The 52,941-nt window shown below is 71.5% G+C and carries 72 protein-coding genes, 1 tRNA gene and 1 pseudogene; 16 read left to right on the top strand and 58 right to left on the bottom strand.

Annotated features, from left to right (window positions below; genetic code table 11):
* The first annotated feature begins 103 nt into the window (after positions 1–103).
* From ABZ135_RS18280 to ABZ135_RS18295, 4 genes and pseudogenes are all read left to right on the top strand, one after another.
* Positions 104–1,861 (top strand): AMP-binding protein, encoded by a 1,758-nt coding sequence (locus ABZ135_RS18280; RefSeq protein ID WP_356696869.1) that lies wholly within the window; start codon positions 104–106, stop codon positions 1,859–1,861.
* 257 nt (positions 1,862–2,118) lie between these two features.
* The gene (locus ABZ135_RS18285) at positions 2,119–3,345 is read left to right on the top strand and encodes a cytochrome P450 (RefSeq protein WP_356696871.1); all 1,227 of its coding nucleotides are present in this window, start codon (positions 2,119–2,121) and stop codon (positions 3,343–3,345) included.
* A gap of 117 nt (positions 3,346–3,462) precedes the next feature.
* Positions 3,463–4,929: an MFS transporter gene (locus ABZ135_RS18290; RefSeq protein WP_356696873.1), complete on the top strand. Its 1,467-nt coding sequence runs from the start codon at positions 3,463–3,465 to the stop codon at positions 4,927–4,929.
* Between the two features lie 150 nt (positions 4,930–5,079).
* Positions 5,080–5,659 (top strand): annotated as a pseudogene (locus tag ABZ135_RS18295) (transposase); the annotation flags it as partial.
* On the opposite strand, the gene ABZ135_RS18300 reads toward ABZ135_RS18295, so the two are convergent.
* Both ABZ135_RS18300 and ABZ135_RS18305 read right to left on the bottom strand, forming a co-directional pair.
* The gene (locus ABZ135_RS18300) at positions 5,656–6,087 is read right to left on the bottom strand and encodes a hypothetical protein (RefSeq protein WP_356697158.1); all 432 of its coding nucleotides are present in this window, start codon (positions 6,085–6,087) and stop codon (positions 5,656–5,658) included. The pseudogene ABZ135_RS18295 and the gene ABZ135_RS18300 overlap by 4 nt on opposite strands.
* Before the next feature lie 141 nt (positions 6,088–6,228).
* Positions 6,229–6,939 carry a DsbA family oxidoreductase gene (locus ABZ135_RS18305; RefSeq protein WP_356696875.1) on the bottom strand — a complete coding sequence of 237 codons (711 nt, stop codon included), beginning with the start codon at positions 6,937–6,939 and terminating at the stop codon, positions 6,229–6,231.
* Between the two features lie 179 nt (positions 6,940–7,118).
* Between ABZ135_RS18305 and ABZ135_RS18310 the strand changes: the two genes are divergently transcribed.
* A tRNA-Arg gene (locus ABZ135_RS18310) sits at positions 7,119–7,191 on the top strand.
* 281 nt (positions 7,192–7,472) lie between these two features.
* Here ABZ135_RS18310 and ABZ135_RS18315 read toward each other — a convergent pair.
* Complete coding sequence (locus ABZ135_RS18315) at positions 7,473–7,685, bottom strand: hypothetical protein (protein WP_356696877.1); 213 nt, start codon at positions 7,683–7,685, stop codon at positions 7,473–7,475.
* 140 nt (positions 7,686–7,825) lie between these two features.
* Here ABZ135_RS18315 and ABZ135_RS18320 point away from each other — a divergent pair, with 140 nt between their 5' ends.
* Both ABZ135_RS18320 and ABZ135_RS18325 read left to right on the top strand, forming a co-directional pair.
* Complete coding sequence (locus tag ABZ135_RS18320) at positions 7,826–8,803, top strand: LuxR C-terminal-related transcriptional regulator (RefSeq protein ID WP_356696879.1); 978 nt, start codon at positions 7,826–7,828, stop codon at positions 8,801–8,803.
* 163 nt (positions 8,804–8,966) lie between these two features.
* Positions 8,967–9,197, top strand: coding sequence for a helix-turn-helix transcriptional regulator (locus ABZ135_RS18325; protein ID WP_356696881.1), 231 nt, complete (start codon positions 8,967–8,969; stop codon positions 9,195–9,197).
* 34 nt (positions 9,198–9,231) lie between these two features.
* Here the strand turns inward: ABZ135_RS18325 and ABZ135_RS18330 are convergent, their stop codons facing one another.
* From ABZ135_RS18330 to ABZ135_RS18340, 3 genes are all read right to left on the bottom strand, one after another.
* The gene (locus tag ABZ135_RS18330) at positions 9,232–9,402 is read right to left on the bottom strand and encodes a hypothetical protein (RefSeq protein ID WP_356696883.1); all 171 of its coding nucleotides are present in this window, start codon (positions 9,400–9,402) and stop codon (positions 9,232–9,234) included.
* 17 nt (positions 9,403–9,419) lie between these two features.
* Complete coding sequence (locus tag ABZ135_RS18335; protein WP_356696885.1) at positions 9,420–9,638, bottom strand: hypothetical protein; 219 nt, start codon at positions 9,636–9,638, stop codon at positions 9,420–9,422.
* Between the two features lie 126 nt (positions 9,639–9,764).
* A complete protein-coding gene (locus ABZ135_RS18340; RefSeq protein ID WP_356696887.1) occupies positions 9,765–10,100 on the bottom strand; it encodes a hypothetical protein in 336 nt (111 codons plus the stop codon).
* Between the two features lie 524 nt (positions 10,101–10,624).
* Here ABZ135_RS18340 and ABZ135_RS18345 point away from each other — a divergent pair.
* From ABZ135_RS18345 to ABZ135_RS18365, 5 genes are read left to right on the top strand one after another with little or no spacing between them, the layout of a single operon-like run.
* Complete coding sequence (locus ABZ135_RS18345; RefSeq protein ID WP_356696889.1) at positions 10,625–10,885, top strand: hypothetical protein; 261 nt, start codon at positions 10,625–10,627, stop codon at positions 10,883–10,885.
* Positions 10,857–11,390, top strand: coding sequence for a DUF6879 family protein (locus ABZ135_RS18350; RefSeq protein ID WP_356696891.1), 534 nt, complete (start codon positions 10,857–10,859; stop codon positions 11,388–11,390). Before ABZ135_RS18345 ends, ABZ135_RS18350 begins: the two co-directional genes overlap by 29 nt.
* Positions 11,391–11,402: 12 nt before the next feature.
* Positions 11,403–12,281, top strand: coding sequence for a helix-turn-helix transcriptional regulator (locus ABZ135_RS18355; RefSeq protein ID WP_356696893.1), 879 nt, complete (start codon positions 11,403–11,405; stop codon positions 12,279–12,281).
* Positions 12,282–12,308: 27 nt separating this feature from the next.
* The gene (locus ABZ135_RS18360) at positions 12,309–12,647 is read left to right on the top strand and encodes a DUF6233 domain-containing protein (RefSeq protein ID WP_356696895.1); all 339 of its coding nucleotides are present in this window, start codon (positions 12,309–12,311) and stop codon (positions 12,645–12,647) included.
* Between the two features lie 23 nt (positions 12,648–12,670).
* The gene (locus ABZ135_RS18365) at positions 12,671–12,898 is read left to right on the top strand and encodes a hypothetical protein (protein ID WP_356694760.1); all 228 of its coding nucleotides are present in this window, start codon (positions 12,671–12,673) and stop codon (positions 12,896–12,898) included.
* A 58-nt stretch (positions 12,899–12,956) separates the two neighbouring features.
* Here the strand turns inward: ABZ135_RS18365 and ABZ135_RS18370 are convergent, their stop codons facing one another.
* The 50 genes from ABZ135_RS18370 to ABZ135_RS18615 all read right to left on the bottom strand — a co-directional run bounded on the left by ABZ135_RS18370 (position 12,957) and on the right by ABZ135_RS18615 (position 44,366).
* Positions 12,957–13,211 (bottom strand): hypothetical protein, encoded by a 255-nt coding sequence (locus ABZ135_RS18370; protein ID WP_356696897.1) that lies wholly within the window; start codon positions 13,209–13,211, stop codon positions 12,957–12,959.
* The gene (locus ABZ135_RS18375; protein ID WP_356696899.1) at positions 13,208–13,567 is read right to left on the bottom strand and encodes a hypothetical protein; all 360 of its coding nucleotides are present in this window, start codon (positions 13,565–13,567) and stop codon (positions 13,208–13,210) included. The genes ABZ135_RS18370 and ABZ135_RS18375 overlap by 4 nt, the downstream gene beginning before the upstream one ends.
* Positions 13,568–13,579: 12 nt before the next feature.
* Positions 13,580–14,494, bottom strand: a complete 915-nt coding sequence (locus tag ABZ135_RS18380; protein ID WP_356696901.1) for a peptidoglycan-binding protein — start codon at positions 14,492–14,494, stop codon at positions 13,580–13,582.
* Entirely contained in the window at positions 14,494–14,793 is a 300-nt protein-coding gene (locus ABZ135_RS18385) for a hypothetical protein (protein ID WP_356696903.1), read from the bottom strand. Before ABZ135_RS18385 ends, ABZ135_RS18380 begins: the two co-directional genes overlap by 1 nt.
* Complete coding sequence (locus ABZ135_RS18390; RefSeq protein WP_356696905.1) at positions 14,790–15,293, bottom strand: hypothetical protein; 504 nt, start codon at positions 15,291–15,293, stop codon at positions 14,790–14,792. Before ABZ135_RS18390 ends, ABZ135_RS18385 begins: the two co-directional genes overlap by 4 nt.
* 10 nt (positions 15,294–15,303) lie before the next feature.
* On the bottom strand, positions 15,304–18,093 hold the full coding sequence (locus ABZ135_RS18395) for a hypothetical protein (protein ID WP_356696907.1): 2,790 nt from the start codon (positions 18,091–18,093) through the stop codon (positions 15,304–15,306).
* Positions 18,094–18,102: 9 nt separating this feature from the next.
* Positions 18,103–20,415, bottom strand: coding sequence for a hypothetical protein (locus ABZ135_RS18400; RefSeq protein WP_356696909.1), 2,313 nt, complete (start codon positions 20,413–20,415; stop codon positions 18,103–18,105).
* A gap of 12 nt (positions 20,416–20,427) precedes the next feature.
* Entirely contained in the window at positions 20,428–20,838 is a 411-nt protein-coding gene (locus ABZ135_RS18405) for a DUF5361 domain-containing protein (RefSeq protein ID WP_356696911.1), read from the bottom strand.
* Entirely contained in the window at positions 20,745–21,062 is a 318-nt protein-coding gene (locus ABZ135_RS18410) for a hypothetical protein (RefSeq protein WP_356696913.1), read from the bottom strand. The genes ABZ135_RS18405 and ABZ135_RS18410 overlap by 94 nt, the downstream gene beginning before the upstream one ends.
* Before the next feature lie 99 nt (positions 21,063–21,161).
* On the bottom strand, positions 21,162–21,722 hold the full coding sequence (locus tag ABZ135_RS18415; RefSeq protein ID WP_356696915.1) for a hypothetical protein: 561 nt from the start codon (positions 21,720–21,722) through the stop codon (positions 21,162–21,164).
* Between the two features lie 43 nt (positions 21,723–21,765).
* On the bottom strand, positions 21,766–22,170 hold the full coding sequence (locus ABZ135_RS18420; protein WP_356696917.1) for a hypothetical protein: 405 nt from the start codon (positions 22,168–22,170) through the stop codon (positions 21,766–21,768).
* Between the two features lies 1 nt (position 22,171).
* On the bottom strand, positions 22,172–22,372 hold the full coding sequence (locus tag ABZ135_RS18425; RefSeq protein WP_356696919.1) for a hypothetical protein: 201 nt from the start codon (positions 22,370–22,372) through the stop codon (positions 22,172–22,174).
* 14 nt (positions 22,373–22,386) lie between these two features.
* A complete protein-coding gene (locus ABZ135_RS18430; protein WP_356696921.1) occupies positions 22,387–22,686 on the bottom strand; it encodes a hypothetical protein in 300 nt (99 codons plus the stop codon).
* An 11-nt stretch (positions 22,687–22,697) separates the two neighbouring features.
* On the bottom strand, positions 22,698–23,084 hold the full coding sequence (locus ABZ135_RS18435) for a hypothetical protein (RefSeq protein ID WP_356696923.1): 387 nt from the start codon (positions 23,082–23,084) through the stop codon (positions 22,698–22,700).
* Positions 23,081–23,704, bottom strand: coding sequence for a hypothetical protein (locus ABZ135_RS18440; protein WP_356696925.1), 624 nt, complete (start codon positions 23,702–23,704; stop codon positions 23,081–23,083). The genes ABZ135_RS18435 and ABZ135_RS18440 overlap by 4 nt, the downstream gene beginning before the upstream one ends.
* A complete protein-coding gene (locus tag ABZ135_RS18445) occupies positions 23,643–24,659 on the bottom strand; it encodes a glycosyltransferase family 4 protein (RefSeq protein ID WP_356696927.1) in 1,017 nt (338 codons plus the stop codon). The genes ABZ135_RS18440 and ABZ135_RS18445 overlap by 62 nt, the downstream gene beginning before the upstream one ends.
* On the bottom strand, positions 24,656–25,159 hold the full coding sequence (locus tag ABZ135_RS18450; RefSeq protein WP_356696929.1) for a class I SAM-dependent methyltransferase: 504 nt from the start codon (positions 25,157–25,159) through the stop codon (positions 24,656–24,658). The genes ABZ135_RS18445 and ABZ135_RS18450 overlap by 4 nt, the downstream gene beginning before the upstream one ends.
* 1 nt (position 25,160) lies before the next feature.
* Positions 25,161–26,144 carry a DUF5309 family protein gene (locus ABZ135_RS18455; RefSeq protein ID WP_356696931.1) on the bottom strand — a complete coding sequence of 328 codons (984 nt, stop codon included), beginning with the start codon at positions 26,142–26,144 and terminating at the stop codon, positions 25,161–25,163.
* Positions 26,145–26,188: 44 nt separating this feature from the next.
* Positions 26,189–26,806 carry a hypothetical protein gene (locus ABZ135_RS18460; protein ID WP_356696933.1) on the bottom strand — a complete coding sequence of 206 codons (618 nt, stop codon included), beginning with the start codon at positions 26,804–26,806 and terminating at the stop codon, positions 26,189–26,191.
* A complete protein-coding gene (locus tag ABZ135_RS18465; RefSeq protein ID WP_356696935.1) occupies positions 26,799–26,966 on the bottom strand; it encodes a hypothetical protein in 168 nt (55 codons plus the stop codon). The genes ABZ135_RS18460 and ABZ135_RS18465 overlap by 8 nt, the downstream gene beginning before the upstream one ends.
* Positions 26,967–27,052: 86 nt before the next feature.
* A complete protein-coding gene (locus ABZ135_RS18470) occupies positions 27,053–27,790 on the bottom strand; it encodes a hypothetical protein (protein ID WP_356696937.1) in 738 nt (245 codons plus the stop codon).
* Positions 27,726–29,267, bottom strand: a complete 1,542-nt coding sequence (locus tag ABZ135_RS18475) for a phage portal protein (RefSeq protein WP_356696939.1) — start codon at positions 29,265–29,267, stop codon at positions 27,726–27,728. Before ABZ135_RS18475 ends, ABZ135_RS18470 begins: the two co-directional genes overlap by 65 nt.
* A 6-nt stretch (positions 29,268–29,273) precedes the next feature.
* Positions 29,274–30,989, bottom strand: coding sequence for a Terminase (locus ABZ135_RS18480; protein WP_356696941.1), 1,716 nt, complete (start codon positions 30,987–30,989; stop codon positions 29,274–29,276).
* Complete coding sequence (locus ABZ135_RS18485) at positions 30,979–31,413, bottom strand: hypothetical protein (RefSeq protein WP_356696943.1); 435 nt, start codon at positions 31,411–31,413, stop codon at positions 30,979–30,981. Before ABZ135_RS18485 ends, ABZ135_RS18480 begins: the two co-directional genes overlap by 11 nt.
* A gap of 28 nt (positions 31,414–31,441) precedes the next feature.
* Positions 31,442–31,675: a hypothetical protein gene (locus tag ABZ135_RS18490; protein WP_356696945.1), complete on the bottom strand. Its 234-nt coding sequence runs from the start codon at positions 31,673–31,675 to the stop codon at positions 31,442–31,444.
* A 14-nt stretch (positions 31,676–31,689) separates the two neighbouring features.
* Positions 31,690–32,274, bottom strand: coding sequence for a DNA primase (locus ABZ135_RS18495; RefSeq protein ID WP_356696947.1), 585 nt, complete (start codon positions 32,272–32,274; stop codon positions 31,690–31,692).
* A 200-nt stretch (positions 32,275–32,474) separates the two neighbouring features.
* Positions 32,475–32,867: an HNH endonuclease signature motif containing protein gene (locus ABZ135_RS18500; protein ID WP_356696949.1), complete on the bottom strand. Its 393-nt coding sequence runs from the start codon at positions 32,865–32,867 to the stop codon at positions 32,475–32,477.
* 42 nt (positions 32,868–32,909) lie between these two features.
* Positions 32,910–33,134, bottom strand: coding sequence for a hypothetical protein (locus ABZ135_RS18505; protein ID WP_356696951.1), 225 nt, complete (start codon positions 33,132–33,134; stop codon positions 32,910–32,912).
* Between the two features lie 132 nt (positions 33,135–33,266).
* Positions 33,267–33,446, bottom strand: a complete 180-nt coding sequence (locus ABZ135_RS18510; protein WP_356696953.1) for a hypothetical protein — start codon at positions 33,444–33,446, stop codon at positions 33,267–33,269.
* Between the two features lie 117 nt (positions 33,447–33,563).
* Positions 33,564–33,983, bottom strand: a complete 420-nt coding sequence (locus tag ABZ135_RS18515; protein WP_356696955.1) for a DeoR family transcriptional regulator — start codon at positions 33,981–33,983, stop codon at positions 33,564–33,566.
* Positions 33,984–34,060: 77 nt separating this feature from the next.
* On the bottom strand, positions 34,061–34,699 hold the full coding sequence (locus ABZ135_RS18520) for a hypothetical protein (protein WP_356696957.1): 639 nt from the start codon (positions 34,697–34,699) through the stop codon (positions 34,061–34,063).
* Positions 34,700–34,790: 91 nt separating this feature from the next.
* Positions 34,791–35,090: a hypothetical protein gene (locus ABZ135_RS18525; RefSeq protein WP_356696959.1), complete on the bottom strand. Its 300-nt coding sequence runs from the start codon at positions 35,088–35,090 to the stop codon at positions 34,791–34,793.
* Positions 35,087–35,728, bottom strand: a complete 642-nt coding sequence (locus tag ABZ135_RS18530) for a hypothetical protein (protein WP_356696961.1) — start codon at positions 35,726–35,728, stop codon at positions 35,087–35,089. Before ABZ135_RS18530 ends, ABZ135_RS18525 begins: the two co-directional genes overlap by 4 nt.
* A 74-nt stretch (positions 35,729–35,802) precedes the next feature.
* A complete protein-coding gene (locus tag ABZ135_RS18535) occupies positions 35,803–36,606 on the bottom strand; it encodes a hypothetical protein (RefSeq protein WP_356696963.1) in 804 nt (267 codons plus the stop codon).
* Between the two features lie 43 nt (positions 36,607–36,649).
* Positions 36,650–37,030 (bottom strand): hypothetical protein, encoded by a 381-nt coding sequence (locus ABZ135_RS18540; RefSeq protein ID WP_356696965.1) that lies wholly within the window; start codon positions 37,028–37,030, stop codon positions 36,650–36,652.
* 39 nt (positions 37,031–37,069) lie between these two features.
* Positions 37,070–37,303 carry a hypothetical protein gene (locus tag ABZ135_RS18545; protein WP_356696966.1) on the bottom strand — a complete coding sequence of 78 codons (234 nt, stop codon included), beginning with the start codon at positions 37,301–37,303 and terminating at the stop codon, positions 37,070–37,072.
* 11 nt (positions 37,304–37,314) lie between these two features.
* Positions 37,315–37,626 (bottom strand): DUF6011 domain-containing protein, encoded by a 312-nt coding sequence (locus tag ABZ135_RS18550; RefSeq protein WP_356696968.1) that lies wholly within the window; start codon positions 37,624–37,626, stop codon positions 37,315–37,317.
* Positions 37,623–38,225 (bottom strand): hypothetical protein, encoded by a 603-nt coding sequence (locus tag ABZ135_RS18555; RefSeq protein ID WP_356696970.1) that lies wholly within the window; start codon positions 38,223–38,225, stop codon positions 37,623–37,625. Before ABZ135_RS18555 ends, ABZ135_RS18550 begins: the two co-directional genes overlap by 4 nt.
* Positions 38,222–38,941, bottom strand: coding sequence for an ATP-binding protein (locus ABZ135_RS18560; RefSeq protein WP_356696972.1), 720 nt, complete (start codon positions 38,939–38,941; stop codon positions 38,222–38,224). The genes ABZ135_RS18555 and ABZ135_RS18560 overlap by 4 nt, the downstream gene beginning before the upstream one ends.
* A gap of 2 nt (positions 38,942–38,943) precedes the next feature.
* Positions 38,944–39,810, bottom strand: a complete 867-nt coding sequence (locus ABZ135_RS18565) for a hypothetical protein (RefSeq protein ID WP_356696974.1) — start codon at positions 39,808–39,810, stop codon at positions 38,944–38,946.
* Between the two features lie 32 nt (positions 39,811–39,842).
* Entirely contained in the window at positions 39,843–40,094 is a 252-nt protein-coding gene (locus tag ABZ135_RS18570; protein WP_356697160.1) for a WhiB family transcriptional regulator, read from the bottom strand.
* Positions 40,095–40,117: 23 nt separating this feature from the next.
* The gene (locus ABZ135_RS18575; RefSeq protein WP_356696976.1) at positions 40,118–40,936 is read right to left on the bottom strand and encodes a hypothetical protein; all 819 of its coding nucleotides are present in this window, start codon (positions 40,934–40,936) and stop codon (positions 40,118–40,120) included.
* Complete coding sequence (locus tag ABZ135_RS18580; protein WP_356696978.1) at positions 40,933–41,814, bottom strand: PD-(D/E)XK nuclease-like domain-containing protein; 882 nt, start codon at positions 41,812–41,814, stop codon at positions 40,933–40,935. The genes ABZ135_RS18575 and ABZ135_RS18580 overlap by 4 nt, the downstream gene beginning before the upstream one ends.
* Positions 41,811–42,239 (bottom strand): hypothetical protein, encoded by a 429-nt coding sequence (locus ABZ135_RS18585; protein ID WP_356696980.1) that lies wholly within the window; start codon positions 42,237–42,239, stop codon positions 41,811–41,813. The genes ABZ135_RS18580 and ABZ135_RS18585 overlap by 4 nt, the downstream gene beginning before the upstream one ends.
* Complete coding sequence (locus tag ABZ135_RS18590; RefSeq protein ID WP_356696982.1) at positions 42,236–42,454, bottom strand: hypothetical protein; 219 nt, start codon at positions 42,452–42,454, stop codon at positions 42,236–42,238. The genes ABZ135_RS18585 and ABZ135_RS18590 overlap by 4 nt, the downstream gene beginning before the upstream one ends.
* Complete coding sequence (locus ABZ135_RS18595; RefSeq protein ID WP_356696984.1) at positions 42,451–43,113, bottom strand: hypothetical protein; 663 nt, start codon at positions 43,111–43,113, stop codon at positions 42,451–42,453. Before ABZ135_RS18595 ends, ABZ135_RS18590 begins: the two co-directional genes overlap by 4 nt.
* On the bottom strand, positions 43,110–43,451 hold the full coding sequence (locus ABZ135_RS18600) for a hypothetical protein (RefSeq protein WP_356696986.1): 342 nt from the start codon (positions 43,449–43,451) through the stop codon (positions 43,110–43,112). Before ABZ135_RS18600 ends, ABZ135_RS18595 begins: the two co-directional genes overlap by 4 nt.
* Positions 43,448–43,780, bottom strand: a complete 333-nt coding sequence (locus ABZ135_RS18605) for a hypothetical protein (protein ID WP_356696988.1) — start codon at positions 43,778–43,780, stop codon at positions 43,448–43,450. The genes ABZ135_RS18600 and ABZ135_RS18605 overlap by 4 nt, the downstream gene beginning before the upstream one ends.
* 77 nt (positions 43,781–43,857) lie before the next feature.
* On the bottom strand, positions 43,858–44,157 hold the full coding sequence (locus ABZ135_RS18610; RefSeq protein ID WP_356697162.1) for a helix-turn-helix domain-containing protein: 300 nt from the start codon (positions 44,155–44,157) through the stop codon (positions 43,858–43,860).
* A gap of 5 nt (positions 44,158–44,162) precedes the next feature.
* Positions 44,163–44,366, bottom strand: a complete 204-nt coding sequence (locus tag ABZ135_RS18615) for a helix-turn-helix transcriptional regulator (RefSeq protein WP_356696990.1) — start codon at positions 44,364–44,366, stop codon at positions 44,163–44,165.
* Between the two features lie 204 nt (positions 44,367–44,570).
* Here ABZ135_RS18615 and ABZ135_RS18620 point away from each other — a divergent pair, with 204 nt between their 5' ends.
* The 3 genes from ABZ135_RS18620 (at position 44,571) to ABZ135_RS18630 (ending at position 47,582) form a co-directional block, all read left to right on the top strand.
* Positions 44,571–45,050, top strand: a complete 480-nt coding sequence (locus ABZ135_RS18620) for a helix-turn-helix domain-containing protein (protein ID WP_356696992.1) — start codon at positions 44,571–44,573, stop codon at positions 45,048–45,050.
* A gap of 385 nt (positions 45,051–45,435) precedes the next feature.
* Complete coding sequence (locus ABZ135_RS18625; RefSeq protein WP_356696994.1) at positions 45,436–46,725, top strand: hypothetical protein; 1,290 nt, start codon at positions 45,436–45,438, stop codon at positions 46,723–46,725.
* A gap of 275 nt (positions 46,726–47,000) precedes the next feature.
* Positions 47,001–47,582, top strand: coding sequence for an NUDIX hydrolase (locus ABZ135_RS18630; protein WP_356696996.1), 582 nt, complete (start codon positions 47,001–47,003; stop codon positions 47,580–47,582).
* A gap of 28 nt (positions 47,583–47,610) precedes the next feature.
* On the opposite strand, the gene ABZ135_RS18635 is transcribed toward ABZ135_RS18630, so the two are convergent.
* Together ABZ135_RS18635 and ABZ135_RS18640 are read right to left on the bottom strand one after the other, a co-directional pair.
* Positions 47,611–49,506: an MFS transporter gene (locus tag ABZ135_RS18635; protein WP_356696998.1), complete on the bottom strand. Its 1,896-nt coding sequence runs from the start codon at positions 49,504–49,506 to the stop codon at positions 47,611–47,613.
* Positions 49,507–49,603: 97 nt separating this feature from the next.
* Positions 49,604–51,967 (bottom strand): D-alanyl-D-alanine carboxypeptidase, encoded by a 2,364-nt coding sequence (locus ABZ135_RS18640; protein ID WP_356697000.1) that lies wholly within the window; start codon positions 51,965–51,967, stop codon positions 49,604–49,606.
* A 162-nt stretch (positions 51,968–52,129) separates the two neighbouring features.
* Here ABZ135_RS18640 and ABZ135_RS18645 point away from each other — a divergent pair, with 162 nt between their 5' ends.
* A complete protein-coding gene (locus tag ABZ135_RS18645; protein WP_356697002.1) occupies positions 52,130–52,834 on the top strand; it encodes a GPP34 family phosphoprotein in 705 nt (234 codons plus the stop codon).
* Positions 52,835–52,941: the final 107 nt, after the last annotated feature.

Consider the following 52,941-nt stretch of genomic DNA (forward strand, 5'->3'; position numbering starts at 1 on the left):
AGTACAACGCGTACAAGACCCAGGACGAGCAGCACCTCCTGGAGACCACCGGCAAGGAGCTCCGCAAGCTCATGAGCTGGGTCAACGACGAGGAGACGGCCGCGTGACCGCCTCCGCCACCGCGCTCGGGACCGCGCCCGGAGCACCCGCCACCCCCGCCGCGCCCCTCACCGCACCCGCGCCCGACGCCACCGCCGCCTTCCGGGCCGCCCGCGACTTCCTCCTCGCCCACCGCGGCGACTACGAAGCCGCGTACGAGGGCTTCGTCTGGCCCCGGCCCGAGCACTTCAACTGGGCGCTCGACTGGTTCGACGTGATCGCGGCCGGCAACGAGCGCACCGCCCTGCACATCGTGGAGGAGGACGGCCGCGAGTCCCGGCACTCCTTCGCCCGCCTCTCCGACCGTTCCTCGCGGCTCGCGGGCTGGCTGCGCGCCCGGGGCGTCCGGGCCGGCGACCGGATCCTCGTCATGCTCGGCAACCAGGTGGAGCTGTGGGAGACCGCCCTCGCCGCGATGAAGCTGGGCGCCGTCCTCACCCCGGCGCCCCCGCAGCTCGGAGCGGTGGACCTGCGCGACCGGATCGAGCGGGCCCGGGTGACGCACGTCGTCGTCCGGGCCGCGGACCGGGCGAAGTTCGACGCGGTGCCGGGCTCGTACACCCGGATCCTGGCCGGCGGCACCCCCGCCGACGCGACCGCGGGCTGGGTCCCGTACGAGCGCTTCGAGACGTACGAGGGCGGGTTCGAGCCCGAGGGGCCGACCCGCGCCGACGACCTGCTGATGCTCTACTTCACCTCCGGGACCACCTCGGCGCCGAAGCTGGTGGAGCACACCCATCTCTCGTACCCCGTCGGCCATCTGTCGACCATGTACTGGATCGGGCTGCGGCCCGGGGACGTGCACCTGAACATCTCCTCGCCGGGCTGGGCCAAGCACGCCTGGTCCAGCCTCTTCGCGCCGTGGAACGCGGAGGCGACCGTCTTCGCGTTCAACTACGAGCGGTTCGACGCGACGCGGCTGATGTTCGAGATGGACCGGGTGGGCGTCACCTCCTTCTGCGCCCCGCCCACCGTGTGGCGGATGCTCATCCAGTCCGACCTCGGCCGGCTCGGGACGCCGCCGCGCGAGGCGGTGGGGGCCGGGGAGCCGCTCAACCCCGAGGTGATCGAGCGGGTCCGGGACGCCTGGGGCGTGACCGTACGGGACGGCTTCGGGCAGACCGAGATGAGCCTGGCCATCGGCAACTTCCCCGGCCAGGACCTCGTCCCCGGCTCCATGGGCCACCCCGCGCCCGGCTTCACGGTCACGCTGCTCGACCCGTCGGGCCTGCCTGCCGACGAGGGCGAGATCTGCCTCGACCTGTCGGGCCCGGCCCGGCCGGTGGGCCTGACGACCGGCTACCACGGGGACTGGGAGCGTACGGGCGAGGCCATGGCGGGCGGCTTCTTCCACACCGGTGACATCGGCCGCCGCGAGGCGGACGGCCGGATCACCTACGTCGGCCGGTCGGACGACGTCTTCAAGGCGTCCGACTACAAGATCAGCCCGTTCGAGCTGGAGAGCGTGCTCCTGGAGCACGAGGCGGTCGCGGAGGCGGCCGTCGTCCCGGCCCCGGACCCGCTGCGGCTCGCCGTCCCCAAGGCGTACGTGGTCCTCGCCGACGGCTTCGCGCCGGGCCCGGACACGGCCGCGCGCCTCTTCGCGTACACGCGGGAGGCCCTGGCCCCGTACAAGCGGATCCGGCGCATCGAGTTCGCCCCGCTGCCGAAGACGGTGTCGGGCAAGATCCGCCGGGTCGAGCTGCGGGCGGCGACCCTGGACGGCTCCTCGGCGGAGTACCGCGACAGCGACTTCCGCTGAGCGCGCCCGGACCGAACCGGCCCGGCCGGACCCGGTGCGGCGGGCGGGCGGGGCGCCGCGCAAGCCAAGTCACCGAATCCGGTGAGGTCTTGGCAAGTTGCCAAACCAGTCCCCCGGTCCCCCGCTCGACAAAGAATACCGAACGGTAGCTATGTAATCTCGCGATAAGCGAGCCGTGAGTTCCCGTTCCTCCCTCCTTCCTTCCTCCCTCCTTCCTCCCCTCCTCCCTTCTGATCCCTCTCAAGGACGGTCAAGACATGTCAGCGGAAACCCTGTCCGTGCCGGAGTCCTCCGAGGTCCCGTTCATCAACGTCATCGACCCCGACTTCCGCTTCGACCTGCCCGAGGTCGTCCGGGCGCAGGCCGCGGGCTGGTACGCCGAGACCCCGCTCGGCATGCTCGTCCTGCGCCACGCGGAGGCGTCGGAACTGGTCCGGGACGGCCGGCTGACCCACAACGGCACCGGCTTCATGGAGCAGAACGGCATCAGCGGCGGCCCCGTCTACGACTGGTTCGTCAACGGCCTGGTGAACCAGGACGGCGACAGCCACCGCCGGCTGCGCGGGCTCGTCGGCCGCGCGTTCACCCCGCGCATGCTGGAGAACCTGCGCCCGGTCATCAAGCAGGCCGCCGAGCGCCTCGCCGACGAGATCGCCGCCCAGGACGAGGTCGACTTCTTCGAGGCGTTCGCCGACGCGCTGCCGCTGACCGTCATGTCCGAGCTGCTCGGCGTGCCGGCCGAGGACTACCCGCGCTTCAGCAACTGGAGCTCGGAGATCGGCCTCGTCTTCAGCCTCGCCCTGGGCGGCGACATACCGGGCCGCGTCGAGGCCGCCGTCGTCGGCCTGTACGCGTACGTGGACGCCCTCATGGCCAAGAAGGCCGAGGCGCCCACCCAGGACCTCATCTCCGCCCTCGTCACCGCCCAGAAGGAGGACGTCGACGGCAACAGGGTCACCCTGGAGGAGCTGCGCAACCTCGTCGTCACCATGGTGTTCGCCGCGCACGACACCACGCGCCTCCAGCTCGCCAACGCCATGGTCACCTTCTCCGAGCACCCCGACCAGTGGGCCCTGCTCCGCGAGCGCCCCGAACTCGCCCCGCGGGCGGTCGAGGAGGTCATGCGCTGGCGCCCCTCCTCCAACGCCGTCTACCGCTACGCGGCCGAGGACATCGAGTTCCGCGGGCAGCGGATCCCCGAGGGCACGATGTTCATGATCGGCGTGCAGGCGGTGCAGCGCGACCCGCTCGCGTACCCCGGCGGCGACGTCTTCGACATCACGGCGGAGCGCAGGACGGCCGTGATGCAGTTCGGCGGCGGCCCGCACTACTGCCTGGGCGCCCCGCTCGCCCGCATGGAGATCACGGAGGCGCTGCCCGCGCTCGCCCGCCGCCTCGGTGCCCCGAAGGTCGTCGGTGACATCACCTGGCGCCCGGCCATCGGCATCACCGGCCCCAACGAACTTCAGCTTCGCTTCGGCTGATCCCCCGTCACGGACGCGCCGGGTGCCTCCGCGCAGACCGCTCGACTGCACGGCGGCGCCCCGCGCGCCGTGGACGAACCCCCCGGAAAACACGTCCATGAAGACCATGGAGGTCTTGTGACCACGTCGACACCAGCCAAGAAGACAGGACTCGTCCTCTTCCTGCTGGCCTTCTCCCAGTTCATCATCAGCGTCGACCTCAACATCGTCTACGTCGCGCTGCCCGACATCGGCACCGCCCTCGGCTTCTCGGCCCAGTCGCTGCAATGGGTCGTCTCCGCCTACGCGGTGGCCTTCGGCGGTCTGCTGCTCTTCGGCGGCCGCGCCGTCGACCGCATCGGCGCCCGCCGGCTCTTCATGACCGGCCTCGCCTTCTACGCGGTCTCCTCGCTCGTCGGCGGCCTCGCCACCACCCAGGGCGTCCTCATCGGCGCCCGCCTCTTCCAGGGTGTCGGCGGCGCGCTGCTCTTCCCGGCGGTCCTCGCCCTGATCGCCACCTCCTTCGAGGGCTCCCAGCGCAACAAGGCGTTCGCCGCCTGGGGTGCCGCCGGTTCGCTCGGCCTCGCGGCCGGCGCGCTGCTCGGCGGTGTCCTGACCGACCTGGTCTCGTGGCGCTGGATCTTCTTCATCAACATCCCGCTGGCGCTGATCGCCCTGCTCCCGGCCCCCGGCGCGATCCGCCCGGACGGCCCGGCGAACCTCTCCAAGGGCTTCGACATCCCGGCCGCGCTGCTCTCCACGATCGGCGTCTCCGCGATCGTCACCGGCCTGGTGACCGGTCCCGAGGAGGGCTGGGCCTCCCCGCTCGCCCTCGGCTCGCTGATCGTCGGCGCCGTCCTGCTCATCGCCTTCTTCATCACCGAGGCGAAGACCGCGAACCCGCTCATGCCGCTCCGGCTCCTGAAGAACCGGCCGCTGGTCGTCGCCATGGCCGTCCTCTTCGTCTTCCAGACGGCGCTGGCCGGCGCGTACTACACCTTCACCACCTACGTGCAGCCGGTCCTGGAGTACACCGCGATCCAGGCCGGCCTGGCCTTCCTGCCGCTCACGCTGGTCTCGATCATCGGCTCGGGCAAGCTCGCGCCGAAGTTCATGGAGCGCTACGGCATGCGCGCCACGCTGTCGACCGGCATGGTCGTCAACGGCATCGGCATCGCGGCCACCATCCTCGGCATGTCCGTCGGCGGCTCGTTCTACGCCCTGCTGCCCGGCTCGATCATCTGGGGCATCGGCGGCGGTCTCGTCTTCGTCTCCGTCTTCGCCTCCGCCAGCTCGGGCGTCGGCCCGGAGGAGCAGGGCGTGGCGAGCGCCATGGCCTCGACCTCGCAGCAGGTCGGCGGCGCGGTGGGCCTCGCGTTCCTGGTGGCGATCGCCAACTCCACCTTCTCCGGCACCTACGCGGAGGCCGCGAAGGCGGACATCCTGTCCGGCCTGCACTTGGCCGGCTACGTCGGCGCCGGCCTCCTGGTCCTGGGCGGCATCCTCGCCCTGGCCCTGAAGAAGGACTCGCCGTCGGCCACCGTCAAGGTCGAAGGCAGCGACCTGTCCGAGTCCGAGAAGACGCCGCAGCCCGCGATCGGCTGAGCGGGGCCACCCCGTGCGCCGCAGACGGCGCCGTGCTCCCCCCCTTCCGGAGCACGGCGCCGTCCGGCGTCCCCCTCTCTCCCTCCGTTACCTTCTTCGTGGCTCCGAAGTGGGGCCTCCGGCCTTCGGGTCCGGCATGACTTCCCCTCCTTGGGACCGCGGTTGCAGCACCCGGCTGTCCTCACGCTGCTGGCACGGTTCGGGTCCCCGGCCCAGATACGCAAGGCCGGACGGCGACGGCTGGTCACCCTGCTGCGACCGAAGGCGCCCAGGATGGCCGAGCGGCTGGTCGAGGAGATCTTCTCCGCCCTGGACGAGCAGACCGTCACCGTTCCGGGCACCGAAGCGGCCGCGCTGATCGTCCCGAGCCTCGCCGGATCGCTGGCCGCCGTCCTTAACCAGCGCAAGCTGCTGGCCGGGCGGATCGAGGAACTGCTGGAGGCCCACCCTCTTCCAAAAGTCCTGACCTCGATGCCGGGAGTCGGCGTCAGGACCGGAGCCCGGATCCTGATCGAGGTCGGTGACGGCAGCACCTTCCCGACCGCCGGCCACCTCGCCGCCTACGCCGGTCTCGCGGACCTACTACGACAAGAAGATCAGCCAGGGAAAGCACCACACCCAGGCTCTGCTCGGCCTCGCCAGACGCCGGGCCGATGTCCTCTTCTCGATGCTCCGCGACGGAACCTTCTACGAACCGCAGCCCGTTCGGGCTGTCGCTCCGCAGACCTAGACCGTGGCCAGGAGGTGATCCGTCGGTTCGTAGTCGATCTTCCAGTCGGCATAGATCCCGCAGAACCCATCCTTGATGCACCGCAGGCCCACGGTCACCCAGCGGACCGAGCCGTCGGTGCCGAGTGAGAACGCGACCGCGGCCTCGAACTCCTCGCTCCCGCACGGGCAGCCGGCCGCACCGGGCTCGTCGTCCTCCCAGGATTCCTCGTTCCAGTACTCCTCGCTGTCCGCGATGAACGCACGGCTCTCGCAGCCCGAACACTCTCGTTCCGCACCGGATGCGTTGACCAGCACGAAGAACACACGACCGCCGCACCCCTCGCAGACGGAAGGAGCGATCTTCACCGGGCGGCCGTCAACCGCCTTCCGCAGGAACACCGCGAGCTCCGCGGGGACACCCTCGCCAACCTGATCATCAGCATGCACGGGACGCATCGTTCCAGACGCCCCGAACCCACACCCGACCAGCTTGACCAAAGACACAGGGGCACCCCCCCTCACACACAGGCAGACGCCAAGGGGCGGTCCTCCCGAGGGAGGACCGCCCCTGAAGCGTTGCTCGATGTCTCAGTGAGGTACAGGGCATCCGTCCGGCCCGCACGCGTGGGCGTCGTCGGCGCCGACGACGGCCAGGAGCGGGGGACGGTCGCCCCATGCCTGGGTGAGGGCCTGCGTGAACGCCTCGGTGGACTGGGCCCCGGAGACGCCGTACTGCCGGTCGAAGACGAAGAACGGCACCCCGGACACCCCCAGTTGCGCCCCCTCGCGCTCGTCGGCACGCACCTCGTCGGCGTAGGCGTCCGGAGCGGCGAGCACGGCCCGGGCGGCGTCGGCGTCGAGCCCGACCTCGACGGCGAGCGCGACCAGCCGCTCGTCGTCGGCGAAGATCGACTCCTCCTCGGCGAAGTTGGCCCGGTAGAGCGCCTTCACCAGCTCGTGCTGCTTGCCGCGGGCCTTGGCGAAGTGCAGCAGCCGGTGGATGTGGAAGGTGCTCCCGTGGTCACGCCCGGCGACGTACGGCAGCCCCTCGCCGGCCGACTGTGCGGTGAGGTTCCGCTCGTTGGCCAGCGCCTGCGCCTCCGACCACCCCTTCCCCTTCATGAGCACCTTGATGATGGGCTCCACATCCCCCTTGGCCCGCCCCGGCTCCAACTCGTACGACTTGTGCACCACTTCCACACCCCCACGGTGCGGGAAGGCGTCCAGCGCCTTCTCGAACCGGGCCTGGGCGACGTAGCACCAGGGGCACGTGATGTCCGACCAGATCTCTACCTTCACGGCGACTGCCTCTCTGCCTGAACGACGGCCGTCGACCACGGACGGCTCTGCCGAATCAAACGGGGAGAACCACCCCATCCTTCCGCCCACCCCACCCCAAAATCCCCTCCCCCCGAAGACACCTCCCCCGGCCCACCCCGCCCCCGAGACCCCCACCCGCTACACTGACCGCACGCCATGCCTTCGTAGCTCAGGGGATAGAGCACCGCTCTCCTAAAGCGGGTGTCGCAGGTTCGAATCCTGCCGGGGGCACACAGGTAGGGCCCTTCCGGCCCTGGTCAGCGCGGTAACGCCAGATCAGGGCCGGAGGTGTTCACGGGGGTTCGAGGGGTGTTGAAGTGGGTTCACGAGGTGGGCTGTCTCCCAAATTTCCCCTAAACGATCATGGCGTCCCTCCTGGCTACAGGGCACAATGACCGCGGGCTCCCCGACCGCAGCATGGTCGGGGAGCCCGCTTCGCGCCGGACCCGTCCGGGGGGTCACCAGGTGCAGAGACCGGCACGCTCAATGGGGGGTGGCGTGGGAGGTGGCTGTCAGCCCCAGCCGATGTCACCGGCCGGGAGCGTGGTCGGCGTCGGGTTCGGGGTCGGCGATTCCGCCGGCGGGGCACCCCAGCCGATGTCGCCCTCCGTGGAGATGACGCGCTGATCCTCATTTGCGGTCGCAGCGGACACAGGGATGGCCACGGCGACCGCGGCCAACGCGAGCGCGGCGCCAGCCCTCAGCGCCTTGTTGGTTCGAGTCACAGGGAAACCTTTCTTCGAACACGCATACGTTTTTCTGGATCCCTACGAGAGTGCCACGGACCTATGCCAGGATCTAGACCTGGGGCGCTGCAACATTACGCGTTGCGACGAAATGCAACGCGGAGTTGAGGGGTGGGATCGTGCAAACGTACAACCCGGCCACGGTCGGGCAACCGCTCACGGCCGAAGAGCAAGTGGCCTACAAGGCCATCGCGGCCGGCGGTGACGCTGACGAGAAGAGCACACAGCGGCTGGCCGAGGAGGGGCTCATCGTTCCGGACCCGTACGCGCCGGGCCGGTGGGTCGCCATGGATCCGCGGGCGGTCGCGCAACGGCTCCTCGCCGACGAGCAGGAGACGCTCGCGCGCAGCCTGGAACGCATGCGGCAGGTGCCGGTCATCGAGGGCCTGGCCGCACACTTCGACGCCCACCGTCTGTACGGCGGGCCGGGCAGCGAGTTCCTGCCCACCATGGCCCAGGTGAACGATCGGCTTGGCGCGGTCTCGACCCTGGCTACGAAGGAGATCTGCACCGTGCAGCCCGCGCCCCCGGCCGAGCGGAGCGCGGAGGTGAAGCGCCTCGGGTCCGACCGGAGCATCGCCCTGCTACAGAGCGGTCGCGTGGGCATGCGCCTTGTGTACGGCATCGGGGCGCTGGCCGACGAGGCGACGCGGCGGTACGCAGACGCGTTCATCGCGGCCGGCGGACAGATCAAGGTCTCGGCCGCCCGCGAGCAGCGCCTCATCATCGTGGACCAGGACAGCCTCTTCGTGGACGACTACGTCCTCGAGGGCACCGAGTCACACAGCGGCTGGCACATCCGCGACCGCGCCACAATCGCGTGGGCCAAGGCAGCGTTCGATCGCCTCTGGGAGCGGGCTCGGTGGTGGTCCGAGGCGCTCGCGGAGGCGGGCGACATAAGGCTCTCCCCGCGACAGCTCGACATTCTCGGCCTCTTCGACGCGGGGCTGGACAGTCGGGCCGCGGCGAAGGAGCTGGGTGTCAGCCCGCGCACGGTGGCGACCGAGCTAACGGAGGCCAAGTCCGCCTTGGGGGTCACGACGACCTACCAGCTCATGGCGTGGTACGGCCGATGGGCGGCCCGCGCGAAGGCGTGACGAACAAGCGAGCCCCGCCCGCGGCAGCATCGCAGGCGGGGCTCGCGCTCCTGCGCCCCCTAAGCGGAGGCACGTCTACCGGTGATCCCCCAGGCGCCTCAAGATCAAACTTTTTACCTGGTCAGGTAAAGACAAATGATCATGGGCCGCAGACGTTGGAGGGATGCCCACTGAACAGCCCGCCTGGGTGATCACGCGCCGCACGGAGATCGGCGCGCGCATCCGCAGCGCACGCGAGCACGCGAACCTGTCGCAGCTCCAGCTCGGCGAGGTCGTGGGCGTCGACCACAAGACGGTTCACCGCATCGAACACGGCACTTCCGATCCGAGCCTTGGGCTCCTCCTGCACATCGCCCGAGTTGTCGACGTCGATCTCGCGGAGTTGGTGCGCTAGCCCCCGCCGGGGACGGGACCCGGCCGGGGCGGTCTCAGATCCGCTGTGCCGCGGTGTACACGAGCATGGCCACGGCGGCCGCGACGACCAGGCCGAGCGAGAGCAGCCAGGCCGGGACGCCGAGCACCTCGTAGTCGAGCTGCTGGCACCTTGGGTCCCCGCAGGTGCAACGGGGCTGCCCCCAGCGCAGGTATCGGGATGCCACGGACATCGTCCTGCTGCTCATCCTCGCCTCGTCCTTCCTCGCGTCTGGCGCACCAGGGTACGCCCGAGCAGGAAGAGCAGGCCGATGGCGATCCCGGGGATCGGGGCGACGACCATGCAGTTGTCGGGGTCACCGCTCTTGGCGTGCTTCCCACCGCTGTCCGCGGCGTGCTTGCGCTGGCCTTCTCCGGCGGCCTTGCGGTCGTGGTACTCCCGGTACTCGTCGTACTCGCTCACGGACACACCTCCGGGGGTGAGGAAGGGACCCCGGCCGACGGCCTGTCATGGACGGGACCGGTGCGGCGGCCGGGGCGGCTGTGCCCTGCCCGTGGACGGCCGGCGCTCACGTCCACGGGCAGGAGATCAGGGGCGCAGGCGATGGCCCGCGCGCGCCAGGTGGAGCTGGAGCGGCGAGGGCTCGTCCGGGCCGGGGAGCGGTGCCTGCCTCGGGCCGCACTCGGCCGGGTCGGCGTGCCAGTAGGCCGTGGCGTGCGCGCCGCTCGCGGCATCGTCGCCGACCGGCTCGGCGGCGCCTTCGATCGGGTTGCCGCAGTACGCGCACTGCACGGTTGTCGCCTCCTCCTCGGTCGAGCAGCAGGGGCCCGCGTAGACGGGGACGCTGAAGACGTGGGCGCCGTGTCGGGTGCCAACTCGCCCGGCCTCAGTGCCGCCGACGGTGATGCGCCCGTTGCACCACACGCAGTGACGCCCAAGGTGTTGGTCCCAGGTCAAGTCCTCGTAGCGGGGCAGCTGCCGCCCCCCGGCAGGCACCGTCACAGCGCAGCCTGAGAGGTGAGACCACGCTGCTCGCGACACGGGGCACAGGCCCGGCGGTGCTCGTCGACGAGCGCGGCTGTGGACGACGGCCCGTCATGGAAGTCGCACCAGGCAGAACCACGGCATCGGGGGCACGTACAGGGAGGGAAGGCGCTCGTTGCGGGCAGGTCAGTCGGACGGTCGCACCGTTCGTACGAGACCGGCGCGGTGGTCCCGTCGGGGCGCACCCGGTAGACCTTGATCGTCATCATGCTGAGGCTCCCATCGGCCGGTCAGCGGGGACGAGACGACCGTAGAGAGGGTCCGTGCACGCACACCAGCGATGTGCACCGGTGTGCACAGATTCAGCCGACCTGCCGTTCTGGCAGGTTCGGACTCTTGACCGACTCGTGGCGTCAGGCCAGGTTGGTGCACATCAGCGCACACCCCTACGAGGGAGGCCGAGCATGTCTCTACAGTTCATCGGTGTGGACCCGGAATCCGGGCAGACCGGCAGCCCGACCGCTTGGGTCGACGAGCAGACCCGGGACATCGTGCTCCAGAGCTACATGGCCGACGAGGCCACCCGAGCCGAGTGCATCGAGAAGAACGCACCCGGCCACGACAAGACCATCCCGGAGGGCGAGACGGTGATCCGGATCCCCGCACACATGGTCTCGATCCTGAGGGAGGCGTGCGATGCCGCAGAGCGAGCCGCGGTTCGATGAGCTGTTGGCCGGCGCACGCCGCTCGGCCATCCACCTGGAGCTCCGGGACGTCTACGCCGTAGCCGACGAGGCGGACGACTACCAGCGCTGGCGCGAGACGGGCGAGCGCGACGTCGACCCGGCATCCGCGTACTGGGCACCGTGGGTCGAGATGGTGCGCGCGGCCACCGCTCGCGGCGTCACGATGCGGCGCGTCCGTATCGTCTCCGAGCCGGTCAGCGACTACATCCGGTACGAGCACGCAGGCACGGTCGTCAACGTCACTGCGGGTGAAGAGGTGCGGTGGCTTCCCCGTCAACAGGCCGTCGGCCTCCTCACCCCGGTCGTCGACGGCTGGCTCTTCGACGGCGAGCAGCTCCTGCTCAACCACTTCACCGGAGCTGGTGAATGGGCCGCCCCTGCCATGGAGCTGCGCACCGACCCTGACCTCGTGACGGCGTACGCCGACGCGGTTGAGGCCGTGTGGGAGCGGGCCGTTCCGCACGACCAGTACAAGATCCGCTAGCAGGAGTTGCACATGCCCGTCTCCCCATCGTCCTCGGCGCAGGCCGCCCGCGAGGGTGTCGCCCGCCAGCTGCTGGAGCTGCGCCAGGACGCGGGGCTGACGATCACCCAGCTGGCCAAGCTGTGCGGCTGGAGCCATTCCAAGGTGAGCCGGATCCAGACGGCGACGACGCCGCCCTCCACGGCCGACATTGTCGCGTGGTGCCGGGCCTGCGCGGCCACCGAGCGGGCGGCGGACCTCGTCGCCCTCTCCCGCGACGCCGAAACCATGTACCAGGAGTGGCGCAGGCGGGCGCGCACCGGCCTGCGCCAGCTCCAGTCCAGCTACCTCAGCCTCTTCCAGGCGACCAGCCTGTTCCGGGTGTACTCGCCCACTCTCGTCCCCGGCCTCCTCCAAACGGAGGGCTACACCCGCGCCCTGCTCGCCAGCAACGCCCGGCTACTCGGTGTCCCGGACGACTCCGCCGAGGCTGCTGCCGCCCGCGTCGAACGGTCCCAGATCATCCACCACGCCGGACACCGGCGCTTCGTCTTTGTCATCGAGGAGAGCGCACTGCGCTACCAGCTCGGCAGCAGCGACGACATGGCCGCCCAGCTCGGCCACCTCCTCACCGCCGGCGCCCTGCCCGCCGTCTCCCTCGGCATCATCCCCATGAACACACCCCGCCGCCGTCTCTGGCCGCAGGAGGTGTTCCACCTGTACGACGACACGCTCGCGTCGGTCGAGCTGCTGTCCGCCGAGGTGAACATCACCCAGCCATCCGAGGTCGCGCTGTACGAGACCGCATTCGACGAACTGCGCAGCATGGCGGTGTACGGCGGAGCCGCACGCGCCCTGATCGTCGACGCGATTGAGGCCCTGCCCGGCTCGCAGGCATCCGGTGTCGCGTGACCAGAGCGGAAGACTAGAATCGAACATGTGTCCGCACTGCCTCCTGATCTTCCGCGCCTTCGGACCCTGAGGGTCTGGCTGAGCTATGTCCTCGCCGAGATCGACATGAAGATCGCACGCTTGGAGAAGGAGCAGAGGGCCGCAGCACCGATCCGGGCCCGGCGCGAGCCACCCGAGTGGGTGCTCTCCTACCTCCGGCAGGGCGGCCGGCCCGTGCCCGACTCCGTGCACCGAGGCGACTGCCACATGGTCAGCGGCCACACCCAGCCCCTCACCCGCAAGCAGGCCCTGGACGCGCTAACCGACGGTCGGGTCCATGCCTGCGCCATCTGCCGGGCAGGCCCAGACCTCGGCGTGCTCGACTGACTTAGGCGGCGCACCCTAGAAGGATGAGCGAGGCCCCAATCATCGTGCACCCGCCCGACCCGTCCGGCGGGCGGCGAGTCACCGTGCAGGGGCGCGGACAGGACGTCGGATACCTCGGCATCGCGCACTCCGACCACGACCTCGTCGTCTTCCTCGAGGGTGCCGGCCTCCTCGACCCCGAGCTGATCCTCGACGATCCGCACTGGGTGAAGTGGCGCGGCGGCCACCCGCACGAGTACGAGGCAGCGTAGGCCCTGAGGAACGACGAAGCGCGCCCCCTCCGCCGTGGGCGGAGGGGGCGCGGGTGGTTCAGCGGGCGGCGAGCTCGTACAGGGTGAGGCCGAGCGCGGCCAGGCCGCACACGGCGGCGAGTGAGGGGAGAGGCCAGCGGGCGCGCTCCAGGGTGTCGAGGCGGGCGTCGTGGTCGGCGAGCTGCTTGTCGGTCTGGTCGGAGCGTTGGACGAGGAGCGCGAGGGATCCGTCGACCTTCGCGAAACCGGCCTTCATCGTGCCGTGGAGTCGCTCCAGCTCCAGGGCCACGGTGCCGTGCTCTTCCGGGGTCATCGGTAGCCGTCCGCATCCCGGGCCGCCGCTCGCAGGACGTCGCCGATGTCGGCCCGCAGCGCGGCCTTGTCGAAGTGGACACGTACAACGGTCGTGCCGCGCGGCGGCGTGTAGGCCGGCGGGCGGGCCCAGCCGAGCAGCAGGCCGGCTGCGAGGCGGAGCGGTTCCCAGCCGATGCGCTCGGCACCGAGCTCGGCCAGGCGCAGGACGACGTAGTAGGCGAGGGTCACGGCGGCCGTGACGCCGCCGACGACGGCGGCCTGGTCGGCCTCGATGCCGAGGGCGCCGGTGACGGTGAGGATCCATCCGGCGAGGAGCGGGACGGCGGTGCGCAGGACGGAGGCGAGCAGGTTCATGAGGGGTGCCTTTCAGCGGGAGGTCTTGGGGACGCGGAGCGCGCGCCAGGAGGTGGCGCCGGGCCAGCCGTCGGCATCGTCGCCGCGGTATCCGAGCTTGCGCTGCCAGGCGGCGTAGGACTGGCGGTCGGCCTCGGACCAGCGCGGGCCGGGGCCGACCTTGTACCGGCCGCAGCCCTCGGCGACGAGGCGCCGCCCCATGGCGGTCACGATCGGCGAGTTCGGGTGGGTCGTGAACCAGGCGGTGCCGGGGAACGGCTCGTACTGCGGAGCGGGCGGCTTGGCCGGCGGGGGCTTGGGCTTGCCCGGGGCGGTGGCGAGGCGCTGCTCGATCCGGCCGCGCATGCCCGGCATGCTGACGCCGCGCGGGTCGCTCTTCCAGTCGGACCACTCCGAGTGCCCGATGATGGAGCGGGCACCCCAGCCGTGGGCCCGGCACAGCGCCGCCGAGACCCGCTCGATGGCGTCGAGCTGCGCGGCCGGCCACGGGTCGGCGCCGTTGCCGAGGTTGATGCACTCGAAGCCGTAGAAGCGGGAGTTGCCGTCGACGGCGCCGCGGCTGCCCTGGTGCTCGCGCGGGGCTGGCGGGCGGTCGCGGTAGGTCTCGGTGATGACGGCCTGGAGGACGGACGGGTCGCCGCCACCGGCGTGGTTGGCGCGGCCGTTGCCGACGAGGTGGACGATGCCGTCCTTCGCGATCACGCCGTGGCACAGCGGGCCGGGCAGGCCCTCGTAGCCGCGGTAGCACAGCTCGACCGAGGACCTGGTGCCGGAGCTCACGGTGTGGTGGATCATCACGCCGACCACGGGCCCCCAGGCGCCGGCCTGGTTTCGGTTGTGAGTGCGCCAGCCGTCGTGCTCGACGACGGTCACGCCTTCGGCGCGGAGCGCGGCGAGCAGCCGGTCCGCGGTCAAGGGGGTGGCCATCAGGCGGTGTCCTTCCCGGTCGGGAGCGCGGCGCGGACGGCGGCGTCCTTGGCGTCCAGGAGCCTGCGCAGGGCGGTGGTGAGCTCGGGGCCGTCGAGGCCGGGCCGGTCGGCCAGGTCGTGGGCGAGCTCGCCGAACGGGCGGCTCACCTCGGCCAGGCGAGGCGGAAGGTGGCTGTGGTCGAAGAACCGCAGCACGTTGGCGACGGCGGGGTGGCGCTCGGGCACGGTGGCCTCCAGAGATGACGAGAGCCCCGGCCGGGTCGGCGCGGGGCGGGCGGTGAGGTGCGGCGCGGTCATCTGATGCGGCGCAGGGAGATCCACGAGTTGGCGTGGACAAAGGTCGGAATGGCGTTGGCGGCGACCTGGGCCCACCTGAGGGCGAAGGTTCCGCCGGTGGTTGTGATGAGCGTGCCGAACGGGATGATCGCCATCCGGGTCGCGCCGTTGGCGGGCTGCCCGCGGATGGCGGTGATGGGCCCGGCGGTGATGTCCTGGGTGGTGAGGTTCGCCGGGCCGGAGGTGCCGCCGGAGGTCCACTGCAGCGTCGCGCCGCTGGGCCCGGTCCAGCCGAAGTTGGCGCCGGTCGTCGCCGAGGCGCCTGTGTTCTGGCTGTAGATGATGTAGCCCTCCAGCTGATACGTCGCGTTCGCGGCGACGGGCAGCACGAGCTCGGAGTCGGCCGCCATGGTCGCGGTCGTGCGCGGCTCGTCGGCCTGCTTGGTCACCTCCAGCGGCAGCAGGCTGCCGATGAGTTCGGGCGTCAGGATCTGCCCGGCGAAGAGGGGCGGGTAGGACATGCAGCGCTCCTTACAGGGCGAGCGGGACAGGCTGTGCGAGCGAGACCATCGCCCCCTGGGCGTGACCCTTGACGACACCGTTGACGGACCGGATGACGGTCGCGGTCTGGGTGTTCGTGGTGCCGGTGATGGCGGTGACGGTGACCTCCTCGCCGCCGACTAGGACGTTGAAGGGGAAGCTGGACGCGAAGGCAGCGGAGTCGATCCAGCGGCGCAGGCCGGGGGCGGTGACGAAGGTCAGGGTGGTGGCCGAGGCGGACACGGCGCCGCCGAGGGTGCAGCCGCTGGTGTCCAGGCGACCGCGCTCGGGATCGTCGAGAACGGCGACGGTCCATGGCCCGGCCGGCGAACAGGTGGCGGTGACGGTCCAGCGGGTCGGGCTAATCGTCTCGGCGAACCCCTGCACCAGGGCGTCGGGGGTGCCCGGGTGCTGCGGCGGGAGGTTGATCACCTGCATGCGGTCGCCGATGCCGAGCCGGAGCCAGGTGTCGATGTGCTGCGGGGCGACGGCCAGTTCGCAGCTGATCTTCGGGTAGCGCATGCGGGGCCACTTCCCCAGGTGCACGCGCCACTGGGCGATCCCGGCGAGCTGGCTGTCGCTGAAGACGTTGACGGTCACCTGCTCGTCGTACAGGCCGGCCTGGGCGATCGATGCCTCGTCGGCGGCCACGCTGCTGGATCCGCCGGGCCGGGAGACCTGGGAGTCGTTGCGCGTGGCCTGGTCGTCGAGGACCGGTGCGAAGGGGTTGGTGATCTCGTTCGCACCCGCGTCGAGAGTCCAGGCCACGGGCCGGTTGTACAGGGCGGTGCGGGGCAGGTACTCCAGGCCGCTGCGTTCGCGCTGCTCGGCGAGGATGCCACCGTCGGTGGCGGCGCACTCGGCGAGCAGGTCGAGCAGGGTGGCCGGGCGCTGCGGCCCCATGGACGCGGTCGCAGCGGCCGGGCCCAGGAGCTGCAGCGGCAGGCCCTCCTCGGCGGCGAGGCGCTGCAGCCGGGCCCCGGCCCGCTCGCCGGTGAACCCGTCGTCGGCGCCGTCGTAGATGGTGACCCCGGCGGTGTTGCCGGTGCCGGGGACTGCGAAGGCGGCGAGGTGGCCGATGACCATGCCAGCGGTGCCCGCGCCCCAGTTGCCGTTGATCTGGGTGACGGTGCCCATGGTGCCGGCGAAGTCGCATGCGCTCGTCCAGCGGCCGGCGCCGTTGGTGATGTCCCGCCACCCGGCGACCAGCCGGGTGGTGCCGCCGCCGTCGTCGGAGACGAACAGCTGGAGGCGGTTCCACACTCCGGCGAAGTCGGTGAGCGCGGTGGCGTTGGTGTACTGGAAGAACCCGATGATGTCGTCGCCGGCGTCGCGGGCCTCGATGCGGATGTTGGCCGTGGAGGCGTAGACGATCGCCGTGCGCATCACGGAGCCGTTCACGGTGACGCGAAGGATCTCGGTCTGGGCGGCCGGGAGCGAGGGCAGGAAGTACAGGCACTCGACGTGCCAGCCGGGCGTGGAGGCCGCGGGCACGGTGGCGCGCAGCGAGGCGGGGTTGCCCAGCTTCGGCAGCGCGGAGGAGCCGGGCAGCGTGTCGACGGCCGCCCACTCCACCCCTGTGACGGCGGCCGGGGTGCCGCCGGGCAGGCCGGATGCGGCGCTCGTGGTGGTGGTGCCGTCCTCCAGCGGCCAGTACGCGAGCGGGCTGCCGGAGGGGATCCGGCGGCGCAGCGTGCTGGCAAGCTGCTTCTTGCCCTGCTGCATGCGGCGCAGGATGCCGTTCGCGGTGATCGCGACGCGGGATTCACCCGGCTTGGTCGGCCCGTCGGACAGGTCGCCGTAGGGCCAGGTCGGGGCCCACGAGCCGATGTTGCCCACCATCCGGCTGCGCCAGGCGGTGACCTTCGCGGTGCCGTTGACCGACCAGATCTTGCCGGTGGAGTCGGTGAAGCCGGTGGCGCCCTCGGTAAGGGCCCGGAAGTCGGGCGCTGCAACCACGGTCCCGTTGATGCCCGAGCGGACCTCGGCCCGGTAGCCGCGGCCGATGTACGGGGCGCGTAGCGGGTTGGTGCCGGGCTGGGTCGGGCCGATCTCCAGGGGGGCGGTGCCGTCGAAGATCGTGGTGGCGGTGGGGCCGTTGGTGCTTGTGCCGATGAGGGTCCACGGGCCGTCCAGGGTCGGGGCCCAGTAGATGCTGCCGGTGTACCCGGAGGCGCCGTTGTCGGTGTCGAGCGTGACGCGCAGCGCGGCGCGGCGCGGCAGCTGCGGCACCGGGGCCTGGGTGAAGTGGACGGTGGCGACCGTACCGTTGGTGGTCCAGTTCAGGACGATCATGCCCAGGGCGACCCGCAGGAGCCAGGAGCGGTTGCCATCGGCGCCCCACTGGCCGATGAGGGTCTGGTTCCCGTCCGCCTTGTACCAGTCGATCTCTGCCTCGAAGCGGACGTCCAGGTCGGTGACGGCGAACGAGGCGTGGTCAGGGGTGGTGGCGGTGCCGGCGCGGGACTCGTCGAGGACGAGGGCCGTTTCGGTGCCCTTCAGGGAGTACCGGAAGGGCGTGCCCTGGACGACGTGCGGCCAGTGCGGCGACATGGGGTTGTCGGGTGTGAGGGCGCCGTCGGGGTTGTCCAGGTCCAGGCTGATGGAGCTGGGGTTGAGGCCGCCGGACTCGTTCTGAGCGCCATGGGTGATGGTGACGGTCTGGTTCAGTACGCGGTCGGAGACGTCGGCCCACGTCCAGGTGGACGGGGCCGCGGTGACGTCGGCCCCGAACGCGAGCTCGGCGCGGAACGGCAGCCGGGCGTCGGGGAACTCGGGCACGGGGCCTCCTTAGTTCTGGCCGAGGGCGGCCTGCACGTTGCCGCCGCCCTCGATGCGGATGGAGTGCCGCAGCCACTCCAGGAGCGCGGGCGGCATCCCGGACCCGTCGATGACGACGGTGGTTCCGGCCGCTGCGGCGGGCCGGGCCGGGCCGGATGCCGCGGCCGTGGGGATGCCGGCGGTGACGGCGGCGCGCGTGGCGACGGTGACGTCCGACAGGTTGGACTCGATGCCCATGGCGATGCCCGGCGGGATCCAGCGGCCGACCTCGTCGGCCATGACCTTGCTCGGGCTTGCGATCCCGAGGGCCTTGGCGATCGGGCCGGGGACCATCGAGCGGGCGAAGCCCATGAGCGAGGAGCGCAGCCAGCCGCCCATGGACTTCACGCCGTTCAGCAGACCGCGGACGATGTCCTGTCCCTTGGTGTAGAGCAGGCTGCCGACGCTGCCGAGGGCGCCGGTGATCCGCCCGGGCAGGCCGCGGACCCACGCGAGCATCTCGGTGGCCTTGCGGACGGTGCCGTCCTTGATGGACTGCCAGTGCTTGATGATCAGTCCGGGCAGCGTCCAGTTCAGGAACAGGCTGTAGATCTTCCCCGGGATGCCGCGGATCCAGGCGACGAGCGCGTCCCACGCCTGCATGGCCTTGGCCTTGATCCCGTCCCAGTGCTTGATCAGCAGGCCCGGGAGCGTCCAGTTCAGGAAGAAGTTGACGATCATGTCGCCAACGGCCTTGATCTTGGCCCAGATCCAGTCCCACGCCGCGGCGGACCACTGCTTGATCTTGTCCCAGTTGGCGATGATCAGGGCGGCGAGGCCGATGACGGCGGCGATGATCCAGCCGATCGGGCCCATGGCGATGAGCCACTGCGCGGCCATGACCGCAGCCCAGACCACGGCGCGGGCCGCCATGAGCACGAACTGGGCGACAGCCACGGCGGCGGTACGCAGGACCTGTGCGGCGAACGTGGCCATCGAGCGCAGGGCGGCGCCCATCCACGCGGCGGCCGTGCTGGCGGCCGAGGAGACGGCGGCGGCCGCGACCTGGGCGTAGGCGCGCAGCGCCACCAGGTTCATCCGGACCCAGCCGGAGATCGCGACCCACGTGGACGAGGCCATGATCTTGTTCCAGAGGGTGACGACCTTGGCGCCGGCGGCGTATCCGAGCATCCCGGCCTTCACCCCCACCAGGACGGCGGCGAGCGCCGTGAGTACCGGGGTGGGGATCGCGTTCACCACGGTCGCCAGCAGGTTCGCGAGAGTGGCCGTGGCGCCGAGGAGCGGGCCGAGCGCGACGAGCAGGTTGCCCGCGGCGGCGGCCAGGTTCATCACGGCGCCGCCGCCCTCGCGGGCCAGGTCGAGGAACTGGGCGAACCCTTCGGAGCCCTTCAGCGACTGGGCCCAGGAGGAGAACGCGGCGGACATCGACAGCAGGCCGCCGGTCATCCGGCCCGACTCGCCGGAGAACGCGCCGACGAGCGAGGCGAAACCGACGGCGAAGTTCTTGATGGTGGTGAGCAGGTTGAGCAGCGCGGGCCCGGCGGCCTTCGCCGTGGAGTCCACCCACTGCTGGAACTTGGCCGACTTGGTCCCGGCCTCGACGGTGCCGAGGAACTGGCCGAAGGCGCCGGCCGCGGCCTTGACGAACGGCGTCAGCGACGGGAGCAGCCCGCGCAGCAGGTTGATGCCGCGGGTCATGACGGGCATGGTCGTGGCGGCCATGCTGTCGGACCACGCCTGATGGTCGTCCTTGAGTCCCTGCAGGGCGCGCGCGTAGTCCTGGGTGGGCTTGGGCAGCGCGGCGAGCTGCTGCTCGTAGGCGGCATCGGCCAGCGAGGCGGCCTTGGTCGCGGTGGCCGCCTCGCGCAGCGCGGCCTGGTACTCCTCGCCGCCCTTGGCCGCGAGCCGCTGTGCCTGGGCGGACTTCAGCGCGGCCTGGGCGTGGGCCTTCTCGGCCTTCTCGGCGGCCGTGGTCGCCTCGGCGATCGCTTCCATCTGCGGAGCGACCGCGACCTGGAACGCCTTCACCGCGGCCCCGGCCGACGCGGCGCCTGCGGCCAGACCGGCCAGGGCGGCGGTGCCGGCCGCAACCACGGGAAGACCTGCAGTCAGGCCCGCGAACGCGGTGGCCAGGCCGCGCAGCGACCCCTTGGCCTCCTCCGCCCCGTCGGCGATGCCCTCGGCGATCGCCTCGCCTGCTTCCTCGCCGGCCTCCTGCGCCGGGGCGGACAGCTCGGTGTCGAGCTGCTCGCGCGCGGCCTGCGCGAAACCGCGCAGGGAGGGCAGCAGGCGGACGTAGGCGACGCCGACTTCCTCAGCCACGGCGACCACCTCCTAGGGGGTGCGGTGACGGCGGAGCAGCGCCATGACCTCGGCGGGTGAGCGGTCGGTGCGTCCGGTGCGCAGGCCCGGCTTGCGGGCCAGCGGGGAGACGGGCTTGGGCCGGTTGCGGCCCTTCGCGCCGTCCTTGGACTTCAGCCAGTTCGCGACCCGCAACTCGTCCAGGGAGAGGAAGAGCAGGTGCTCGCTGGCGGTGTGGCCGTCGGAGCCGCCGACGCGGGCGACGGTGCTTCTCGGGTCGTGGGCCAGGACGGCCCACAGGGCGCCGATCCGGCCGACGGTGTAGTGGCCGAGCTCGGGGTCGGCGCCCCTCAGCGTGAGGTCGAGCGCGAGCGCTTCGGCGTGGAGCGGGGACGCGAGGATCGCGGCGCCGCTTTTCCCACGGCCCCGGCGTGCTCGGCCCACGCCTGGGCGACCTGCATCTGCACGTACATCGGCATCGCCTCGAACGCGGCGACCGTGTCCTCGTCGCAGATCTCCTCGATGACCGACTCGTCGCCGGCCTTGAGCCGGGCGGTCTGGTCGCCGGTCAGCGTCGAGAAGTTCGGCATCTCGTGACTCTCGCCGTCGAGGTCGATGAACTCGAACGGCTCCAGGTTCGGGGTGATCTTGCGGGTGTCGAAGGCCATGCGCGGATCTCCTTACAAGGGGTGCGCGGACGGAAGGGGCAGGGGCCGGGGGCACTCCGCGCGAGATGCCCCCGGCCCGGTCCAAAGGGGGGCGGGCGGTCAGGAGATGCCGATGCCCCAGGCGGCGGAGTTGGAGAACTTCGTCATCAGCACGTTGCCGCTGCCCGGGTAGGCGGTGATGGTCACCGGGTAGCCGACGGCCTCGCCCGACTGGTACGGGACCTCACCGCGCTCGGTGAGCTCGGCGTTCGGCAGGTAGATGCGGATGAGTTCGTTGCCGTCGATGACGTCCAGGACGAAGGAGCGGCGGTCGGACGTCGGGGGCTTGACGTCGATCTTCCACTCGGCGCCGCTGGAGACGACCTGCGAACCGGGGTAGAAGAGCTCGAGGTTCGAGCCGCGGGTCTGGATCAGGGTGCAGGCGAGCGTCAGGGTCGACTCGGTGCGGGCGGCGCGGACGGTGGTCGCGTTCTGCCAGGCGACGATGTTGTCGACGGAGTCGTCCCAGTTCTCGGTGACTCCGTCGTCGGACACGTAGCCGTGGCCGAGCCACGCGGCCGGCAGGGCCGAGCTCGCGTTCGTCGGGGCGGTGGTGCCGAGGGGGGCGGAGAGCAGTTCTCCGGTGATGGCTACGCGGACCTCGGATGCGTCCAGGGACATGAGGGTTTCTCCTTAGCGGTGTTGGGGCTCCTGGCGCGCGCGGTCACCGGAAGGTCGGGGCGGGCTGGATGGCGTCGTCGGCCCGCAGGTCGAAGCTGTACGTCATCCACACCCTGGGGACATTGGTCACGGGGTCGTCGTCCAGGCGCGGACCGAGGAACTCCTGCACCCGGTAGCAGGGCACGCCGAGCAGCTGCGTGCCGGACAGGGCCCACAGGTGGCCGCGGACGGTGAGCGCGAGCTGCATGGCCGCGCGGTCGTCGATGTCCCAGACGAAGAAGTCGACCCGGGCCGTGTCCCGCACCGGGGCGGTGGCGGCGCCGCCGACGCGGCGGACCTGGACGAGGCGGACGGGCCGGGGGTCCGGGACGCGGGAGGCGACCTTGACCGGGGCGAGCAGCGGGGAGAGGTAGCCGATCAGCAAGCCGTTGGCGTCGGGGAAGGCCACGTCACATCCCCTCGACTTCGATCGGCCCGGTGATCGTGTGCAGGGGCACCCACAGCAGGCGCCGCGGGGTGATGCGCAGGACGAGGCATCCCTCCTGCACCTGCGGCGGCACGAGCGCATCGCGCCACTCGGTGACCCCGGCTGCGTGCTCCCACCGGACGCGGAAGGCCGGCGCTGGATCGGCGCCTTGCTGGATCGGCACGAGCAGTCCCTCTCTCAGTCGGCGGCGGCCGACATCGCGCCGCGGAAGTAGCCGTGCTCCTGCTCGACGCGCAGCGAGCCGGGGTGGATCGCGACGGCGGTGGCGCCCGCGCGGGAGCGGCCGGTGTAGGTGTCGGCGATGATCTGCACCGGGTAGCGGGTGTGGGAGTCGGCGAGGGCCTGCTCGAAGTACGGCCCGGCCCACTCGGCGACGGCCTGCATGCGGCGGCCGAGGTCCTCGCGTACTCCGTCGGAGCGCAGCAGGTCCTTGGCTCCGCGGCTGTAGAGGCGGAAGGCGACGACGACTTGCGCCATGGCGGGGGCTCCTATCCGTCGATGACCTTGAGCGTGAGCTCGGTGTGGTGCGGGGCCGCCGTGGCGGAGGCGGCCATGGCGAGCGGGTTGTAGAGAGGGCCGGGCCGGCCGTCGACCTCGAAGACCATCGGCCCGTCGGGAGCGGTCCACTCGATGCGGGCCCGGCGCGGCACGGTGGCGGTGGTGACCATGAGCCAGCGGGCCTGCAGCGGGTCGGCGCCGTTCACGGTGACCTGGGTGCGCTGGGTCTGCTCCAGCCACGCGGCGGCCGGGGTGCGCGTGGCGGCCGGGCCGTAGTCGTAGACGGTGTTGCCGTAGGAGTCGGTCACCGCGACCGGGGCGACCACGGTGACGGTGTGCGGCAGCAGCCGCCCGGGCACGGATGCGGAGGGGCTCACCCGGCCTCCAGGGCGATCGTGCCGAAGCGGCGCGGCCCGTAGCGGGCCAGCGCCTTCTCGTCGGCGGACGTCATGACGACCGAGGCGCCGGCCGCGCCGGTGCCCTGCTGCAGCTGGTAGTTGTAGGCGCCGATCCGCTCGGCGACCATGCCCGCGGTCATCGATGGCGAGAGCAGGGTGCGCAGCACCATCGCGCACACCACCGCCACGATCCCGGGCGGGACGGTGGCGCGGCCGTGGTCGTAGATGACCTGGTAGGTGTCGGGCAGCGGCCCGGTCCAGGACAGCGGCCAGGAGCCGGCCGGGCTCACGCAGGACAGGTCGACCTTGTCGCGGCCGTCCCACGACCAGCCGGACAGTGCACCGAGCACGCTGCCGGTGGGGCCGACGGCGGACACGGACGTCACCGCGGTGACGGGCCGCTGCGGCAGGCGCAGCAGGACACCGACCGGCCGCAGGACGAGCGTGTCCCCGGTGACCGGGGTGATCTCCTGGCGGGTGAAGTCGCGCACGAGCGCGGAGGCGTCGGCGAGCAGGGCGCCGGCGCGGGCCTGCTCGTCAGGCGTCAGCGGCCTTCCGAGGCGTGCTTCGAGGTCGGCTACGGCGGCGAGGTCGGGCATGTCCGCTCACCTCCTCCACGGCCGTGACCCACGCGGCCAGCTCGGCGGTGGGGTCCAGTTGGGCGGAGCGCTTGAGCGCGCGGGCCGAGGCGGCCTTGTACGCCTTCGGGTCCAGCAGGCCGCGCAGGGCGGTCTCCCAGGCGTCGAGGTCGTCGCGCTCCACGAAGGTGCCCGCGTCGCCGAGGGACTCGACGAGGCCCGGTGTCGGGGCGGCGACCACCGGGATACCCGAGGCCATCGCCTCGATGCCGACCATGCCGTAGGACTCGTAGACGCTCGGCATGATCAGGATCCGGGTGCGGGCCCAGACGTCGGCGCGCATGTCGGTGGTGTGCTCGACGATCTCGACGTTGTCGCCGCCGACGCGGACCTGCTTGCCGTGCGCGCCGATCACGCCGAGGAACTGCTGCTCGGGCATGCGGCGGGCGAGGTAGTACAGGTGGGCGGCGCCCTTGTCGCGGTTCAGGTTCACGAGCGTGATGCAGTCACCTGGTGTGGTGGCGTGCTGCTCGGCCCACACGGGCGGGTGGACGACGAGCGAGCGCGGCGCCTGGTCGGCGTACTTGGCGGCGATCCAGTCGGTGTTGAAGACGACGAGGTCCGGCTCGCGGGCGAGGAGCTCGCCGTTCAGTTCGAAGTCGTTGTGCATCAGGAACACGGACTTGGCGCCGGTCTCGCGGGCGAGGTCAAGGGCCAGGGCGGTGTTCTGGTGCTGGGTGACGACGACGTCCGGCGCGAGCTCGCGCACAGCCTCGGCGGCCGCGCGGGCGCCCGGGCGGGACAGACCCTTGATCCCGTCCCACTGGTAGTGGTGCGGGGCCTGCGGCGTGTCCGTGGTCACCACGGTCACGTCGTGGCCGGCCGCAGCCAGCGGCTTGAGCAGCGCGTGCAGCATCGTCTCGGACCCGGCGTTGCGGAACGGCACGGCGAAGTGCACCAGGGCCACGATGTTCATCGGCTCCACCACCACCTTCCCAGGACGTCCCCCCGCAGCGAGTCACAGCCGCCCATGAGTTCGTCCATCTCCTCGTAGCTCCAGTGCTTCAGGTGGGCCTCATGCGGGTTGCCGCCGACGGGGCCCTGCTCGATGTGCACGATGGGCACGGACACCATCACGTGCTCGGCCCGCCGCTTCAGGCCGGCCAGGAGCTCGCGGGCGTCCGCCTCGGGAAGGTGCTCGACGACGTCACCGAGCAGCACCGTGAACGGCTCCTGCGGCCAGGTGAAAGCGCGGACATCGACGGTGTGCACGGCGTCGTACTTGGTGGCCAGCGCGAACCGTTCGACGTAGGGCGCCCACACCTCGACGGCCTCCCACCGCGCCTGCGGGGTGCGCGAGCGCATGAGCATGGCGTAGATGCCCTCACCCGCGCCGACGTCGATCACGAGGTGCGGGCGGGCCGCGGCCAGCCGGTCAGCGACCCAGCCGCGGCCCTCGTGGTGCGAGACCGGCACGTCAGGACCCGGACGAGGTCGCGAGGTTGGTGATCTTGCCGTGGGCCTTCTCGTTGCCGTACTTCAGGCCGATCTCGCCGTAGATCTGCGAGCGCTCGGAGGCGCCCTGCTTGGCGAGCGGCTCGACGAACAGGAAGCCCTTGCCCGGGATCAGGAGGAACCGCGGCGCGCACTCCTCCAGCGACACCACCGCGAGCTCGGCCGCGGGCATGTACCGGTTGAGCATGATGTTGAGCCGGCCGAAGTCGGTCTCGATCGTGGTCACGTGGACGCCGCCGACCTCGCGCGAGGTCTCCTGGTAGTTCTTGTCGGTGATGAAGATCTTCGTCAGCATCCGCTTCTGATGCGCGTTGCACATCAGGGTCGCGGTCTCGCTGACCTGGATGCCGCCGTTCTCCCAGACCATCTGCAGCAGGTCGAGAACCATGTCCTCGGTGAGCTGCGCGCCCAGGCCGTCGATGACGTTGGTGGCGATCGCCTGGAGCAGGCCGCGGGTCTTGCGCGGGGTGGCGTTGGTGGCGGGGTTGGCGAAGGTGCCGGTGATGAAGCTCTTCTCCACGTCGCGGGCGATCTGGATCAGGGCCTGCCGAATCTGCCACTGGGCCTCGTCCACGACCGGGTTGGCGCCGGCGATGCCGACCGCGCCGGGGTGGGTGGAGCCGGTGGAGTGGTACTGCCCGGACGCGGCCAGCTTGGTGTAGCTGACCTCGATGGCCTCCTGGTGGATCTCCAGGACGTTGGTCACGTTGAACCGGACCCGCTGCTCGGCGGTCGGGGCGTTGGCGCCCTCGACGCGCTGCCGGTTGTCCTCGGCCGGCCGCAGGTCGTAGCCCTGCCACTGGAACAGGGTGGACGCCACGGACTCGCCGCCGGTCAGGCCGCCGATCGCGGACAGGAACGGGGTGTCGGTCGGCGACTGGGCGAAGAGCTCGCCGACGAAGTTCGGCAGGTTGAACGTGGTCCCCTGCCCGGTGATTCCGGCCACGAGGGCCTCCTTTCATGGGGCAGGGGCGTCTGTCGTCCCTGCCGCTACTGGTTGGGGTTGGCCATCTGCATGAGCTGGATGGTCTTCAGGCGCGATGCCTCGGCCCAGTTCCGGGCCTTCTCGGCCGCGGCGATCTGCTCGGCGAGCGACGGGGCGGGCGGGTTGGGTGCGCCGCCGGGGCGCAGCTGCTCGACCGGGCGCCGGCCGGGCTTCTTCCCGCTGCTGTCGGCGGGCGGGGTGCCGCCGAAGCTGGCGAGCAGCTCGTCGGCGTCCGCCTCCAGCTCGTCCTTGGTGGAGCCGACGAGGCGCTTGGCCTGCGCGGGGGTGAGGCCCTTGGCGGTGGCGACCTCCAGGCGCAGGGCCTTCTCCTCGGCCGCCAGCGCGCGCTTCTCGGCGGCGGTCAGCTTCTCGGTGAGCTTCTCGGCCTCGGACTTCTTCGCGTCCTCCAGCTGCTGCGCCTTCGCGGCCAGCGGCTCCAGCTCCTTGAGCCGGGCCTCCAGCTCCTTCCTGGCCTGCTCGGCCGCACGGCGTGCGGCCCGCTCCTCGGTGATCGCCTTCTTCCCTGCGTCTCCGAGGTCGCCGCCCTCGCTGCCCGGTGCGGGCGGGGCCGGCTGCTGCTCGCCCATCGCGGGCGGCGTGACGGTGGTGTCGTCGTCAGCCATCGCGGCCAACCTTCCTGACGGCGAGCCCCTCGGTGGCGAGCAGCTCGCGGCCTGCGGACTGGATCAGGTACTGCGCCGACTCCGGGTCGATCCCGGCCTCGGCGAGTTCCTTCTGGAACTGGCCCAGCACTTCGGCTGTGGTCCTTGCGGCGTCAGCCATCGCGGCCGACTCCCTTCGTGGTGATGTGGTGCCGCCATCGCGGCGGCGCCCCCGCCGGATGCGGGGGAAGCTGAGCGGCGCCCAACCTACGTGGCCGCGTCCGGGGCGGCCTGCTTGGCGAGGTGCGCGCGCCAGGCCCGGATGCTGCCCGGGCCGGTCGTCCCGGCGGTCGCCTCGCGCCACTGCCGGTACAGCGCACGCACCTCGGGCGGCTCCGGCTCGTGCCGGTACAGCGGCTCGGGCATGCACGAGCAGCGGTCGTGCGCGTGGAAGTCGGCGGTCTCGCGGGAGTAGACGGCGCCGCGGCTGATGAGCATGAGGCAGAACGGGCACGGCTCCGGGCGGCCCCGGATTCGGCGGTATCCGACGATGCCCGGCCGCTGCTGGACGGTGGCCATGGTGGTGTCGCGGGCGCCGGCCAGGACGAGGCGGGTCGCCGAGCCCTGGAGCTGCGAGGCCATCGTCCGTACCGACGCCACTTCGGAGCCGCTGTCGCGCATATGGGTCTTGAACGCGACCGGGCCGGTGACGAGCAGTGCGGTGGAGATCTGCTCAGCCACCGGCTCGACGACGACCGGCTCGACCGTGGCGCCCTCGAGGGCGGCGTGCTGCACGAGGTACTGGCGGGCCATCCTCGCCAGCGCGGTCTGCCCGGTGAGGATCTCCCGCTGGACCTGCGGACTGATGCGCTCCCACCAGCCGTCGATGTCGGCGACGTCCGCGCGCATCGCGGTCACCCGCAGGCGGCGGGCGATCAGCTCAGCGATCCGCAGGACCTGCAGCTGGAACTGGCGCGTCAGGGACTGCGCCTTGGCGCTCGGCATCGTCGACCTCCTCCTCCAGGCCCGGCACGATCGGATCGGCGGCGCCCGCGGGCGCACCGGCGAGCAGCGTGTCGAGCTCGCCGAGCGCGTCGCGCTCGCCGGCCATCGCCTCCCATCGAGCGATGTCGGTGTCGGTCACCCCGGGGATCCGCTCCCACAGGGCGCGCGGCGGGACGTCCAGGAGCTGGGCCAGCTTGCCGAGCGCGTCGGCGACCTGGGCGAGGGAACGCGGCGTGGTGTCGCGCCAGACGACCTGTGCGGAGGTGTCCTGCCAGGTGGCGGTGTCGCCCATCGCGAGCGCACCGAGGCGCAGCATCTGCTCGACCGATTCGCCGAACGCGGTCTTGTGCTCGCCGATGTCGAGGTCGTGGCCGGCGTTCAGCGCGGCGAGGGCCTCGGCGGAGATGTTGGAGACGGCGTTGCCGACGACCAGGGTGTGCGGCGGGATCTGCCGCGCCGAGCTGACGTACAGCAGGGTCTTGTCCCTGCTGTTGAGGTAGCCGTCGAGGTTCGTCTCGGAGAACTCGCCGAACTTCGTGTCGGGCGAATCGGACTGCCAGACCCGGTTGACGGCGGCGTTCCACGGCTCGATGGGGTTGCCGTCCTCGTCCTCGGCGATCGCCATGCCGGTGACCCACCGCTGCTTGAACGCGGCGTAGGTCTGCGCCATGAGCAGGCCGAAGGTGGTCTGGTTCAGCTGCCGCTGGGCGGGGAGCATCGGGTAGACGATGCCGGCAGGCCCGTCGTCCAGGTCGTCATACGACTCCAGGAACCGGACCATGGGGCAGACGCCCAGGCCGTGCGCCTTCGTGCGCACCTTCGTGGGGTCGATGGCGACCCCTTCGAACGGCAGCGGCTCGCCCCGGCCGGTGGGCGACTGCTGCACGAGGACGGCCGGGACGTCCACGGTGTAGGTGAACTGGTCGTCCAGGACGGTGATCTCGACGAGCGCGTCCATCTGCGACGAGCTCTTGGTGAGCACCGGCCGGGGGATGCCGATCGTCATCGCGTACTCGGGCCACTCGTCATTGATGGGGTCGTCGTACAGGGCGGTCGCCCGGCGCGGCGAGTACGGGGTGATGACCGGCGCCTGGTCCTCATCGGTCGGCAGCACGACGGCGTAGGAGTAGCCGTACTGGAGCGCGGCCCGGTACAGGCCGGACTGGCGGGCGTCCATCCGGTTGGGCTGCCACACCCGGTCCCAGACCGGGGAGTTGTTCACGGAGCCGGAGGGCCGGTAGCCGTCGACGAACAGGCCCTGCGCCACGCTGCTCACGATGAGGGGCAGGATGTTGAAGCGGGCCTGGTCGACGAGCTTGCGGTACTCGACGGTGGCGGACTTCGGGACGTAGATGTCGCACACCTGGTCCTTCAGGTAGGCGTGGATCAGGCTCATCCGCCCGGACTCCGCCCGGCGGCCGGCGAGCAGCGCGGCGACCACCTTGGCCAGCGCGTCCGCGCTCAGCGGTTCTGCCACGGCTGATCACCCCCAGGCGACGACTCGGCCCGGCCGCTTCTTCGGCCCGGCATTCCACTTCGCCCACGCGGAGGACGCGAGCAGCATGCGGCGGACCATCCGCGCGCCGATCGCGCAGACGGCCAAGTCGATCTTCTTCTCGGACTCACGGCCCTCCTTCGCGATGCTGACGCCGAACCGGTTCGGCCGGCGGCGAGCGTTCAGGACGTGCCGCTGCAGCCGCGGGTCTCCGTCGTGGGTGAGGGTCTGCTCGCGGATGTCGATGTCCGCCCGCTCGCACGCCTGGGTGAAGTCCTTCAGGTGGCCGCGCATGTCCCACGCCACCGGGTGGGCGGCGCGGCCGACAGTGGCGTCGATGACCAGCTGCTCGCCGAAGTCGCGGCCCCAGTCGTCGATGTAGGACTCGAACTCGGCGACGTCGCCGAAGAACGCGGCCACGGTCCGCTGGGCGAAGGTCTCGCGGACGACGCGGTCGACGTCCTGGCGGTCGACCTGCCAGCCCTTCCCGGCCGGGCCGCGGGGCTTCTCCCAGCAGCCGAGCACGAACACGTGGCCGTCGCTGACGCGGCAGCCCACCAGGGCGGTCGCGTCGTCGGACTTGCTGCCGTCGAAGAACATGACGATCGGCTCGTCGTCGGCGACCACAACGTCCGGCCGGGCGCACGCGACCCACTCGGGGTGGGTCGTCCACGCGTCGCGGGCCGCGGTCGGCTGGTTGAAGAAGTACCGGCGGGACTCCTCCGGGTCCTTCTCGATGTTCCAGAACTCCGACTCGATGATGCCGTCGAGGTTCAGGACGTCCCCGAAGGGGCCGTAGACCTCGCGCAGCGCGGCCCGCATCGCGTCCAGGTCGGTGAGGTCGACGTCGGCCGGCGCCTCGCGGTGGTCCCACATCAGGCGCCGCTCGCGGGTCTTGCCCTCGGCGATCGCCTTCGCCCGCTCGTGCAGCTTCTCCAGCGTGGAGTCCTCGCCCGGCTGGTACATGGTCGAGGTCAGCAGGGCCCACGGCTCGGCCGCGTCCCGCTTGCGCAGGTTGCGGTCGACCGTGCGGTACATCTGCCGCAGCTCCGGCAGGTTGTAGAGGTGCGGCTCGTCGAAGACGGCGAAGGACTCCTTGCCGCCGTCGCGCGAGGCCGCCGCCGCGGTCGAGGGCCGGACCTCGCCGCCGCCGGTCGCCGCAGGCAGGATCACGCGGGTGATGCCCGCGGTGCCGCCCGGCAGACCGTCGGCGAGCGGCCCGTGCTCCAGGTTGAAGTTGATGTTGTCGTAGGTGTTCCCGGACTGGGACTCCTCCGTCGCCAGGCAGCGGACGAACGGGTAGACGATGCGGCGCCCCATGGCCTCGCCCGGGGCGTACTCGTAGCGGAAGTCCCTCCACTCGAACACCTCGCCACCCTCGGCCCACCCGGCGAACCGGACCGGGCCGAGCGCCTCGGCCAGGCCGACGAAGCCGGCCAGCTCCGACTTGGCGCGGCCCTTCGCCCGCGAGACGACCACCGTGTCGTAGAGGCGGCGGCCGTTCTCGTCGTGGGCGTAGCAGTCGAGGATCAGCCCTGCGAACTCGTCGTCCAGCGGGAGGGATTCGCCGCCGTGCCGGTCGCTGAGCGGGATGCCCTGGACATCGCCCGGGCCGTGGACGCAGAAGTGTTCGATCCAGGCCAGGACGACGTGCAGGGAACGGTCGCGGGTGTGGTCGGGGTGGAGGACGCGTTCACGAGGCATCGGAGATCTTGCGGCGGCGGACCGTGGTTAGGTCCGTCACCCCGTTCGGCGTCCCGCCCGGGCGGGACGTCTGCGGCTCGACCTTGATGCGCGCGCGGAGCCGGTCGGCGTGCGTCGCGCCGAGCAGGCCCTCGTTCAGCCGGATCTCGGAGAGCAGCTTGACCGAGGGCTCCAGGAAGAACAGGTCGACGAGCGGGGCGAGCATCTGCAGCCGCTGCCAGTCCGTGGCCACGAACGCGCCGGCCTGCGGCGCGCGGCGCCACGTCTCGTACCAGTCGATGGTGCGCGGCCCGTACAGAGCAGCGTGCGGCAGCTCAGGGCCGTGCACTTCGGCGTCGGCCTGGACGGACGCGCCGTACTCGGCGAGCTCGTCCTTGTTCCGGCGCCGCTTGTTCTCCGACGGCGGGGGGCCCATACCGGCCACGGCGGTCACCCCCCTCTCGGAGTCGTTGTCAGCGTGGGTCAGGCGTGTCCTGCTTGCGGCGCGATTCCCACCAGGCGTAGAGGCGGCCGACCCGCACCCACTGGTAGTCCCAGACTTCGTGCCAGCCCTCGGGCGCCCAAAGTTGGTAGCGGCGGTCACAGACATCGCAGCGGACGAGGTCGCGGTCCGCCCAGCCCGGGTCCCAGCGGGGATGCGGCAAATCGCATCGGTGGGTGCCCTTGCGAACAGGAGTGATCGTCATGGGCGCCCCTTCGGTCAGATCGTGCCGACCACCTCGGTGAGGTCGGCCAGCTTCGCCGGAGCCTGCCCGTACCGCTCGCCGGTGACGGCGATGTACCGGCCGCGTCCGTACACCTCGATGGCGACGCCGTCGCGGCGGATCCGCCGGCCCCGATCGACGTCCCCGCGGCCCCACACGTGCAGGCCCGTGCCGGACGCCGACACCTCGACGAACGTCGGCGGGCAGTGGTCGAGGAACTCTCGTGCCCACGGGGCGAGCTCGCCCTCGTCGAGGCAGTGGTCCAGGTCCACGCAGACGATGCCGTCGCCTGCGGCCAGGACGTAGCCGAGGCCGACGCCGACCGACGAAGCCGCGGCCGAGCGGTGGCTCGTCCAGGTCGACGGCGAGGTGACCGAGGCGAAGCCGCCGTCGACCGTGCGCGGCGCCTTCCGCTCGTCGCGGCGCACCCAGCGCTCGCGGCGGGTGAGCTCGACCGGCAGGGCGGGGCGAGCGCGGTGGGCGGCGACCCGGCAGCGCGTCGAGCAGAACCGGGGCATCGGCCCGCGGCCCGCCACGGGCAGCTTCGCCTCGCATCCCTCGCGCTCACAGATCGTCGCCATGCGTCCAGTCTACCGGGCAAGCGTGTAACGAGTAAGAGCCACGACCAGTGAGTATGCGACGGATGTGCCATCGGCTCCGGACACCCTCCGTGATCACCGCAGGTGGCAGACCCGTACACGGCGCGAGGTGCTATGCCGCACCGTGGGCCAAGAAGCGGCCCGGCCGGGGGTACCCCCCACCCGTCGCAGAAAGTCGCAGGTCAGAAGGGAGGAACGTCACCTTGAACATCGGCTTCTCCCTCCGGCTTCGAGGCCGGCGCCGTGCTCGTTGTGGTCACGAGCCCTGGATGCTCGCCGCGCGGGCGGCGCCTGCTGGGCATGTCGCCCCGGGCGGCGCGGGCCTGCATGGCGGTGCGCTTGCGGTGGTGGTACTGGCACAGCGTGCGCAGGTTCTCCACGCTGTGGTCGTCCGGGTCGCCGATGTGGTCGGCATCGGTGCCGGGCTCCGTGCACTGCTCGCCGTCCTCCACCCAGGTGCAGCGGTAGGCGTCACGCTCCAGGGCAGGGGCCCGGAGGGCCTTCCACCCCCGGGGTCTGGGGGTGGTGCGCCAGGCGGTGGCGCTCTCCTGCCAGTGCTCGGGGCTGGGGGGCATGCTCACCTCCAGCCGCAGCGCACCATGCCCCGGGTGTTCCGGTCAGGGCTTGTCGTAGTAGTTGTCCAGGACGACGTTCAGCTCGGCGAGGTCGGGGTGCTCGGCGATCTCTCGGTCGGTGCCGGCCTGGACGGCCTGCCCGAGGCGCTCCAGGGCGGCGCTGAACCGGTGGGCGCTGGCTGCTACATCGTTGGTCTGAGCCATGAGGCGGTGGTAGGCGGCGCGGATGCGGGCGGCGCGGGCGGCGAACTCGTGGTCGTCGGTCATGGGGGCATGCTCCCGTATGGCTGGCAGTCTGGGAGTTGTTCTTCGCCAATGACGAAGGCCCGCACTGTGGCGGGCCCATGTTGTCCGGGCACGCCGGACGTGGGGTCAGTGTTACACGCTGTTCGCGTGGGTTCAAGCGGCTTGGGTGGTGAGGCGGTCGCGAAGTTCGTGGAGGTCGATGAGGGCACGGCCGGCTCGGTCGTGGCCGTGGTGGGTGAGGTGGCCGCGGCGGAGCCACTGGCGGATGGTGGCGGGGCGGGCGCCGGTGGCGGCGTGGGCCGCGCGGGTGTCGACGAGGAGCGGGGTGTTCATGGTGGGCCTCCTCCGCCCCGCCGGGGTTCCACGTCGGCGGGGCGGGTCCGAGTCGTACGGGCAGCCGTCCGCGTACGGGTTGAAGGACGGCGCCAGGGTAGGGCGACGGTCTGACAGTCAGGCGCGCCAGTCGGGGTAGTAGGTCCGGAAGTCGTCGAGGATCCGGGCCAGTGCCTGAGCATGGGCTTGGAGTTCGTCGGCCCACTGGTGGGCCTGCATGCGGGGGATGCAGAGGTGCGCCACGCGTTCGGCCTCGACCTGCGCCACGGCGCTGGCGAGTTGGCGCATGGCGTCTGCGCCAGCGGCGTTGCGCTGCGCCACCTCGGCGCGGAGGGCGGGGGTGATCCTGGGGTGCCGCGGCGCGGGCGGCGCTTCCTGCTGGTCGGGGTGCTGCGCCAGGTGCGCCAGGTCGCGCCGGACGGTGTCCTTGCTCGTGTTCAGCTCCTTGGCGATGGCGCGTGTGCTTGCGCCGGTGGCGTGGAGTTGGCGCACGCGCTCGCGCCGGGTGGTGCGGGGATCGGTGGCTGTACCGTTCATGGGGGACCTGCTCTTCGATCGCTTCGGGTGGGTCCTGGCCCCGGCAGAGGTTGCAGCTCCGCCGGGGCCGTCGTGTGTCAGGCCACGGCCTGCTGGTCGTGGTCGATGAGGGTGCGGAGGTCGGGCCAGGTGGCCGGCGGATAGGTCTGTCCGCACCAGGGGCAGGTGACGACCGTGTTGCCGGGCGGGAGCCGGAGGGTGGCGCCGCACAGCGTGCCGTCGGTGTGCTCGGCGGGGCAGGGGCCAAGGCGGTGTCCCGGGTTCGGGCGGTCGGTGGCGCCCGTGATGGTGGTGACGCTGCGTTCGAGGTCGCGGATCTCGTGTGCGAGGTCGCCGGTGGCGGGCCACTCGGCGGCGATCGCCGGGCAGTTGCGGCGGAGGGTGGTGGCGGCGTGGGCGATGCGCTGCTCGATGTTGCCCGTCCGGGCGGGGGCGGTCTGGCCGCGGTCTCGGTACATGGCGGTGCACCAGTCCTCGAGGATGCCGACGATGCCGCCGGGGCCGCGCAGGTCGAGGACGTGCTCGGAGACGGGCAGGGGCGCCTCGGTGCGATTCGTACGGGCTCCGCTCGGCTTGCGGACGCTGGGGGTGAGGAAGGCGGCGAGGGCGCGGTAGAGCAGCGGCATGCGGTCGAGCCGGTCGGCGAGGGCTCGGGTGCAGCCGGGGCAGAGGTAGCCGTGCTCGACGAGGGTCTCGCACATGCCGCAGTTGTTCATCGGGTCTCGTCCTCCTCGACGGTCCAGGTGGTTGTCTCCCGGACGATGCGGAGCTCGGGCTTGGGGTGGCGGGGCGGTACGGGCTCGGCGGTCACGACTCGGCCTCCGGCTCGGTGTACTGGTGGGCTACGCCGCGGAGGACCTTGTAGTTCTCGTCCTCGCGGAGGGCCGCGTAGACGACGCCCCGGAGGATCGGAGTGTCCTTGGGGAACTCGACCTTGGCGCGTTCGTCCATGCGGCCGAGGACGTAGCCCATGACGGCGGCGTCGCGGACGAGGGACCGTTCGCGGGGTGTCAGCTCGGCGAGACGCATGTCGATGTCCTGCTCGCGCTGTCGGGCGCGGGTCTCGAAGTAGGTCACCATCTCGGGCGGGAACTCAGCGGCGGTCACGACTCGGCCCCGGCGGCTCGGGCGGCGGCGAAGTGGCGGCCGTACACGGGCAGGCGGTTGATGAGGATCCCTGCGCTCTTGTCGTCGACGAGGAGCTCCAGGCCGTCGCCGAAGGGCCGCCAGGAGTAGTTGTCGCGGGGGCTTTCCTCCTCCAGCCAGCAGTTGATGGAGCCGCGCTTGGCGTCGTCCTCGGTGCCGTAGAGGTTGTAGGCGGTGTGCTCGTCCTCGCGGATGACCTGCCAGACGCGCAGGGGCGGGGTGGTGGGCTGGGTGGCGTCCTGCCCCCCGACGGCGGCGGAGATGCGGTGTGGTGCGGCGGCGATGGCGTCGTCGGTGCTGACGTATCCGTGGTGGTGGGACTCGCGGGGCACTCCGCAGTGGCCGCACAGGCCGATCGTGTCCTCGTCGGCCGGCTGCTGTGCGGCGGCCTGGCGGGTGGCGTCCCGGACCCCGGCGGCGTGGTCGAGGCGGTAGAGCCGCTCCAGTTCGTCGGACATGCCCTCGTGCAGGGTCTCCACGATCTGCTCGCGCTCCAGCTCATCGACGGGAACGTTGTCGAAGTACAGGTCGATGAGCTTGGTGATCGCGGCGCGGGCCTCAATGAGGCTGGCGTTCACGTAGTCGGTCTCGTCGGTCATGGTGTGGCTCCTGGTGGTCGTAGGCTGGGTGGCGGGCCCCCGCTCGATATCCGCGAGCGGGGGCTGCTGCGTGCTCAGGCGGCGTCGGTGAAGCAGCCGCAGCCGCCCCAGTCGTCGGTGTCGATGAGGTCGAGCAGGCTGGGCTGGGCGTGGCGCTGGAACTCGATGCGCCGGCGGAGCGTGGCCAGCGTGAGCGGCTTCGTCTCGCCGCCGCGCCGGTCGCGGAGGATGGCGACGTCCTTGCCGAGCTTGGCCCGCATCCGCTCCTCGAAGCGCTCGGCCTTGGCGTACCGCTCGGGGAACACCTCCAGGAGCCGGGCCCACTGAGCCTGGCCGCCCTTCACGCAGGCGCCGCCGCAGTTGTTGTGGGCGAAGCCGAGCCGGTACAGCCGCGGGTCGATCAGGCCGGCGGCGCGGGCTTCGGCGCGGAGCTGCTCCTTGTCGAAGTACGGCGGGCGGGTGAGCGGGGCGTCGACGCTCCAGGGCGCCCAGCCGCGGACGATGCCGGGCAGGCGCTCGGTCTCGGTCCAGTCGATGCCGACGTACACGGTGGTGGCGGCCGGGTCGGTGTTCGCGACGAGCCACTTGCGGCACGGTTCCTGCTTCAGGAGCTGGGAGCACTGGGCGATGCGGGTGTTGCCGACCCAGGACTTGTCCTCGAACACCTGCCACGGGTCGCGGCCGGCCGGGTCGGCGACCCGGGTGATGGGGACGCCGAGCTGTTCGGCGGCCTGGGCGTTGAAGACGTGGAGGTCTTCGTCCTCGGCGTGGGTGTCGGCGAACAGCAGGGTGGTGCTGGCCGGACCGTGTTCGGCGATGACGTGGCGTGCGGTGGCCCAGGACGTGATGCCTCCGGACCACATGACTACGTGCTGCACGGTGGGTCTCCTGTCGTGTGTGGTGGTGGAACCGAGCCGCGGGTCAGGCGTGGGTGCGGTGGTAGGCGTCGAGCGCGGTGTGGCCGTTGACGACGAGGTGGGGCGCTGCCTTCCGGGCGAGGCTGAGCGCGGTGTCCAGGTCGAAGCGGTGCTGGGCGAGCCAATCGTCGGTGCGCTCGCTGGGGATGGACTCCCAGGACCAGTTGCCGTTCGCGTCGAGGCACTGGCGGTGGCGGGAGACGGCCCATCGGCCCTCGCCGCGGGCCTCGACGCTGATCGTGAACGACCCGCGGTTGATGTCGTCGAAGGGCAGAACGGACACCTCGTAGCGGGTGGCCTCGACGAGGACGGGCGGTTCGGAGTGGCCCAGGGCGGTACGGATATCGCGCATCGTCATGGCGGGGCGGGCCGGCTGGTCGGTCATGGGGATGGGTCTCCTGTCGTGTGTGACGGTGGAACCGGATCAGGCGGTGGTGGTCGGTCGGGTGCAGGTGTCGTGGCGGTGGCAGCCGCACTGCTGGCAGGCGGCGCACCTCTCGTCGTGCTCGGTGTCGCAGATGCCGCAGCCGCCGGTGAGGTCGGTTTCGAGGTCGTGGGCGGCGAGGGCGCGGTCGAAGTTGTGGCGGGCGGCCATGCGGGCGTTGTGGGCCATGGCGTAGCCGATCGCGTCGCCGATGGTGGGGTGGTACTCGGGCATGTGGGGCTCCTTCAGGCGGCGGGGGTGATGGTCCAGCCGGACGACGCGAGGTAGAGCGCGACGCGCTCGGCGCGGGCGCGGTCGGTCTCGCCGAGCCGGTCGGCGTCCTCGAGGGCGGCCTCGATGTCAGCGACGGCGGCGTCCGGGATGCCGGTACCGGGCAGCGGGATGGCGGTCTGGCCGGGACAGTGCTCGACGAGCGCGCTGGGGGCGGCGGGTGCCGGCGCGGCAGCGGTCTTGCGTGCGCAGATGGGGCCGACTCCGCGGGCGGCCGTACGGGCGGAGCGAAGATTCCGGCCGCATACGCGGCAGTGCACGTTCACCTGGCCTCCCTCGGCGCGGGCATCATTCGGCCGCAGGCGCACTGCACGCTGCCCTCGGCGTGGCGCGGCTGGCGCCAGCGGTGGAACGGGCAGGGGGCGACGAGCGCGGCACCGGGGTCGTGCTGGACGATCGCGCTACGGGACGCGTACGGCCCGCCCATGGCCCGGAGGGGGTGGGTGTCGCCGCAGACGAGGCACTCGCCGGCCGTGCCGCCGGAGAGCATCCGGTAGAGGCCGGTCCGTGACCCGGGACAGTGCCGGGGCGGGGTGAGGCCGCGGGGGCTGAACACGAGCGGCCGGGCGCCAGAGGCGGCCTGCTCCTGGCCGGCGCCGATGGCACGGCCCTCGCAGGTGGCGCAGACGAGCTCGCCCTCGCGCGGCTGCTCGGCGGCGAGGAACCCGCCGCGGCGGCGGCCGCCGATGATCTGCCCGCACCAGACGGTGTAGGTGACGAGGCCTTCAGAGAACTGGACCCCGGTCCGGGGCCGGTGCCAACGGCTCATGGCGCGGGTGCGGACGAAGCGGGGGCCGACGTCGAGCGGCTCAACATCGAGGGCAACGACGCTTCCGGTGACGGGCGGGAGGAGAACAACGGTCACGCGGCGGCCCTCCGGCGGTCGGGGCCGGTAATGGCGACGACGACGGTGTCCTCGGAGAGGCGGGAGACGATCCGCTCGCCAAGCACCGAGGCGAGGTCGGGCCCGGAACCAGAGCGGGCGGGAAGGTTCGAGGTGTAGACGGTGGGGCGTGAGGCGTTGTACCGCTCATTGATCAGGCGCCCGGTGATGTCCTCGGTCCACTCGCTGCTCTTGCCAGCACCGAGGTCGTCGAGGAGCAGCAGCGGGACACGGCACAGGCGCCGGAGCTCTTCCTCGGTGCCGCGGGGGCTGCCGTTGGGGCGGAGGAGGCCGTGCATGTCGGCGGCGGTGATGGCGCGGATCTCGTAGGTGCTGGGGCCGGCATCGGCGATGCGGCGGAGGGCGCCGTACGCCTCGTAGGTCTTGCCGGTGCCGGTGGTGCCGGTGAGGAGGAGGGATCCGGCGGTGGTGGGGTCGGTGGCGACGCGGTCGGCCCATGCCTGAACGTCGGGGTGGGTGGCGGTGGCGTTGCGGTAGCGCGGGGGGACGGCGGTCTGCCAGCGGCTGAGGGCCCACTCGGCGCGCTGGCGGTGGTGGTACTCGGGGTGGCCGGGCTGGTCGGGGGTGGGGCCGTCGTCGACCGGTCCGGGCTGGATGCCCTGGCGCTGGCGGATGCCGGCGAGGACGCGGCCGAGGCTGGCGTTGGGGTTGCCGGTGAAGCTGGTGGTGGGCTCCATGGTCAGAATCCGTTCTCGTACACGGACGGGTCGGTGGGGTTGGTGTAGGGCTGCCAGCCGCCGGAGACGGCGCGGAGCTGCGGGCGGCGAGTGCCGGGCTGGGGCAGGGGCGGTAGCTCGCTCCAGCCCCGCATGAAGAAGCGGGCGGAGTCGACGGTGACGCCTCGGGCGACTGCGCGGGTGGCGTAGTCGACGAGGGCGGGGATGCCGCACTTCTTGATCAGTGCGATGACGGGGAACCAGTCGTTGCCCTTGAACGGCCAGCGGACGTTGATCTGGGCGCGGGTCATCTCGTCGACGAGGGGACGGGCGTCGGCGGGGATGCCGTACGAGAGGTCCGCCTCGGGCTCCCCCTCATGCGTGTATGAGGGGGTAGTAGGTGAGGGGCTCTGAGGGGTAGGGGTCCCGGATTCCGGGACACTGACGTCCCGGTTTTCGGGACACTGAGCCGGGTCTGTGTCCCGGTTCTCGGGACTCTGGTCGGCGGGGTCAGTGTCCGCAGTTCCGGGACGCTGAACGGCGTCAGTGTCCCGGACTCCGGGATGCTGAGGGGGTGTGTCAGTGTCTCGGTTCTCGGGACGCTGAACGGCCGCTGCGTAGACGGGGATCCGGTACTTCGCCGTGCCGTTCTTCTGGCCGGCGGCCACCCGCTCCAAGGCGGCCTTGGCCACGAGGGACTTGAGGACGACGTACAGCTGCGAGCGGGAGACGCGGGCCCGGCGGAGCATGGCGGGCCGCTCGACGCTGTTCCACGTCGTACGGGTCTCGTCGCGCGCGTCCTCGGCGAGCGCCACCAGGACGTACCTCTCACGGTGGGTGAGGGAGTCAGGCGCGTTGTCGAGGACGTCGACGATGAGGCGGATGCCCACGGGCTCACTTCTCTCGATCGTGGTCGTACGGGTCAGGCGGCGGCCGGGCGGCGGCGGGCCTTGCGGATCGCCTTGCGCTGGTTCTCGGAGGTGCCGCCCCAGACGCCGGGCTCGCCGTGCGTGAGGGCGTACTCCAGGCACTCCAGGCGGACTTCGCAGGCCGTGCAGATCTTCCGAGCCTCAGCGGTCGAGCTGCCCTTCTCCGGCCAGAACAGTTCGGGGTCGGTCTGGGCGCAGAGGCCGTACTCGCGCCAGCTGGTGCCCGCGGGCGGGAGGGCGGTCATCCCGCCCGCGGGGGTCTTGTCCGTCACGGCTGCTCGCCCGCCGGGGTGCCGGTGATCTCGGCGGCGGTGACTCGGGGCTCGGGGAACTCGTCGTCGAGGGAGACCTCGCGGCGCTCGATGCTCTTGTGGGTGATGAGGAGCTGGGCGATGTCGTGCGCGGTCCAGTGGTCGCGGTTGCGGCCGAGCTTCTGCTCCAGGCGCTCGGCGCTGATGCCGAGTCCCTGGAAGACGGTGATGGCGCCCTGGACGCGGTCGGCGAGCGGCCGGCCGTCGCCGCGCTCTACCGTCCGGGTGCAGATCTCCTTGGCCTCCTCGACGAGCCAGGGCGGGAGGATCGCGAAGATCGCTTCGCGCAGGCGCCGGGCGCCCATGTTCGAGTTGTTCTCATAGATGTCGCGGAGGTCGGTGAGCTTCTCGGCGCCGCCCTTCTTGTCGCGCATGTGCGGGACGATGAAGGTCTGCGACGACCGGGCGTTGGTCTGGACGTCCCACGCCCACGCCTGCATCTCCGACTCGCCGTACTGGTCATCGCGGCGGAGCTCGTTGATGCCGTACTGCACGTTGCCCCAGCAGCGGGCGAGCTCGCGCGCGAGGTGGACGGTAGGGCCGGAGACGGTGCTGCCGGCGCGGCGGAAGCGGTAGAACGCGCGCTCGGCGAGGGCGGTCATCTCGCAGGACTGCTGCATGGCGGTGCGGGCGGCGCCGACGCTGCGGGGGCACTGCTGGGCGACGACGATCGCGGCCTGCACCTCGGCGACGGCGCGGGACTGCTCGACGGCGGTGCCCTGACCGATGCGGGCCGGGGCCGCGGTGGGGGTCATGCGCTCGATGGGGTGGTTCACAGGTACTCCTCGGCTTCACGCTTCTCGGCCCAGGGGGGCAGGGACAGGTAGGCGACGTCGTCGCCGTAGGCGGGCCAGTGGCCGCTGGCGCTGCACTCGGCGTAGACCTGGAGCGCGCGCCGGTTCTTGGCGGAGGCGATCCGCATCGCAAGCGCGCTCGGCTGGAACACGGTGACGACGTACGGCGGGCTCTTCTCCTGGCAGACGAAGACGAACGCGGTCGACTCGTCGCCGAGGCCGAGCGCGATGGCGCCGGTCCGGTACCAGTCGGCCTGCTGGTGGTAGCCGTACGTGGCCATGGCCTTCTCCAGGTCGGCGTGTGCCGCGCTGGTGCAGGTCTTGTAGTCGGGGATGATCAGGCGCCCCGTGCCGCGGTCCGGCATCCAGTCGAAGCGGACGCGGCGCATCACGTTGGTCGGCTCGTCCCGCCAGAAGCCGGAGAGCTCGGCGCGGCCGGAGCCGGGCGCGAACAGGGCGCCGGCCTCGGGGTGGCGCCGGATCGCGGCGGCCATCTCGTGGACCTGGTCGTACTCGTGCTGCTTCAGAGGGATGGCACCGGCCGCGCGGGCGGCGGCCACCTCGGCCTTGACCTTCGTGGTGTCCCAGCGGGGCGCGTCGATCACGACGAGCTCGGGGCCGTCGCCGAGCACCAGGCGGTGCGCGGCGTGCCCGAGGTCGAACGTCTTCTTCGGCGGCTGCGGGTGGTCCTGCTCGTACCGGTAGATGGCCGGGCAGGTGTCGAGCAGCCGCCGGGCGCCGCTGGAAGACAGCGACTCACGGTCAGCGTGGTACGCCTCGGCGGAGAGGTCGGCGTAGAGGCCGGCGCCGATCGGCCCGGCGGCCGGGGCCGAGGCCCCGGCGCGCGAGGTCGTCGTCAACGTCGGCTCCCGCGGGCGAGGTCGACGAGGTACTCCATGTACTGACGGGCTTCGGCCCTGGTCTCGAACCCGCTGCGCTGCTTCGGCTTACCTGCCTCGCGCCAGCGGACCCGCCAGCCGCTGCCCGCGGACTCGACCCGGACGGCCGTGGGCGGCGCGCTGGGCTCGCGACGGTCCCGGTTCAGGAGGGCGGCGACGTAGTTGGCCATCGTCTCCGACTCGCACTCGATGATGGGGTCCGGGCAGCAGTCGTAGACGGCGGCGTCGTCCGTGTCGTGGCCCTCGTCGGTGCAGACGGGGCCGACGCCGGTGGGGTCGTTGCCGTCCTCGAAGCTGACGCAGACGCGCCACTCAGGGGTGTCGGTGCCGGTGAGGGTGGTGAGCAGATCGCGGGCGGTGAGGCGGTAGGTGTCGAGGCGGGTCACGCGGTGGCTCCGGTCGGGGTGTAGGTGCGGCGGCCGTCGTGGTCGGTCGTGGCGAGCAGACCGCGGCGGGTCAGCGTGCGCAGCGACTTGCGGGCGGAGTTGCGGTGCGCGGAGTACGGGGAGGCGGCGAGGATCTCCTCGGCGCGGTGGGTGGTGACCGGCTGCTGCTCGTCCTGGATGGCGGCCAGGAGGTAGCCGGTGCGGGTCTCGGTCATCGGTCCCCCCTCGGGGTGTAGTAGCGGACGCCGGGCTCGTCGTGGAGGTCGAGGAGCCCCTCCTTGTGGAGCGCGGCGAGGTCGTTGCGCGCGGTGCGGGAGACGGGGGCCTGGTAGCCGTGCTCGGCGTACAGGCGGCGGACGCGGCTGGACTTCCAGCGACCGCCCTGGGCGGTGATCTGCTGGCGGAGGAACTCACGGCGCGCGGCCTCGCCGGACGCGTCGCCGGGGTCGGCGAGCCGAAGAGCGAGCCGAGTCCGCTCGACGGGGTCGAGGAACAGCGCGGCCGGCCGACCGGTCTCGGCGTCGGTGCAGCAGACGATGGTGTGCGGGTCCTGACCGTCCGGCGGCATCACGAGCCGGTCCCAACGCAGCGCGGTCGGCGTCGTGGTGGCCGCCTGCTCGCCGTAGTGGTCAGTGATCAGGGACGCGTTGCCCTGGTACAGCGCGGCCTTGGCCGTGAGCTCCTGCGCGACGTCGCAGTGGCATGTCAACCAGGTCTCGTCAGCGTCGCCGTGGTCCGGGCAGGACGCGAGGGTCTCCCCGGCGAAGCTGAGCAGCACCTCGCCGAGAGCCTCGGCGACGAGCGCACCAGCCTGCCCCGGGCGGAGCTCCGGCGATCCACGGAGGGCGCCGAGCAGGCGCTCGCGGGCGCTCACGCGACCCTCCCGGAGACGAGGTGCGTGCGGCGGATGGCCGCGATCGTCTGGCCGATCTGGTCGTGGAGGCGCTCCAGCTCGTCGAGGTCGGCGGTGACGGCGGCCGGGTCCATGTCGGCGGCGCACTCCACGGCGCGGATGCGGTGCTCGATCTCGGCCTGGTCGGCCGGGTCGGCCGCGACGACGGCGAGGTTGTCGAGGGCGGCGATCACGTCCGCGCGGGTCTCCTCGTCGCTCCACTCCTGGACGAGGGCGACGAGCGTGTTCGCGCGGAAGACCTCGGCGGAGATCCGGCCGCGCAGGGCGCCGACGGCGAGGGTGACGGTCAGCGGCTTCATACGGCCACCGCCGTACGGACGAGGGCGGCGCGGCCGATCACGGTCACGACGACCGTGACGTCGCGCCACGTGGTGGCGAGGGTGGCCATGTACATGGGGGTGCCGTCGCGGTGCGCGTAGCGGGTCTCTCGCGGCAGACCGCCGAGGACCTCGGCGTACTCGTCGATGACCGCGCGCATGTCGACGCGCTCGTTGGCGACCCGGCCGGTCAGCGCGCCCTCGGCGGTGACGGTCCAGTCGATGAGCGGCAGGTGCTCGGACTCGCGGAGCAGCTGCTCCAACGCGAGCGCGGCGCCCAACTGCGGGATGGAGATAGGGTTGTGGTTCACGGTGCCTCGTCTCTCTGGTGGGTGAGGTGCCGAGGGGCTTCCTGGACCTGGCCGTCCGGGCGGCCCCGTCTTCGTTTTCAGGCGGCGCGGCGGCGCCGGCCTCGGGTGGCCGGGTCGACCTCGCCCGCGTCCTGGATGGCGCGGAGGTTCTTTGCGCTGAAGCGCGTGAACCTGCCGACGCGGGTGAACGGGATCGAGCGGGCCTTGACCTTCTCGATGACCCAGTTCTCGGTGACACCGAGCAGCTCGGCGGCCTGCGCCGTGGTGTACATGCGCAGCTCGGGGTCCGGCTGCGTGAAGTGCGGGATGAGCTCGGCGATGGCGGCGCGGAAGGCGTCCACGAGGGGCCCCTCCGGCACGGCCGGCGCCTCGGTCATGATCGTCACGTCGTCTCCCTGGTGATGGCGTCCTGCGGTACGTCCAGAGCTGCGGCAATCCGGCTGAGCACCTCGTTGCTCGCTCCCCTCGCCCCTCGTTCGAGGCGGGACAGGTGGCTGGGATGCATCGCCGCGAGGTGCGCGAGGTGTCTCACAGACCACCCCCGAGCCCCGCGAACCGCCCGAATCGCGGCTCCGTTCGCTTTCACGTCCCGGACGCTACACCTCGAAACACCTCACTGCAAGGCGTTGGTGGGGTGTTCGCGAGGATCAATGAGGTGTTGGCGGGGGGAACCCGACGTCAAACGGCGCTGCCGAGGCAACACGAACAGTGGGCTCAAGACCGTTCTTTACTGGTCAATAGCCGACACACGACTGTTGGTGTTGCCTCGGAGTGAGGCATCATGAGGCCCATGGATGAGGACTGGGGGCTTCTCGCCACCGAGATCAAGGCGGCGCGTATCGCGCTCGGCATGAAGCAAAAGGATCTGGCCAAGGCCGCCGGCATCGGCTACTCCAGCCTTCAGCGGCTCGAAGGCGGCCACCGTTTCGAGGCCGTCCCGCCTTCCGCGTACAAGCTTGCGCACTTCTTCGGCTGGACCCACGAGTCCCCCCGCCTCATCCTCGCCGGCGGAAAGCCGGTTCTCGCCGAGCCGAGCGACGCTCCGAAGGAGACCCCGCGCCGTGGCCTTCCCGCCCGGGTAGAGGCCGCCCTCGAGGAGGGCGAGCTCCTCGACACCGAAGTTCTGGAGCTCCCCGGCGGCCTGACCGTTGTCGTCGTCGCCCGCCAGGACGAGGCCCGCAGCGCCGAAGAGCGGGCCGAGCTCGCCGACGCGCTACGCGAGTGGACGCGGACTCAGCGAAAACTGAAGGACATCGCTGAAGAGGCGTAGCGCCTCGTAGTGACGCACGCGAACACCTCGCCATCCCTCGCCAACACCCTGTTGAATGTGGTTCTATGTGAGGTACCTGTTACGGGGGGTCACCCAACAGGCACATGGGGGGTCCGCGTGCGGATCGCTATCAAAGTGGAGCGGGTCCCGTGGATCCCGCGCGGCGTGAGGATGGTCCTGGACCGGCCGGCCGGTAAGTGCCCCATTTTGTGGGTGCATTCCGACGTGCCCGAGTCTGCCGTCCAGCGGGTGCTCGAAGCTGTCCAGCGCGAGCAGTCGGCGCCACGCGTCCAGTCGTAGCAGCTGGCGTTCCCACCCTCGGGCCTGCCGCCGGATCGCCGACCGACGCGGCAGGCCCGCCACATTCCCACCCAAGGGGGTCACCTTGGCGTACGCCGAGAAGGTCTACAAAGTCCGCAATGGGAAGAAGACGAAGCAGTACACCTGGAAGGCCAAGTACAAACGGCCTGACGGCTCGTACGGCTCTGGCTCCGGCTTCGACTCCAAGACGGCGGCCGAGGCATGGGGCCGCGAGCAAGAGCGCCAGATCGCGGCCGGCGACTGGATCGACCCGGAGAAGCACGGCACCACCTTCGGCGAGTTCGCCCGAACCTTCATGGAGTCCCGGCGGAAGCGCGGCCGTACGGTCGGCACACGGTGGGACCGTCTGGAGAACCACATCCTGCCGCGGTGGGAGCACTCCCCCATGCGGCAGATCACCTGGTTCGAGGTCGACTCGTGGCAGCAGACGATGGAGGTCGAGGACGTCACTCGGGGCCACTGCGTCTCGTTGATGTCCACGATCATGACCGCGGCGGTCGACGCCGGGTACATCAAGGTCAACCCCCTGTATGCCCGCCGCCGGACACGCGACACATCCGGCGACGGCGCCATGCCCAAGCCATCCAAGGTGGGCACTGACGGGACTGTCCGCCCCGAGGACGCCATCCTCGTCGCCGAGCGCCTCGGTCCTGCGATCGGGATTCACGTCCTCACGACGGCGTTCGCCGGCCCGCGCTGGGGCGAGGGCCTCGGGCTGCACCGTGACCGTACGCTGCTGACGCGTCGACAGCCGCACGGCAACGGCTACTTCGAGTGCCCCATCATCCGGATCGTCGAGGAATACGCCGAGTACCAGCAGCGCGACGAGCAGGGCAACAAGCTGGGGTACATCGTCCAGCTGGAGCCGACGAAGAACGACGGCTCGACGCGGGACGTCGACCTGCCCCCGTTCCTCGCGCTCCTGCTCGGCTACCACCTCGACGACTGGCCCCACGAGCGGCCGTTCAGCACGCAGACCGGAAAGCCGTGGCGCCGGGGCAACTGGTCCAAGGTCTTCCGGCCGGCCGCCGACGGGAGGGAGGAGCGCCAGCGGCGCCGCGGCGTCTCGTACCGGGCAGCGTGGGAGCCGATCCTGCCCGGCCTGGACATGAGGGCGCTGCGCGGGCTGCACGACACGCTGCAAGCGCAGATCGGCGTCAAGGAGCCGCTCGCCTTCGAGGCCGCCGGGCACCGGCGCCCGGGCATCAAGCGGCACTACCAGAAGCCGACGCCGGAGATGCGACAGGAGCGGCTCGATGGCCTCCAAGAGGTCTTCGAGCGCGCTATGTTCAACCTGGGCATGACGACCCTCTGGGGTCGCGTCGTCCTCCGAAAGGGGACGTCGTGGCGGTGACCTCCCAAAAATCACCTAAACGATCTTCTTTGGCTGCAGCCCAGCAGGTCAGACCCGGTGGCACAGCCGCTCTCCTAAAGCGGGTGTCGCAGGTTCGAATCCTGCCGGGGGCACGAGACAGAGGGCCGGCTCACGGGGGATTCCTCCCTGGAGCCGGCCCTTTCTCATGATCAGACGCGACGCTATTCGTCAATCTGACGTGAATCCTGGCCGAACCTCGCCTCGGTCAGCGGCTGCTCTGCGATGCTGGAGGCCGATCGAGAGGGGCCTCAGCGATGCAGTGGAAGATCCACGGGGAACGTCCGATCTACGAGAACGCGTGGGTGAACGTGTGGCTCACCGATGTCGAGACCCCGGACGGGAACCGCTGGGAGCACCATGTCGTCAAGCTCCGGCACCTGGCCGTGGCGGCCGTGGTCAACGAGCAGCGTGAGGTTCTGATGATGTGGCGGCACCGCTTCATCACGGATGCCTGGGCGTGGGAGCTGCCGATGGGCCTGGTCGAGGTGGGCGAGACGCCCGCCGAAGCGGCCGCGCGTGAGGTGCTGGAGGAGACCGGTTGGCGGCCCGGTCCCGTCAGGCCGCTGATCTACGCCGAACCGGCCAATGGCATCACCGACTCCCAGCACCACGTCTTCCGGGCCGACGGAGCGACGTACGAGGGTCCCCCGACCGAGAAGAACGAGTCGGACCGGGTCGAGTGGATCCCGCTGGCCGACGTGCGGGGCATGATCGACCGGCGCGAGATCGTCAGCAGCGGCTCCCTCGTCGGACTGCTCTACGTACTCATGGACGAGGCGATCCGCTCATCCGACGGGGCAGCACTTCCCAGAGCCTGGCCGCACGGGCGGGCGTAACCCGGCGGCGGACCCGCGCCCCCGCCCGTCAGCGGAGCTCCTCCGGGCAGGTCGTGCCGCGGGGGAAGAGTTTGTAGGGGGCGGCCAGGCGGTAGGTGCCGGGTTTGGGGGCGAGGAGTTCGGTCCATTCGTCGCCCTCCGCGTCCGGCTCGGCCTTCAGGAGGCAGCCGTGGAGGTTGGCGAAGACCTTCGGGAGCTCCGTCTCGGCCGCCTCGCGGGCCTTCTTCGACGCCTCCGTCTCCTGCGGGGGCTCGATCTTGCCGCCGTGCTCGTCGAGGAGGGCCAGCCACGGGGAGTAGGGGACGCGGATCCGGACGCGGCCGGGGGCGTCCAGGCGGATGACGACCTCGTTGGCCTCGGCGCGCTGGACCTCGGCGGGCGGGTCGGCGAGGGGGGTCGGGTTCGTCACCTCGAAGAGGCGCCAGTTCGCGTCCGACCAGACCTGCTTCAGATACGGCAGGCCGTCCTCCACCAGCTCCGCCTCCCGCTCCGCGCCCGAGTCCGGGGCGCCGGTCGGCAGGACCACGTAGTGGACCGCCCAGCGGCCGAGCCAGTCGTGATAGTTCGCGGCGTTCAGGGTGTCGTCGTAGAAGAGCGGGTTGCGCTCCATGTCCGCCTGCCGGTTCCAGCCGCGGGCGAGGTTGATGTACGGCGCGAGCGCGGAGGACTCGCGGTGGCTGGAGGCCGGGACGACCTCGACCCGGGCCTTCTCGGCGCCGCGCACCTGGAGCTGGTTGATCAGCGGGGCGACCTCGCGGGCCCAGGAGGCGTCCGGGGCGGTACGGATCACGTCGTCGACGCCCTTGAAGCCGATCCAGACGTTCAGACCGACGAAGGCCAGTACCACCGCGTACCAGCGGCGCGAGCGCGGGCGGGCGTAGGGCAGGGCCGCCAGGAGGACGACCCCGGCGAAGAGCATCACCAGCCGGCTGACGTTTGAGCCGATCTGGGAGTCGACCATCCAGGTGAGCAGCGTGCCGGCCGCGTAGACCGCCGCCGCCGTGCGGACCGTGCGCCACTCCCTCGGGACGAGGACCAGGACCAGGACGCCGAAGAGGAACGGCAGCGAGGTCGACATCAGCGACATCGGCTGCGTACCGGAGAAGGGGAACAGCCACGCCGACAGCGCCACCACCGCGACCGGGGCGAGGCCGAGGGCGTACGCGCCCGGCCGCCGCTTGTTGAGGAAGAGCGCCGCCGCGACCACCCCCAGGAACAGCCCGGCGACCGGACTGCACGCGGTCGCGACACCGGCCAGCGGGGCCGCGACGGCCGCCTTCGCCCAGCGCCGGTACCGCCAGCGGTGCGGCCAGCAGAACACGGCCGCGACCGCCCCGAGCGCGAACATCATGCCGAGGCCGAAGGTGACCCGCCCCGACAGCGCGTTGCACAGGAACGCGAAGACGCCGGCGAGCGCGCACGCCATCGGATTGCGCACCGCCCGCACCCGCACCAGGATCAGCGCCGTCAGACCGGCCGAGACCGTCCCGGCGATCATCATCGTCGAGCGGACCCCGATCAGGGACATGACGTACGGGGACACCACGCTGTACGAGACCGGGTGCATCCCCCCGTACCACGCGAGGTTGTACGCCGAGTCCGGATGCCGCCCGACGAACTCCGCCCACGCGTCCTGCGCCGCCAGATCGCCGCCGCTGTTCGCGAAGAGGAAGAACCACAGGACGTGGGTGAGCGCCGCCACGCCGGTCGCGACGAGCACCGGAACGCGACGCCTCCGCCGCCGGGGACGGGCCGGAACGGCCTGTTCCGCCGAGAGGCGGGGAGCCGGAAGTTCTATTCGCGAAGGCGAAGACGACGATGACGGCGAGGGTGACGAAGAGTCCATGGGTACGGCCTCGGGTACGGCCTCGGATGCGGGCTCCGGTGGAGACGCGGCGGCGCGTGTCGGCTCGGCGGTGGTCAACTGCGGCCCTTTCCGTGCGCCCTCGACTGCCCTTCCCTCGTCCCTGTCGGAACGCTAACAGCTAGGCGCCCGGGGGGCCCCCGGGCGCCTGTCCGGATCAGCCCAGTCGGGTCAGCTTCTTGTCGAGACCGGGCTCCGCCAGGTCCTTCTGGAGCGCCACCGGGGCGCTGACCCGGCCGGTGCCGGTGCCGATCGACACCTGGCCGACCACGTCCCCGGCCTTGCCGGTGTGCGGGAGGGCCTTGCCGCCGTCGCCGAGCCGCAGGTCCACCTTCAGGCCCGGCCAGCCGACCGCCTTGAGGTCCTTGGTCGCCACGACCGGCAACCGGCCGCCGAGGCCGTCGTCGATGTAGCCGACCACCTGGCCCTTCCTGACCACGGCGGCGGAGGTGACGTCGCCCTGCGCCTTCTGGATGATCTTGAGGCTGTTCTGGATGGCCAGCTCCAGCTTCTGCCAGAGCTCAGGGGCGTCCTTGGCACCCATCACGATGCCGAGGATGCGGCGCTTCTCGCCGTCGACGACCGTGTTCGCCGCCCAGAGCAGGTTGCCGCCGGCCGGGGTGGAGGAGCCGGTCTTGATGCCGGTGACACCCGGCTCCAGCAGGATCGAGTTGTTGTTGATGATCTTGTTCGGGATGCCGTCGATCGTGATGTCCGGCGTGTCGACGATCTGCCGGAACACGTCGTACTGCATGACCGCCTTCGCCAGCTTGAGCTGGTCGAGCGGCGTCGACACCGTCGTCGACAGGAGGCCGGACGGGTCGGTGTACGTCGAGTCCGTCATGCCGAGCTCCTTGGCGGCGGCGTTCATCTTGTCGACGAACGCGGCCTCCGTGCCCGCGTCCCAGCGGGCGAGCAGCCGGGCCACGTTGTTGCCCGACGGGATCATCAGGAGCTGGAGGAGCTCCTTCTGCGAGTACGTCTGCCCCTCCTTGATCTGGGCGGTCGACTCGTCCTTCGCCTTCGCCTGCTCACCGGCGATCTTGTCGACCGCGATCTCCGGACCCGTCTGCTTCCCCTTGATGGGGTGGTCGCGGAGGATCACGTACGCCGTCATGGTCTTCGCGACGCTCGCGATCGGGGCGGGCTTCTGCGGCCCGTACGTACCGAGCGAACCGACGCCCTCGACCTCGGCGGCGCCCTGGCCCTCGGACGGCCACGGCAGCTCCAGGCGGCCGCCCTCGAAGGTGTACGTGGGGGACGCGGACAGCACGAGCTTGGGCTCCGGCAGCGGCCGCACGACCTGTGCGACCGCAAAGACGATCAGGAGCAGCAGGACCAGCGGGGTCCAGATCTTCAGCCGCCGGACCGTGTTGCGCAGCGGCGTCTCCGGCGGCGGCGGGGTGTTCGTCAGCTCCGCCAGGATCTCCAGCGGCGGGCGGGGCGGCAGCGGCTGCTGTCTGGTCCGCTCGGGCTCGTCGAGAGACGGCGGTACGGGGCTCGCGGCGGCGGCCGCGGGCTGACGGGCCGGCTCGGGCGCGGGCGCCGCGGGCTGCGGCTTGGGCTGCTCCTGCGTGATGTCGCCCCGCAGCGGCCGGAAGGTGGACGGGGGCAGCTTCAGGGCGGTCGTCGGCTGGTCGACAGGCGGCGCGGCGGGCGCGGCGTTCTCGGCCGGCGCGGCGTTCTCGGCGGGCGCGGCGTTCTCGGCGGGCGCGGCCGGCGGCCTGATCGCCTTGAAGACGGCGGTCGGCTGGTCGACGGGCCGCGGCTCGGGCCGGGCCTCGGGCTCCTCGCCCTTCTCCGGCTCGGTGACGGCGTCCGGCTCCGGCTGCGGTTCGGTGACGGCCTCCGGCTTCGGCTGCGGTTCGGTGTCCGTCCGGGGCGCGGGCTCCGCCTCGGGCCCGGTCCCGGCCTCGGCGGGCTTGCGCGCGGCGAACCACGACGCGGCGCCCTCGGCACCCGCGCGGGGCTCCTCGCCGCGCTCCTCGCCGGTCGGCTCGGCGGACGCATCGCCTGACGGCTCGTCGTCCGACGGCTCGTCCGACGCCGTCTGGGCGACGGCCTCCGCCCCGGAGCTCGTCTCGGACTGCGTGCCGGACTCCGCCGCGTCCCCGGACGTCGACACCCACGCCGCCACGGCGTCCCGCAGGCGCTCGCCCTCGTCGCCGGCCGCGCCGTCGCCCGACGCCGCCTCAGCCGGCTCCTCGGCCGGCTCCTCGGCCGGCTCCTCGGCCGCCCCGGGCTTCGAGTCCGACTCCGGCCTCGACCCCGGCGCCTCCGCAACCGACGCGTCCTCGTCCACGTCCTCGTCCACGTCCTCCGTCACCGAAGGCCCGGACGCCGAAGGCTCGTCCTCCGGTGCCGTGCGCGGGGCCAGGGCCTTGAAGACGGCCGTCGGCTCGTCCACACGGTCCCGGAGAACGGACAGTCGCGGATCCTTGCCGTCGCCGCCGACCGCGCTCTCCCGCTGCTCCGCCTTGTCGGGGGACTCGCCCGCCACCGTGCCTCCTCCATCGCTCATGCGTACGTCCGAACCATCTACCAGTGTCCTGTGTGAACCCCTTGGCCCCCGTGCTAGACGAGAACGACATACCTACCGGTTCCCGTACGAACCACCCAGGCACTCTCGACAGATGAATGTGAGAGGGGTCACCCTGTCATTCATCCACGCGGGGAGGCATGGATGGGCAGGAGCCGCAGAACACTTCCGGAGGAGCTTCTGCTGCTCGCTCTGGACCCGGCCACGGGTACCACAGCGCAGCCGCAGTCGCTCGACCTGGGCCTCGCCGGAGCACAGCTAGTGGAGCTGGCTCTGGCGGGACGGATAGCCCCTGACGGGGATCGTATCGCCGTGGTGATGCCACGGCCGACCGGAGATCCGACTCTGGACTCCGCACTGGAACTGCTGCGCAGGCGCGGCAGCCCGGTTCGGGCCGTCCACTGGATCGGCGGGCCCCGACTGGGGCTTCGCCAGACGTATCTCTCGCATCTGGAGCGATGCGGCATGGTCCATGCCGTGGAGACCCAGATGTGCGGGGTGCTGCCGACGACGCGCTATCAGGCGACGGAGACGGCGATCAGCCGGGAGATCAGGGCCCGGCTGGACAGTGCGATCCGCACCGGCGTTCCGCCGGACCCGCGGACCGCGGCGCTCGCCGCGCTGGCCCACGCGGTCGGACTCGGCAAGCACCTGTACCCGGGCAACGAAGGACGGTCGTCGCGGTCCCGACTGCGCGACCTGATCCGGCACGACCCGATGGGCGGCCTCGTGGCGCACGCCGTGATGGACGTCCAGAACGGCGTGGGCGCCCAGCCCCGTCGTAACGCGGCGGCGGGCGGCGTACCGTCCCAGCCGCGCCGCGGGACCATGGCGCGCGCCGCCATGTGACGCGCCGGAACCCTCCGCACCACCCGCACGACCCGCACCATCAGCACCATCCCCCGGACCACCGGGAGCCGCATGCGTGTGCGGGGCGGCCGTCGTCACGGCCGTCC

The organism is Streptomyces sp. NPDC006339 (assembly GCF_040612775.1).
Taxonomy (GTDB): Bacteria; Actinomycetota; Actinomycetes; order Streptomycetales; family Streptomycetaceae; genus Streptomyces.

What these genes read in the sequence shown, in the direction of transcription:
- ABZ135_RS18490 (WP_356696945.1), bottom strand. Translation starts at nt 31,675, where the DNA reads ATGACGATCACTCCTGTTCGCAAGGGCACCCACCGATGCGATTTGCCG.
- ABZ135_RS18470 (WP_356696937.1), bottom strand. Translation starts at nt 27,790, where the DNA reads ATGCCGAGCGCCAAGGCGCAGTCCCTGACGCGCCAGTTCCAGCTGCAG.
- ABZ135_RS18370 (WP_356696897.1), bottom strand. Translation starts at nt 13,211, where the DNA reads ATGACCCCGGAAGAGCACGGCACCGTGGCCCTGGAGCTGGAGCGACTC.
- ABZ135_RS18350 (WP_356696891.1), top strand. Translation starts at nt 10,857, where the DNA reads ATGCCGCAGAGCGAGCCGCGGTTCGATGAGCTGTTGGCCGGCGCACGC.
- ABZ135_RS18440 (WP_356696925.1), bottom strand. Translation starts at nt 23,704, where the DNA reads ATGCCCGACCTCGCCGCCGTAGCCGACCTCGAAGCACGCCTCGGAAGG.
- ABZ135_RS18500 (WP_356696949.1), bottom strand. Translation starts at nt 32,867, where the DNA reads ATGCCCCCCAGCCCCGAGCACTGGCAGGAGAGCGCCACCGCCTGGCGC.
- ABZ135_RS18385 (WP_356696903.1), bottom strand. Translation starts at nt 14,793, where the DNA reads ATGACCGCGCCGCACCTCACCGCCCGCCCCGCGCCGACCCGGCCGGGG.
- ABZ135_RS18390 (WP_356696905.1), bottom strand. Translation starts at nt 15,293, where the DNA reads ATGTCCTACCCGCCCCTCTTCGCCGGGCAGATCCTGACGCCCGAACTC.
- ABZ135_RS18345 (WP_356696889.1), top strand. Translation starts at nt 10,625, where the DNA reads ATGTCTCTACAGTTCATCGGTGTGGACCCGGAATCCGGGCAGACCGGC.
- ABZ135_RS18540 (WP_356696965.1), bottom strand. Translation starts at nt 37,030, where the DNA reads ATGACCGACCAGCCGGCCCGCCCCGCCATGACGATGCGCGATATCCGT.
- ABZ135_RS18630 (WP_356696996.1), top strand. Translation starts at nt 47,001, where the DNA reads ATGCAGTGGAAGATCCACGGGGAACGTCCGATCTACGAGAACGCGTGG.
- ABZ135_RS18495 (WP_356696947.1), bottom strand. Translation starts at nt 32,274, where the DNA reads ATGGCGACGATCTGTGAGCGCGAGGGATGCGAGGCGAAGCTGCCCGTG.
- ABZ135_RS18600 (WP_356696986.1), bottom strand. Translation starts at nt 43,451, where the DNA reads ATGAAGCCGCTGACCGTCACCCTCGCCGTCGGCGCCCTGCGCGGCCGG.
- ABZ135_RS18465 (WP_356696935.1), bottom strand. Translation starts at nt 26,966, where the DNA reads ATGGCTGACGCCGCAAGGACCACAGCCGAAGTGCTGGGCCAGTTCCAG.
- ABZ135_RS18460 (WP_356696933.1), bottom strand. Translation starts at nt 26,806, where the DNA reads ATGGCTGACGACGACACCACCGTCACGCCGCCCGCGATGGGCGAGCAG.
- ABZ135_RS18410 (WP_356696913.1), bottom strand. Translation starts at nt 21,062, where the DNA reads ATGGCCTTCGACACCCGCAAGATCACCCCGAACCTGGAGCCGTTCGAG.
- ABZ135_RS18520 (WP_356696957.1), bottom strand. Translation starts at nt 34,699, where the DNA reads ATGAACAACTGCGGCATGTGCGAGACCCTCGTCGAGCACGGCTACCTC.
- ABZ135_RS18515 (WP_356696955.1), bottom strand. Translation starts at nt 33,983, where the DNA reads ATGAACGGTACAGCCACCGATCCCCGCACCACCCGGCGCGAGCGCGTG.
- ABZ135_RS18430 (WP_356696921.1), bottom strand. Translation starts at nt 22,686, where the DNA reads ATGGCGCAAGTCGTCGTCGCCTTCCGCCTCTACAGCCGCGGAGCCAAG.
- ABZ135_RS18570 (WP_356697160.1), bottom strand. Translation starts at nt 40,094, where the DNA reads ATGACCGCCCTCCCGCCCGCGGGCACCAGCTGGCGCGAGTACGGCCTC.
- ABZ135_RS18375 (WP_356696899.1), bottom strand. Translation starts at nt 13,567, where the DNA reads ATGAACCTGCTCGCCTCCGTCCTGCGCACCGCCGTCCCGCTCCTCGCC.
- ABZ135_RS18620 (WP_356696992.1), top strand. Translation starts at nt 44,571, where the DNA reads ATGGATGAGGACTGGGGGCTTCTCGCCACCGAGATCAAGGCGGCGCGT.
- ABZ135_RS18325 (WP_356696881.1), top strand. Translation starts at nt 8,967, where the DNA reads ATGCCCACTGAACAGCCCGCCTGGGTGATCACGCGCCGCACGGAGATC.
- ABZ135_RS18285 (WP_356696871.1), top strand. Translation starts at nt 2,119, where the DNA reads ATGTCAGCGGAAACCCTGTCCGTGCCGGAGTCCTCCGAGGTCCCGTTC.
- ABZ135_RS18480 (WP_356696941.1), bottom strand. Translation starts at nt 30,989, where the DNA reads ATGCCTCGTGAACGCGTCCTCCACCCCGACCACACCCGCGACCGTTCC.
- ABZ135_RS18560 (WP_356696972.1), bottom strand. Translation starts at nt 38,941, where the DNA reads ATGGAGCCCACCACCAGCTTCACCGGCAACCCCAACGCCAGCCTCGGC.
- ABZ135_RS18645 (WP_356697002.1), top strand. Translation starts at nt 52,130, where the DNA reads ATGGGCAGGAGCCGCAGAACACTTCCGGAGGAGCTTCTGCTGCTCGCT.
- ABZ135_RS18530 (WP_356696961.1), bottom strand. Translation starts at nt 35,728, where the DNA reads ATGACCGACGAGACCGACTACGTGAACGCCAGCCTCATTGAGGCCCGC.
- ABZ135_RS18510 (WP_356696953.1), bottom strand. Translation starts at nt 33,446, where the DNA reads ATGAACACCCCGCTCCTCGTCGACACCCGCGCGGCCCACGCCGCCACC.
- ABZ135_RS18365 (WP_356694760.1), top strand. Translation starts at nt 12,671, where the DNA reads ATGAGCGAGGCCCCAATCATCGTGCACCCGCCCGACCCGTCCGGCGGG.
- ABZ135_RS18380 (WP_356696901.1), bottom strand. Translation starts at nt 14,494, where the DNA reads ATGGCCACCCCCTTGACCGCGGACCGGCTGCTCGCCGCGCTCCGCGCC.
- ABZ135_RS18545 (WP_356696966.1), bottom strand. Translation starts at nt 37,303, where the DNA reads ATGCCCGAGTACCACCCCACCATCGGCGACGCGATCGGCTACGCCATG.
- ABZ135_RS18445 (WP_356696927.1), bottom strand. Translation starts at nt 24,659, where the DNA reads ATGAACATCGTGGCCCTGGTGCACTTCGCCGTGCCGTTCCGCAACGCC.
- ABZ135_RS18355 (WP_356696893.1), top strand. Translation starts at nt 11,403, where the DNA reads ATGCCCGTCTCCCCATCGTCCTCGGCGCAGGCCGCCCGCGAGGGTGTC.
- ABZ135_RS18505 (WP_356696951.1), bottom strand. Translation starts at nt 33,134, where the DNA reads ATGACCGACGACCACGAGTTCGCCGCCCGCGCCGCCCGCATCCGCGCC.
- ABZ135_RS18640 (WP_356697000.1), bottom strand. Translation starts at nt 51,967, where the DNA reads ATGAGCGATGGAGGAGGCACGGTGGCGGGCGAGTCCCCCGACAAGGCG.
- ABZ135_RS18415 (WP_356696915.1), bottom strand. Translation starts at nt 21,722, where the DNA reads ATGTCCCTGGACGCATCCGAGGTCCGCGTAGCCATCACCGGAGAACTG.
- ABZ135_RS18590 (WP_356696982.1), bottom strand. Translation starts at nt 42,454, where the DNA reads ATGACCGAGACCCGCACCGGCTACCTCCTGGCCGCCATCCAGGACGAG.
- ABZ135_RS18610 (WP_356697162.1), bottom strand. Translation starts at nt 44,157, where the DNA reads ATGACCGAGGCGCCGGCCGTGCCGGAGGGGCCCCTCGTGGACGCCTTC.